Source organism: Amycolatopsis sp. NPDC114504 (assembly GCF_055633595.1).
This window is the reverse complement of sequence record NZ_JBVKDU010000005.1, coordinates 224159-281183: the sequence shown is the minus strand read 5'-3', so window position 1 is coordinate 281183 and position 57025 is coordinate 224159. Positions and strand designations below refer to the sequence as shown.

Annotated in this window: 49 protein-coding genes and 3 pseudogenes (2 of these 52 cut by a window edge); 30 read left to right on the top strand and 22 right to left on the bottom strand. The window is 72.9% G+C overall.

Annotated elements, in window-relative coordinates:
* The 6 genes from pfkB to ACZ7PG_RS37395 all read left to right on the top strand — a co-directional run.
* Nucleotides 1–860 carry the 3' portion of a 1-phosphofructokinase gene (pfkB, locus tag ACZ7PG_RS37420; protein ID WP_470243910.1) on the top strand. It extends 85 nt beyond the left edge of the window, so 860 of the gene's 945 nt are visible here — the last part of the coding sequence; its start codon lies beyond the left edge, outside the window; the stop codon is at nt 858–860.
* Nucleotides 857–1309: a PTS sugar transporter subunit IIA gene (locus ACZ7PG_RS37415; RefSeq protein WP_470243909.1), complete on the top strand. Its 453-nt coding sequence runs from the start codon at nt 857–859 to the stop codon at nt 1307–1309. The genes pfkB and ACZ7PG_RS37415 overlap by 4 nt, the downstream gene beginning before the upstream one ends.
* A gap of 2 nt (nt 1310–1311) precedes the next feature.
* Nucleotides 1312–2760, top strand: coding sequence for a PTS fructose transporter subunit IIC (locus ACZ7PG_RS37410; protein ID WP_470243908.1), 1449 nt, complete (start codon nt 1312–1314; stop codon nt 2758–2760).
* A gap of 11 nt (nt 2761–2771) precedes the next feature.
* Nucleotides 2772–3050, top strand: coding sequence for an HPr family phosphocarrier protein (locus ACZ7PG_RS37405; RefSeq protein ID WP_155544522.1), 279 nt, complete (start codon nt 2772–2774; stop codon nt 3048–3050).
* 102 nt (nt 3051–3152) lie between these two features.
* Entirely contained in the window at nt 3153–3524 is a 372-nt protein-coding gene (locus ACZ7PG_RS37400) for a hypothetical protein (RefSeq protein WP_470243907.1), read from the top strand.
* Nucleotides 3521–4384, top strand: coding sequence for a hypothetical protein (locus tag ACZ7PG_RS37395; protein ID WP_470243906.1), 864 nt, complete (start codon nt 3521–3523; stop codon nt 4382–4384). Before ACZ7PG_RS37400 ends, ACZ7PG_RS37395 begins: the two co-directional genes overlap by 4 nt.
* Here the strand turns inward: ACZ7PG_RS37395 and ACZ7PG_RS37390 are convergent.
* A pseudogene (locus ACZ7PG_RS37390) lies at nt 4381–5293 on the bottom strand (integrase core domain-containing protein). The gene ACZ7PG_RS37395 and the pseudogene ACZ7PG_RS37390 overlap by 4 nt on opposite strands.
* A 122-nt stretch (nt 5294–5415) precedes the next feature.
* Complete coding sequence (locus ACZ7PG_RS37385) at nt 5416–6003, bottom strand: TetR/AcrR family transcriptional regulator (protein WP_470243905.1); 588 nt, start codon at nt 6001–6003, stop codon at nt 5416–5418.
* Nucleotides 6004–6088: 85 nt separating this feature from the next.
* Between ACZ7PG_RS37385 and ACZ7PG_RS37380 the strand changes: the two genes are divergently transcribed.
* The 6 genes from ACZ7PG_RS37380 to ACZ7PG_RS37355 all read left to right on the top strand — a co-directional run bounded on the left by ACZ7PG_RS37380 (nt 6089) and on the right by ACZ7PG_RS37355 (nt 12274).
* Complete coding sequence (locus ACZ7PG_RS37380; RefSeq protein ID WP_470243904.1) at nt 6089–7384, top strand: cytochrome P450; 1296 nt, start codon at nt 6089–6091, stop codon at nt 7382–7384.
* Nucleotides 7381–8271 carry an alpha/beta fold hydrolase gene (locus ACZ7PG_RS37375; protein WP_470243903.1) on the top strand — a complete coding sequence of 297 codons (891 nt, stop codon included), beginning with the start codon at nt 7381–7383 and terminating at the stop codon, nt 8269–8271. The genes ACZ7PG_RS37380 and ACZ7PG_RS37375 overlap by 4 nt, the downstream gene beginning before the upstream one ends.
* Nucleotides 8255–9100 carry an SDR family NAD(P)-dependent oxidoreductase gene (locus tag ACZ7PG_RS37370; protein WP_470243902.1) on the top strand — a complete coding sequence of 282 codons (846 nt, stop codon included), beginning with the start codon at nt 8255–8257 and terminating at the stop codon, nt 9098–9100. The genes ACZ7PG_RS37375 and ACZ7PG_RS37370 overlap by 17 nt, the downstream gene beginning before the upstream one ends.
* Nucleotides 9097–10572 carry a flavin-containing monooxygenase gene (locus tag ACZ7PG_RS37365; protein ID WP_470243901.1) on the top strand — a complete coding sequence of 492 codons (1476 nt, stop codon included), beginning with the start codon at nt 9097–9099 and terminating at the stop codon, nt 10570–10572. Before ACZ7PG_RS37370 ends, ACZ7PG_RS37365 begins: the two co-directional genes overlap by 4 nt.
* Nucleotides 10573–10602: 30 nt before the next feature.
* Entirely contained in the window at nt 10603–11469 is an 867-nt protein-coding gene (locus tag ACZ7PG_RS37360; protein ID WP_470243900.1) for an NAD(+)/NADH kinase, read from the top strand.
* Between the two features lie 79 nt (nt 11470–11548).
* Complete coding sequence (locus ACZ7PG_RS37355) at nt 11549–12274, top strand: DUF998 domain-containing protein (RefSeq protein ID WP_470243899.1); 726 nt, start codon at nt 11549–11551, stop codon at nt 12272–12274.
* On the opposite strand, the gene ACZ7PG_RS37350 is transcribed toward ACZ7PG_RS37355, so the two are convergent.
* Nucleotides 12256–12624 carry a DNA polymerase ligase N-terminal domain-containing protein gene (locus tag ACZ7PG_RS37350; RefSeq protein ID WP_470243898.1) on the bottom strand — a complete coding sequence of 123 codons (369 nt, stop codon included), beginning with the start codon at nt 12622–12624 and terminating at the stop codon, nt 12256–12258. The two genes, ACZ7PG_RS37355 and ACZ7PG_RS37350, sit on opposite strands and share 19 nt — an antisense overlap.
* A gap of 105 nt (nt 12625–12729) precedes the next feature.
* Between ACZ7PG_RS37350 and ACZ7PG_RS37345 the strand changes: the two genes are divergently transcribed.
* From ACZ7PG_RS37345 to ACZ7PG_RS37335, 3 genes are all read left to right on the top strand, one after another.
* Nucleotides 12730–13167: a Fur family transcriptional regulator gene (locus tag ACZ7PG_RS37345; RefSeq protein ID WP_470243897.1), complete on the top strand. Its 438-nt coding sequence runs from the start codon at nt 12730–12732 to the stop codon at nt 13165–13167.
* The gene (locus tag ACZ7PG_RS37340; RefSeq protein WP_470243896.1) at nt 13164–14675 is read left to right on the top strand and encodes a catalase; all 1512 of its coding nucleotides are present in this window, start codon (nt 13164–13166) and stop codon (nt 14673–14675) included. Before ACZ7PG_RS37345 ends, ACZ7PG_RS37340 begins: the two co-directional genes overlap by 4 nt.
* Nucleotides 14676–14761: 86 nt before the next feature.
* Nucleotides 14762–15745 (top strand): YdcF family protein, encoded by a 984-nt coding sequence (locus ACZ7PG_RS37335; protein WP_470243895.1) that lies wholly within the window; start codon nt 14762–14764, stop codon nt 15743–15745.
* Here the strand turns inward: ACZ7PG_RS37335 and ACZ7PG_RS37330 are convergent.
* From ACZ7PG_RS37330 to ACZ7PG_RS37315, 4 genes are all read right to left on the bottom strand, one after another.
* Complete coding sequence (locus tag ACZ7PG_RS37330) at nt 15742–16149, bottom strand: RidA family protein (protein WP_470243894.1); 408 nt, start codon at nt 16147–16149, stop codon at nt 15742–15744. The two genes, ACZ7PG_RS37335 and ACZ7PG_RS37330, sit on opposite strands and share 4 nt — an antisense overlap.
* A gap of 257 nt (nt 16150–16406) precedes the next feature.
* Nucleotides 16407–17546: a DICT sensory domain-containing protein gene (locus tag ACZ7PG_RS37325; RefSeq protein ID WP_470243893.1), complete on the bottom strand. Its 1140-nt coding sequence runs from the start codon at nt 17544–17546 to the stop codon at nt 16407–16409.
* Between the two features lie 96 nt (nt 17547–17642).
* Nucleotides 17643–19139: a cryptochrome/photolyase family protein gene (locus ACZ7PG_RS37320; RefSeq protein ID WP_470243892.1), complete on the bottom strand. Its 1497-nt coding sequence runs from the start codon at nt 19137–19139 to the stop codon at nt 17643–17645.
* Nucleotides 19140–19257: 118 nt separating this feature from the next.
* On the bottom strand, nt 19258–19704 hold the full coding sequence (locus ACZ7PG_RS37315; RefSeq protein WP_470243891.1) for a MarR family winged helix-turn-helix transcriptional regulator: 447 nt from the start codon (nt 19702–19704) through the stop codon (nt 19258–19260).
* A 54-nt stretch (nt 19705–19758) separates the two neighbouring features.
* Here ACZ7PG_RS37315 and ACZ7PG_RS37310 point away from each other — a divergent pair, with 54 nt between their 5' ends.
* The gene (locus ACZ7PG_RS37310) at nt 19759–20220 is read left to right on the top strand and encodes a nitroreductase/quinone reductase family protein (protein ID WP_470243890.1); all 462 of its coding nucleotides are present in this window, start codon (nt 19759–19761) and stop codon (nt 20218–20220) included.
* Nucleotides 20217–21413 (top strand): FAD-dependent oxidoreductase, encoded by a 1197-nt coding sequence (locus tag ACZ7PG_RS37305; RefSeq protein ID WP_470243889.1) that lies wholly within the window; start codon nt 20217–20219, stop codon nt 21411–21413. Before ACZ7PG_RS37310 ends, ACZ7PG_RS37305 begins: the two co-directional genes overlap by 4 nt.
* Here the strand turns inward: ACZ7PG_RS37305 and ACZ7PG_RS37300 are convergent.
* On the bottom strand, nt 21383–21844 hold the full coding sequence (locus ACZ7PG_RS37300) for an SRPBCC family protein (RefSeq protein WP_470243888.1): 462 nt from the start codon (nt 21842–21844) through the stop codon (nt 21383–21385). The genes ACZ7PG_RS37305 and ACZ7PG_RS37300 overlap by 31 nt on opposite strands.
* 82 nt (nt 21845–21926) lie before the next feature.
* Between ACZ7PG_RS37300 and ACZ7PG_RS37295 the strand changes: the two genes are divergently transcribed.
* A complete protein-coding gene (locus tag ACZ7PG_RS37295) occupies nt 21927–22364 on the top strand; it encodes a DUF4383 domain-containing protein (protein WP_470243887.1) in 438 nt (145 codons plus the stop codon).
* Here ACZ7PG_RS37295 and ACZ7PG_RS37290 read toward each other — a convergent pair.
* A complete protein-coding gene (locus ACZ7PG_RS37290; RefSeq protein WP_470243886.1) occupies nt 22315–23565 on the bottom strand; it encodes a glycosyltransferase 87 family protein in 1251 nt (416 codons plus the stop codon). The two genes, ACZ7PG_RS37295 and ACZ7PG_RS37290, sit on opposite strands and share 50 nt — an antisense overlap.
* Nucleotides 23566–23661: 96 nt before the next feature.
* Between ACZ7PG_RS37290 and ACZ7PG_RS37285 the strand changes: the two genes are divergently transcribed.
* The 3 genes from ACZ7PG_RS37285 to ACZ7PG_RS37275 all read left to right on the top strand — a co-directional run bounded on the left by ACZ7PG_RS37285 (nt 23662) and on the right by ACZ7PG_RS37275 (nt 26306).
* Entirely contained in the window at nt 23662–23889 is a 228-nt protein-coding gene (locus ACZ7PG_RS37285; RefSeq protein WP_470243885.1) for a hypothetical protein, read from the top strand.
* A 69-nt stretch (nt 23890–23958) separates the two neighbouring features.
* A complete protein-coding gene (locus ACZ7PG_RS37280) occupies nt 23959–25086 on the top strand; it encodes an acyltransferase family protein (RefSeq protein ID WP_470243884.1) in 1128 nt (375 codons plus the stop codon).
* 20 nt (nt 25087–25106) lie between these two features.
* A complete protein-coding gene (locus ACZ7PG_RS37275) occupies nt 25107–26306 on the top strand; it encodes a cysteine desulfurase-like protein (protein WP_470243883.1) in 1200 nt (399 codons plus the stop codon).
* 63 nt (nt 26307–26369) lie between these two features.
* On the opposite strand, the gene fusA is transcribed toward ACZ7PG_RS37275, so the two are convergent.
* From fusA to ACZ7PG_RS37250, 5 genes are all read right to left on the bottom strand, one after another.
* Nucleotides 26370–28310 carry an elongation factor G gene (gene fusA, locus ACZ7PG_RS37270; RefSeq protein WP_470243882.1) on the bottom strand — a complete coding sequence of 647 codons (1941 nt, stop codon included), beginning with the start codon at nt 28308–28310 and terminating at the stop codon, nt 26370–26372.
* A 278-nt stretch (nt 28311–28588) separates the two neighbouring features.
* Nucleotides 28589–30028: a M4 family metallopeptidase gene (locus ACZ7PG_RS37265; protein WP_470243881.1), complete on the bottom strand. Its 1440-nt coding sequence runs from the start codon at nt 30026–30028 to the stop codon at nt 28589–28591.
* 304 nt (nt 30029–30332) lie between these two features.
* The gene (locus ACZ7PG_RS37260; protein ID WP_470243880.1) at nt 30333–31973 is read right to left on the bottom strand and encodes a PucR family transcriptional regulator; all 1641 of its coding nucleotides are present in this window, start codon (nt 31971–31973) and stop codon (nt 30333–30335) included.
* Nucleotides 31974–32025: 52 nt separating this feature from the next.
* Complete coding sequence (locus ACZ7PG_RS37255; RefSeq protein WP_470243879.1) at nt 32026–33585, bottom strand: hypothetical protein; 1560 nt, start codon at nt 33583–33585, stop codon at nt 32026–32028.
* Nucleotides 33586–33878: 293 nt separating this feature from the next.
* Nucleotides 33879–37487 carry a discoidin domain-containing protein gene (locus tag ACZ7PG_RS37250; RefSeq protein WP_470243878.1) on the bottom strand — a complete coding sequence of 1203 codons (3609 nt, stop codon included), beginning with the start codon at nt 37485–37487 and terminating at the stop codon, nt 33879–33881.
* A 230-nt stretch (nt 37488–37717) separates the two neighbouring features.
* Between ACZ7PG_RS37250 and ACZ7PG_RS37245 the strand changes: the two genes are divergently transcribed.
* Nucleotides 37718–38152, top strand: coding sequence for an SRPBCC family protein (locus ACZ7PG_RS37245; protein ID WP_470243877.1), 435 nt, complete (start codon nt 37718–37720; stop codon nt 38150–38152).
* Nucleotides 38153–38171: 19 nt separating this feature from the next.
* Here ACZ7PG_RS37245 and ACZ7PG_RS37240 read toward each other — a convergent pair whose 3' ends face one another.
* The gene (locus ACZ7PG_RS37240; protein ID WP_470243876.1) at nt 38172–39041 is read right to left on the bottom strand and encodes a MerR family transcriptional regulator; all 870 of its coding nucleotides are present in this window, start codon (nt 39039–39041) and stop codon (nt 38172–38174) included.
* A gap of 739 nt (nt 39042–39780) precedes the next feature.
* Here ACZ7PG_RS37240 and ACZ7PG_RS37235 point away from each other — a divergent pair.
* Nucleotides 39781–40161, top strand: coding sequence for an STAS domain-containing protein (locus ACZ7PG_RS37235; protein WP_470243875.1), 381 nt, complete (start codon nt 39781–39783; stop codon nt 40159–40161).
* A 57-nt stretch (nt 40162–40218) separates the two neighbouring features.
* Here ACZ7PG_RS37235 and ACZ7PG_RS37230 read toward each other — a convergent pair.
* The 3 genes and pseudogenes from ACZ7PG_RS37230 to ACZ7PG_RS37220 all read right to left on the bottom strand — a co-directional run.
* Nucleotides 40219–40905: pseudogene (locus ACZ7PG_RS37230) on the bottom strand (AfsR/SARP family transcriptional regulator); the annotation flags it as partial.
* Between the two features lie 147 nt (nt 40906–41052).
* Nucleotides 41053–41700, bottom strand: a pseudogene (locus tag ACZ7PG_RS37225) (response regulator); the annotation flags it as partial.
* A complete protein-coding gene (locus ACZ7PG_RS37220; protein ID WP_470243874.1) occupies nt 41697–42863 on the bottom strand; it encodes a sensor histidine kinase in 1167 nt (388 codons plus the stop codon). The gene ACZ7PG_RS37220 and the pseudogene ACZ7PG_RS37225, both read right to left, overlap by 4 nt.
* 744 nt (nt 42864–43607) lie before the next feature.
* On the opposite strand from ACZ7PG_RS37220, the gene ACZ7PG_RS37215 reads away from it, so the two are divergent.
* From ACZ7PG_RS37215 to glgC, 4 genes are all read left to right on the top strand, one after another.
* A complete protein-coding gene (locus tag ACZ7PG_RS37215; protein WP_470243873.1) occupies nt 43608–45098 on the top strand; it encodes a choice-of-anchor A family protein in 1491 nt (496 codons plus the stop codon).
* 122 nt (nt 45099–45220) lie between these two features.
* The gene (locus ACZ7PG_RS37210; protein ID WP_470243872.1) at nt 45221–46816 is read left to right on the top strand and encodes a glycosyltransferase family protein; all 1596 of its coding nucleotides are present in this window, start codon (nt 45221–45223) and stop codon (nt 46814–46816) included.
* Between the two features lie 94 nt (nt 46817–46910).
* A complete protein-coding gene (gene glgA, locus ACZ7PG_RS37205; RefSeq protein WP_470243871.1) occupies nt 46911–48065 on the top strand; it encodes a glycogen synthase in 1155 nt (384 codons plus the stop codon).
* The gene (gene glgC, locus ACZ7PG_RS37200; protein ID WP_470243870.1) at nt 48062–49279 is read left to right on the top strand and encodes a glucose-1-phosphate adenylyltransferase; all 1218 of its coding nucleotides are present in this window, start codon (nt 48062–48064) and stop codon (nt 49277–49279) included. The genes glgA and glgC overlap by 4 nt, the downstream gene beginning before the upstream one ends.
* 15 nt (nt 49280–49294) lie before the next feature.
* Here glgC and ACZ7PG_RS37195 read toward each other — a convergent pair whose 3' ends face one another.
* Nucleotides 49295–49426: a hypothetical protein gene (locus ACZ7PG_RS37195; RefSeq protein WP_470243869.1), complete on the bottom strand. Its 132-nt coding sequence runs from the start codon at nt 49424–49426 to the stop codon at nt 49295–49297.
* 429 nt (nt 49427–49855) lie between these two features.
* Here ACZ7PG_RS37195 and ACZ7PG_RS37190 point away from each other — a divergent pair, with 429 nt between their 5' ends.
* Nucleotides 49856–50893: an NADPH:quinone reductase gene (locus tag ACZ7PG_RS37190; protein ID WP_470243868.1), complete on the top strand. Its 1038-nt coding sequence runs from the start codon at nt 49856–49858 to the stop codon at nt 50891–50893.
* Here ACZ7PG_RS37190 and ACZ7PG_RS37185 read toward each other — a convergent pair.
* On the bottom strand, nt 50877–51701 hold the full coding sequence (locus tag ACZ7PG_RS37185; protein ID WP_470243867.1) for an NAD(P)-dependent oxidoreductase: 825 nt from the start codon (nt 51699–51701) through the stop codon (nt 50877–50879). The two genes, ACZ7PG_RS37190 and ACZ7PG_RS37185, sit on opposite strands and share 17 nt — an antisense overlap.
* A gap of 37 nt (nt 51702–51738) precedes the next feature.
* Complete coding sequence (locus tag ACZ7PG_RS37180) at nt 51739–54486, bottom strand: AfsR/SARP family transcriptional regulator (RefSeq protein ID WP_470243866.1); 2748 nt, start codon at nt 54484–54486, stop codon at nt 51739–51741.
* Nucleotides 54487–54602: 116 nt separating this feature from the next.
* Here ACZ7PG_RS37180 and ACZ7PG_RS37175 point away from each other — a divergent pair, with 116 nt between their 5' ends.
* Nucleotides 54603–55091, top strand: a complete 489-nt coding sequence (locus tag ACZ7PG_RS37175; protein ID WP_470243865.1) for a hypothetical protein — start codon at nt 54603–54605, stop codon at nt 55089–55091.
* 52 nt (nt 55092–55143) lie between these two features.
* Here ACZ7PG_RS37175 and ACZ7PG_RS37170 read toward each other — a convergent pair whose 3' ends face one another.
* On the bottom strand, nt 55144–56097 hold the full coding sequence (locus tag ACZ7PG_RS37170; RefSeq protein WP_470243864.1) for an alpha/beta hydrolase: 954 nt from the start codon (nt 56095–56097) through the stop codon (nt 55144–55146).
* Between the two features lie 104 nt (nt 56098–56201).
* Here ACZ7PG_RS37170 and ACZ7PG_RS37165 point away from each other — a divergent pair, with 104 nt between their 5' ends.
* Nucleotides 56202–57025: the 5' portion of a helix-turn-helix domain-containing protein gene (locus ACZ7PG_RS37165; protein WP_470243863.1), read on the top strand. The gene runs 199 nt beyond the window's last position; the window shows 824 of its 1023 coding nt (coding positions 1–824); the start codon lies at nt 56202–56204; its stop codon lies off the right edge, out of view.

Genomic DNA, 57025 nt, shown 5'->3' with positions numbered 1-57025 from the left:
AGGCCGTGCGGCTCGACCCCGGCGGCAAGGGCGTCAACGTCGCCCGCGCGCTGGCCGCCGCCGGGACCCCGACCGTCGCACTCCTGCCCGCCGGCGGCCTGGTCGGTGAACGGCTGGCCGACCTGCTCGCCCCCGAAGGCGTCCCGGTCGTCGCGGTGCCGATCGCCGGGACGACCCGCAGCAACATCACGCTCGTCGAAGCCGACGGGACCACGACGAAGATCAACGAGCCCGGCCCGGAAATCTCTCCCGCCGAGCTGGCAACCCTCGAACGCCGGGCCGTCGAGCTGGCCGGACGCGCGGAATGGCTGGTGTGCTGCGGAAGCCTCCCCGCCGGCGTGCCCGACGACTTCTACGCGCGGCTCACGAAACTGGCCCACGACGCCGGGGCGAAGGTCGCGGTCGACTCCTCCGGCGCGCCGCTCGACGCCGCCCGCGCGGGCGGCCCCGACCTGCTCAAGCCGAACCTCGACGAGCTGATCGAGCTCGCCGGGCACCCGCTGCCGCTGCTCGGCGACGTCGTCGCCTTCTGCCGCGAGCTGATCTCCGGCGGCGTCGGCCGCGTGCTGGTCAGCCTCGGCGCCCGTGGCGCGGTGCTCGTCGAGGAGACAGAGACCTGCCACGCGCTCGGCCCGCTGGTCGCCGTGCGCAGCACCGTCGGCGCCGGAGACGCCGCGCTCGCCGGGTTCCTCCACGCGGGAGGAGCCGGCCCCACAGCCCTGCGGACCGCGGTCGCCTACGGCACCGCCGCGGTCACGCAGGAGGGCAGCCGCATGCCCACCCCGCACGACGTGCACCCCGACCAGGTGCGCGTGCTCGACACCGACCCCACCCTCACCCTCAGCGGAGCCGCCGCATGACCACCCCAGACCTGATCACCGCCGACCTGGTCGACCTCGGGCTCGACGCCACCGAAAAGCGAGGCGTCGTCCGCTCGCTGGCCGAGCGGCTCGTCTCCGCCGGGCGGGTGACCGACCTCGACCTCTTCCTCAAGGACGTCGCCGCGCGCGAAGAGCAGATGGCCACCGGGCTCGAAGGCGGCATCGGCATCCCGCACTGCCGCTCGACCGCGGTGACCGCGCCGACGCTGGCGTTCGGCCGCAGCGCCGCCGGCGTCGACTTCGGCGCGCCGGACGGCCCGGCGACGCTGATCTTCCTCATCGCCGCACCCGAAGGCGGCGGCAGCGACCACCTCAAGGTCCTGGCCGCCCTCGCCCGCCGGCTCGTCCGGGCGGAGTTCAAGCAGAACCTGCTCGACGCCACCGACGCCGACGCCGTCGCTTCGTACATCCGCCAGGAGGTGTCCTGACCATGAAGTTCGTCGCCATCACCGCGTGTCCCACCGGGATCGCGCACACCTACATGGCCGCCGAGTCGCTGGAGCAGACCGCGAAGGCCAACGGCGACACGATCGTCGTCGAGACCCAGGGTTCGGCCGGGTCCGAGCCGCTGTCCGCCGAGGACATCGCGAGCGCGGACGCCGTCATCTTCGCCGCGGACCTCGCGGTGCGGGGCCGGGACCGTTTCGCCGGCAAGCCGATCGTCGAGGCGCCGGTCAAGGCCGCGATCAACGACGCCGCGGGCCTGTTCGAACGCGCGAAGGCCGCGGCCCGGGAGCCCGTCGCCCCCGCTGCCGCCCCGGAGCTGACCTCGAAGGTCGGCGCGAACGACAGGCCCGGTACCAAGGTCCGCCAGTGGCTGATGACCGGCGTCAGCTACCTGATCCCGTTCGTCGCGGCGGGCGGGCTGCTGATCGCGCTGAGCTTCGCCTTGGGCGGCTACAAGATCGTCGACGCGCCGAAGGTCACCGAGCACTTCGACGCGGGGTCGGTCGCGGGCTGGGCCGCGCTGATGTTCCAGATCGGCAGTGCGGCGTTCGACTTCCTGGTGCCGGTGCTGGCCGGGTTCATCGCCTTCGCGATGGCCGACCGCCCCGCCATCGCGCCCGGCTTCGTGGGCGGCGCGATCGCCGTCACCGTCGGCGCCGGGTTCCTCGGCGGCCTCGTCGCGGGCCTGCTGGCCGGTGGCGTCGTGCTGGCGCTGAAGAAGATCCAGGTGCCGAAGGCGATGCGCGGCATCATGCCGGTGGTCGTCTACCCGCTGCTCGGGTCCATTGTGGTCGGTGTACTGATGTACGTCGTGGTCGGCAAGCCGATGGCGGCGGCCACCACGGGCCTGACGAACTGGCTCAACAGCCTCAGCGGCGCCAGCGCGCTGCTGCTGGGCGCGCTGCTCGGCCTGATGATGGCGTTCGACATGGGCGGCCCGGTCAACAAGGCGGCGTACGCGTTCGCGGTCGGCGGCCTGACCACCGGCGCGACGGCGTCGCTGCAGATCATGGCCGCGGTGATGGCGGCCGGCATGGTGCCGCCGCTGGCACTGGCGCTCGCGTCCACCGTCCGGAAGAAGCTGTTCACCGAAGCCGAACGTGAGAACGGCCGCGCGGCCTGGCTGCTCGGCGCGTCGTTCATCACCGAGGGCGCGATCCCGTTCGCGGCGGCGGACCCGTTCCGCGTGATCCCGTCGATCATGCTCGGGTCGGCGGTCACGGGATCGCTGTCGATGGCATTCGGCGCGACGCTGCGCGCCCCGCACGGCGGGATCTTCGTGCTCCCGCTGATCGGCAGCCCACTGCTGTTCCTGGTGGCGCTGGTGGCCGGGACTTTGGTGGCCGCCGGGTCGGTGATCGCGCTGAAGCAGGTGCGTTTCCGCGCGACCGAACGTTCCGCCGCCGTGTCCGGTCAGACCGTCAACGCGTGAAGGAGTCCACTGTGTACCAACGCCGCACACTCGTCGCCAGCACGGTCGGGCTCCACGCCCGCCCGGCGGGCCTGGTCGCTCGCGCGGCCGCCGGTCAGGCCGCGAAGGTTCGCATCGCGAAGATCACCGGCGGAGTGGCCGGAGATCCGGTCGACGCGGCCAGCGTCCTGGGGTTGATGACCCTGGGCGCCGGTCATGGCGACGAGGTCGAATTGACCGCCGACGGTGACTCGGCTCGGGAGTCCGTCGACGCACTGGCCGAACTGATCGCCCAGGACCTGGACGCTTGAGTTTCGCCTGAAGCCCCCTCCGGACGCCTTCGGCAGGCGTAGCATTCAGACCGATTTGCCGGATTACGTCCGGGCGACGACCCATGGTCGTGAAGGGGGAAGATGGTGCAGGGTTTCGAGGTCGATCCCAAACTGGTGCAGCATGCCGCCGAGCGGGCGACCGAGGCGGTGACGCATTTCGAAGCGCACGGTTCGGCCGTCAAGAAAGCGCAGGCCACGATCGAGGGGAATACCGCCCTGCTGGGCGACTACGGCGACGCCGGAGTGTTCTTCCACGCCTGCGAGAGGTTCGATCACAAGTTCAAAGAAATCTTCGACACGCTCATTTCGCACAACGACAACTTCGTCGACACGGCCCGGCGGCTGGAAGGCGGCCTGCAGGGCGCGTCCAAGCTCTACGCCGAGACCGACGCGGCCGCGAGCGAGCACTTGCGGCGCATCGGCGAATCCTGGGCGGACGGGGGAAGCCGGTGAACCAGCCGCCGTACTTCCCCGACCGCCCGCCGGGGCACTACCCGCAGTTCGACCGGTACGAGAGCCAGTGCGGCGAAGTGGCGCTCTGGGCCCGCTGGGTGGCCGGGTGGGTGGACTGGCTGCTCCACGAACACGGTCCCACCGGTCCGCACCCGGACCGGTGGGCCGACTACCCGTTCGAACGGTTCTTCTACCCGTCCGACGTCATCGCGCAGCAGCAGATCAAGGTCATGCACCAGGCGTGGCCGGCCATCGACGGGCTGCGCTACAAGTCGGCCGGCGAAGAGCACCCGAGCATCGACGTCCTCAACAATCTCGACAGCGCGCTCGGTGCCGCACTCGGGAGGTGGGAAGGCGATGTCGCGGTGGGGGTGCAGACCTACCGCGAAGAACTCGAGAACTACAGCGAGCCCTACATCCTCGCGGTCGGCAAGCTCGGCCAGTGCCTCATCGCGTACTCCCAGATCTTCGAGCAGGCGCGGGCCGACATCGTCAAGGTCATGAAGCAGTTCGTCGGGGCGTTGCAGGCCGCGACGTTCACCGACCCCGGGTTCGAACGGGTCGGCCTGACCGTCTTCAAGGCCATCGGCGACTGGGTGCTGGGCAAGTTCCCGTTCGAGCTCGACAAGATCCTCGAGCTGGACACGGTGCTGGCCGAGGCGGTCGACGGCGCGCAGCAGCGCAAGCCCGCCGCGGCGATCGGCGGCGCGAACTACTGGGAGATCTGCGATGCGTACCTGGTGGCCGCCAACCGGATCTGCGACGACGCCCGCGCGGCGATCGAGGAGCTGACCACGCGCTTGGACAAGGTCGACAGCGAGCTGCGCGACCCGCCGAAACTGACTGTCGACGTGGGCTAGTTGTATTGACCCGTGAGGTTGGGGACGCGGCTGGCGGGTGGCTGACCTGCGAGTGACGTGTGTCCTCGGTGGTGGTTGTAGGTGTGCAGCCAGCTCGGTAGCGCTGCTCGGCGTTCGGTTTCGGTGCGGTAGGGCTGGCTGTAGGCCCATTCCTCGAGCAGGGTCCGGGTGAAGCGTTCACTTCGCCGTTGGTCTGCGGTCGGTAAGGCCGGGTGCGTTGTCGACGATGCCCGCTCGCGCAGCGTGTCGCGCCGGAGAAGTGAGCGGTAGCAGGATCCGTTGTCGGTCAGAACCCGCGCGACGGTGATCCCGCAGCTGGTGAAGAACGCCTGCGCCCGGGTCCGGAACGCGGCCGCGGTTTCCTTGGTCTCCTCGGCGAGGATCTCGGTGCAGACCAGCCGGGAGTGGTCGTCGACGGCGTTTGGCAGGTAGCTGTAGCCCAGATTCGCGCGGCCGCCGATCCGGCGGGGCCGGTCGGGGTCGCGGTGGGCGGCGCTGGTGCGTCCGCCGATGGGGTGCGGCCGTGGATCTGGTGGCCGCCGCCGTCCGGGGATGGTGCCGAGCTTTTGATGTCGACGTGGACAGGTCACCGGGTGCGGGGTGTTCGTGGCGGCGGACCGGGCTGCCGGTGGCTCGGTCGAGGTGGGCGAGGCGAGCCAGCCGGACTTTGATCACGCGTTGTTCGGTTCGGGTGGGTGTCCGGTTGGGGCTGGTCCAGAGCCGCGAGGAACGGTCGGTCATTCCTGCTTCGCCGTGGTTGCGGTAGCGGCCGGCCCATCGTGCGGCGGTGGAGACCCGACACTGGGAACCGTTCGGCGGCTCGCCGTAGCGGCCGGTCGTCGTCGACGACGCAGCGGGCCAGGCGCGCAGTCTGCCGGTGGGTGTCAGGGGTGCGTTAGCGTGGGTCACCAGGGCCTCCGTTGGCTGGTGTAGACGTCGCAATCCGCACCGAACCCGGAGGTCCTCCCTCACACCAGGATCATCCGATCACGTGTCGCCCCGTACCCAACCTCCGTGATCAATACAGCTAGTCAGGCCGGGCCGAGCAACGCGAGCGACGCTCGCACCGCGACCGCGGTGACGTCGCCGGCCCGGCCGCCGTCCTCCACCGTCGTGGCGATCAGCTCTCGCAACCCGCCCAGCAGCATGATCGCCAGCTGACGGGACGGCGGACTGATTCCCGCCGCGCGCAACGCCGGTGTGTCCGTCAGACGCTGGGTCATCGCGATGAACCCCTCCATCGCGTCGCGCTGCAGATCGCGCGCCGGGGCGCCCAAAGCAGGGACGTCGCGGATCCAGCTCAGCGTGATCGCCGGCTCGGACTCCGCGCACGCGATCCACGCCTCGATCGCCTGGCGCACCTGCAGCGACCAGGGTGCGGACGGGTCCACCGCGTCGGAGATCTGCTGGATCATCGCGCGGTTCGCGTCCGCCAGCAGCGCGATCAGGCACTCTTCGCGACTCGCGAAGTGCTGGTAGAACGTCCGGCGGGACGTGCGGGCGCGGCGGACGATGCCGGCGACCGTCGTGTCGCGGAAGCCGTCCTCGGTGATCGACGCGGCCAGCCCGTCCAGCAGCCGCTGCCGGTGCCGGCGGGTGTCGACGTCCACGGAAGTCACGGTACAAGCCTCCTCTTGAAACGAGATGGTACACCGGCGTACCGTACCGACGGTACGCTCGCGTACCACCAGTTCGGGAGGGTCGATGACGACCGTGACAACCGCGGTGACGCTGCCGCCGGGGCCGGCCGCGCCCCGCGCCGTCCAGGGCGCCTACGCACTGACGCAACCGCTCCGGGGCATGCGACGGCTCAAAGACCGTTATGGCGACGCCTTCACCGTCAACGTGCCGATCTTCGGCCACGCCGTCGTGATCAGCGACCCGGGCGAGATCAAGCAGCTCTTCACCTCCGGGCCCGACCTCGTCGACAACCTCGAGGTCAACCTGGGCCGGGTGCTCGGCCCGCACTCGATGTTCGCCCTCTCCGGCGACGAGCACAAAAAGCAGCGCAAGCTCCTGGTCCCGCCCTTCCACGGCCGCCGGCTCGCCGCCTACGAGAAGATCGTCGAAGAAGAAACCGTCCGGGAGCTGCAAAGCTGGCCGGACGACACAGCGTTCGCCACCTTGCCTTCGATGATGCGGATCACGCTCAACGCCATCCTCCGCGCGGTGTTCGGCGCCGAGGGGGCCGAGTTCGCCGAGCTGCGCGAGCTGCTCCCGCCGTTCGTCACCCTCGGCTCCCGGCTGGCCGTCGCGCCGATCTCGAAGAAGGGCCGCTTCAACCCCTGGCGCCGCTTCGAACGGATGCGCCGCGAGTACGACGCGATCGTCGACCGGCTCATCGCCAAGGCCCGCGTCGAAGAAAAAGACGACGTCCTCTCGATGATGCTGCAGACCCGCTACGACGACGGCTCCGGGCTCAGCCGCGAAGAGATCGCCGACCAGCTCCTCACCCTGCTCACCGCCGGGCACGAAACCACGGCGACGACACTGGCCTGGGCCGTCGAACGCCTCCGCCGCCACCCCGCGCTGCTCGAAGAACTGAAGAACGGCGACGGGAAGCTGCTCGACGCCACGATCCTCGAGGTCCAGCGCACCCGCCCGGTCATCGACCTCACCGCCCGGCAGGTCAAGCAGGACGGCTACCGGCTCGGCCGCTGGACGTTGCCGAAGGGGTACGCGGTGCTCGTCAGCATCGCCCTGATCCACGACGACGACGCGGTGTTCCCGCACGCGGCCACCTTCGACCCGCATCGCTTCGAAGGCGCGCGCCCGGACCTCTACCAGTGGATCCCGTTCGGCGGCGGCACCCGCCGCTGCCTCGGCGCCGCGTTCGCGACCATGGAGATGACCGTCGTGCTGCGGACGCTGCTGCGGGACTTCGACCTCGTGCCGACCGCCGAGCGCGACGAACGCTGGCACTCTCGGGGCGTGGCCTACGCCCCCGCCAAGGGCGGCCGCGCGATCGTGCGCCGCCGGAGCACCGGAGGAGATTCGTGACCGAAGAGATCGCCGACGCCGGCCGGGGGATTTCCCTGTCGTACGAACGGATCGGGGACCGCGGTGCCGAGCCGCTGCTCCTCGTCGCCGGGCTGGGCCAGCAGCTGCACAGCTGGCCGGACGCGTTCTGCGCGCGGCTCGCGGAGCGCGGCTTCGAGGTCGTCCGGTTCGACAACCGCGACGCCGGGCGCTCGACCCACCCGCGCTTCCGGCCGGCGAGCCTGCCCGCGATGTTCGCCGGGCGCTTCCCGCCGGAGCAGTACGACCTGAAGGACATGGCCGCCGACACCGTGGGCCTGCTCGACGCGCTCGACATCGAGACCGCCCACATCGCGGGCGTGTCGATGGGCGGCATGATCTCGCAGACGGTGGCGGCGCTGCACCCGGTGCGCGTGCGGACCCTGACGTCGATCATGTCGACGACCGGGTCCCGCCTGCTCGGCCGCCCGGCGTTCTCGACGTTGCGCCTGATGGGCGCGAAGCCGCCGAAGTCCCGTGAAGAGGCCGTCGAAAGCGCCGTGACGATGTTCCGGCACATCAGCTCGCACGGCTTCCCCTTCGACGAGGCCTGGGTGCGCGAGAAGGCCGGGGTGGGCTGGGACCGCGACCCGACGGCGGGCGGCGTGGGCCGCCAGCTGGGCGCGATCCTCAAGTCCGGCAACCGGACGGCGTGGCTGCGCAAGATCACCGCGCCCACGCTGGTGATCCACGGCGACCGCGACCGGATGGTCCACCCGACGGGCGGCGCCGCCACGGCCCGCGCGATTCCCGGCGCGCGCCTGGAAACCGTCCCCGGTATGGGTCACGACCTGCCCGAAGGCGCTTGGCCCACCCTGCTCGACCTCATCGACAAGCACGTGAGGAGCAGCGATGTCACGGCCCCGTAGCCTTACCGGCCGTCCGGTGGTGATCACCGGCGCGGCGTCCGGCATCGGCCGGGCACTGGCCACCCGGCTGTCCCGGCTCGGCTCGCCGGTCGCGATCGCCGACGTCGACGCGGACGGCCTGAAAGCCACCGCGTCGGCATTGCACGGCAAGGTCCTGACGCGCGTGCTCGACGTCCGCGACGCCGAAGACCAGCTCCGGTTCGCCGGCGAGGTGCGCGAATGGCTGCCTTCACCGCTCGCCGCCGTGTTCAACAACGCCGGTGTCGCGGTCACCTCCAGCGTGCTCGACGCGGTGCCCGAGGACGACGACTGGCTGCACGACATCAACTTCCGCGGCGTCGTCCACGGGACGCGGGCGTTCCTGCCCATTCTCGTCGAGCAGGGTGAGGGCGCGATCGTCAACACCTCCAGCGTGTACGGCCTGCTCGGGATGCCCTACCAAAGCGCCTACTGCGCGGCGAAGTTCGCCGTCCGCGGCTTCACCGAGGCGCTGCGGCAGGAGCTGGCCGGCAGCGCCGTCCGCGCGATCACCGTCCACCCGGGCGGCATCACGACGAACATCGCGCGCAACGCCCGGGTGCGCCAGGACCCCACCGGGCTCGGCCGGACCCGCGACGAGATGGCCGCGCAGTTCGAGGCCATGACGATGACGTCGCCGGACAAGGCCGCGGCGATCATCCACACCGGCGTCGATCGCGGGAAGGCCCGGATTCTCGTCGGCCCGGACGCCTACCTGTTCGACGCGCTCGCCCGCGTCACCCCCACCCACTACAACGCCGTGCTCACGCGCCTGCTGAGGCGCCCGCGGCGGACGGAGGCCGTGCGATGACCGAGCACGTCGAGGTCCTGATCGTCGGAGCCGGGCTATCCGGCGTCGGCGCGGCCCACCACCTGCGGACGGCGTTCCCGCGCAAGACGTACGCGATCCTCGAGGCCCGCGACGCCATCGGCGGCACCTGGGACCTCTTCCGCTACCCGGGCGTCCGTTCCGATTCGGACATGCAGACCCTCGGCTACCGGTTCCGGCCGTGGACCAGCGAGAAGGCCATCGCGGACGGCCCGTCGATCCTCCAGTACGTCCGCGACACCGCGGCCGACGCGGGCATCGACCAGCACATCCGGTTCGGGCACAAGGTCGTCCGCGCCGCGTGGTCCACAGAGGACGCACTGTGGACGGTCGACGCCACGCACGACGGCGAGCCCGTGCGGTTCACCGCGAAGTTCCTCTACCTGTGCAGCGGCTACTACGACTACGCGGGCGGCCACACGCCGGAGTTCCCGGGCATCGAGCACTTCGGCGGCACGGTCGTGCACCCGCAGCACTGGCCCGAGGACCTGGACTACACCGGCAAGAAGGTCGTCGTGATCGGCAGCGGCGCGACGGCCGTGACGCTGGTGCCGGCCATGACCGACCGCGCCGAGCACGTGACGATGCTGCAGCGCTCCCCCACCTACATCCTGTCGCTGCCGTCGGAGGACGCGCTCGCCAACCGGCTGCGCGGGCTGCTCGGCGCGAAGCTGGCGTACCCGATCGCGCGGTGGAAGAACGTCGCGGTGAGCACGCTGATCTACCAGCTCAGCCGGCGCCGCCCCAGCGTGGTCAAGGCGATGATCCGCAAGGCCGCGATGAAGCAGCTGCCGCCGGGGTACGCCGTGGACACCCACTTCAAGCCGCGCTACCAGCCCTGGGACCAGCGGCTGTGCCTGGTGCCCGACGGCGACCTGTTCCGCGCGATCAAGCACGGTGACGCCTCGGTCGTCACCGACCGGATCGCCTCCTTCACCGAGACCGGCATCCGGCTCGAATCGGGCGACGAGCTGCCCGCGGACGTCGTCGTCACCGCCACCGGGCTGCGGCTGCTGGCCTTCGGCGGCATCGACCTGGTCGTCGACGGCGAGCCCGTCAAGCTGCCGGAAACCATGGCGTACAAGGGGATGATGCTCAGCGGCGTGCCGAACTTCATCTTCACGATCGGCTACACGAACGCGTCCTGGACGCTGAAGGCCGACCTGGTCGGCGAGTACTTCGTCCGGCTGCTGCGCCACCTCGACCGCGGCGGGTACGACCAGGCCGTGCCGGTCAACGACGACCCGGCGGTCACCGAGCGGCCGCTGCTCGACTTCGACGCGGGGTACGTGCTGCGGGCGATCGACGAGTTCCCGAAGGCCGGTTCGCGGGCGCCGTGGACGCTCGGCATGAGCTACGCGCACGACGTCGTCAAGCTGCGGCACGGCCGGATCGACGACGGCGCGCTCCGGTTCTCGCGACGCGAGGCGGGAGCGGGCACACTGAGCGCATGACGCTCTCTTCACCCGTCCGGAGTCGCTGACATGCACTCCGCGGGCCTCGTGCTGCACCCCCGCCGCGACTCCGCGGCCGCCGTCGAAGCCGTGCTCGGCTGGGCCGGCAACCGCAACATCGAGATCCTCGGCATCGCCGACGAGATCGTCCGCCTGAACTGCGCGGCGATCGGGGTGACGCCCGAGGAGCTCGGCCGGCGGTCCGACCTGGTGGTCAGCCTCGGCGGGGACGGCACCATGCTGCGGGCGATGCGCCTCGCCGACGGGCAGCGCGCGCCGGTGCTCGGGGTGAACCTCGGCAAGCTGGGCTTCCTCGCCGAGGTCGACGTCCCGGACCTGCCCGGCGCGCTCTCGGCCATCGACGACCACCAGTTCACGGTGGAGCCGCGGCTGGCCGTGGACGCCGTGCTGCAGGGGCGCCGGATCACGGCGTTCAACGACATCGCCGTGGTGCGCGTGCCGGGCGACGGCAGCGCGGTGGTCGCGGTGCACGTCGGCGGCCAGCAGTTCGTCAGCTACTCGGCGGACGCCGTGGTCGTCGCCACCCCGACCGGCTCGACGGCATACAGCTTCTCGGCCGGCGGCCCGATCACCAGCCCGTCGGTCGAGGCGCTGCTGGTCACGCCCGCGGCGCCGCACTCCGCGTACAGCCGGGGCATCGTGCTGTCGGTGCACGACGAGGTGACGCTGGAGCTGCTGCCGACCAGCGGCCGGCTGGCGGTGGAGGTCGACGGCCAGGTCGAGGGGTACGTCTCCCCCGGCGACCGCCTCGACCTGCACGCCCGGCCCAGCGCGGCGCGGGTCGTCCGGCTCGGGATGACGACGTTCTACCAGCGGGCGCGGCGCAAGCTCCGGCTGACGGATTCGGCGGAGATCCCCCAGGACGGCGACCACTGACCGCCCTCCCGGTGGCGCGGGTCACATCTCGGGCGTGTCGCGCGATGATCACGGAACGGTCACAGGTAGCGTCCGCGGCTTGCGCCTGAACCAGCCGAGCCGTCCGGGAGTGTCCCTCTACATGCTGTTGCCGTCGCCCGTCCGTCCCTCACTCCGCGCCCGGCTGCTCGTCCCGGGCGCGCTGGCCACGCTCGCCACCGCGCTGGTGCTGCTGGTCGTGCTGCACGTCGACCGGCGGCTCGCGCCGCTCGACCCGGTCACCTCGATGCTCAGCGACTACGCGCTGAGCCCCGGGCGGTGGATGTGGGACGCCGCGCTGCTGCTCACCAGCACGGGCTCGGCGCTGCTGCTGGTCGCGCTCTACCGCCGGGGCCTGCTGGCCAACCCGGCGCTGGTGACGGCGAAGGCGCTGTGGTGCGTCAGCCTGCTCGCGGTCGCCGTCTTCGCCAAGGATCCCCAGGGCGGCGCCATCACCGCCACCGGCAAGATCCACCTCTACGCCTCGGCCGTGACGTGCCTCAGCCTGCCGATCGTCGGCTGGACGCTCGGGCGACGGCACCGCGACGACCCCCGCTGGCGCCGGTTCGCCACCTGGTCGCGCCGGCTGGCGCTGGCGGCGATCCCGTTCTACCTGCCGTTCATCGTGCCGTTCGCGGTGAACGTCGTCCTCGGCGGCCACCTCCCGACCGTGGCCACGGGCCTGGTGGAGCGGCTGATGATGGTCCTGGAGATCGCGCTGCTCGCGGTGCTCGGCCACTGGGCCCACCGGGCGATGCGCGCCGGCGGTCAGCTCCGGACGGCCTGACCGGCGTCTCCCGGCTGCTCCCGGGTGCGGTGCAGGAGCCAGTCGCGGTCGGTGCGGATCAGCGCGTACCGGACCGACTCCGTCCGCCCGTGCAGCGTGAACAGGATCCGCTTGTCCGTCCGGTCGTGTTCCTCCCACCAGCCGGTGTCGGCGACCTTCTTCGTCTCGTCCTCGTAGGCGAGGTGGTCCAGCGCGTGGTCGGGCACGGCGACCGCGAGCCGGTTGCCCTTCGCGTCCGGCGGGAGACCGCGCGGCACCGCCCACGACCGCAGCACGCCGTCCTCCTCGAGCCGGAGGTCGAAGTGGTGGCGCGGGCGCCAGTGTTCGTGCAGCACGAAGGCCGGTTTCACCCCTTCACCATGCCAGAAAGCCGCGCTTCTACCCGTTTTCCGGCCGCCGAAACCGTCCATCCGAGGACTTGACCCGATCCAGAAGAGCGCGCACGGTGGGGTGTCATGAGCGATGTGACCACCACGCTGCGGGCCGCCGGCCTGCGCGTCACCGCGCCCCGGCGGGCGGTGCTCGCGTGGCTGGCCGCGCATCCTCATTCCACAGTGGACGAAATCGGCACCGGGGTCCGCTCGGTGCTGGGATCGATGTCCACCCAGGCGGTCTACGACGTCCTGGGCGCGTGCGCCACGGCCGGCCTGATCCGGCGGATCGAGCTGCCGGGCCACCCGGCACGTTTCGAACGGCGCGCCGGGGATAACCACCACCACGTCGTGTGCCGCCGCTGCGGGCGGACGGAGGACGTCGACTGCGCCGTCGGCGCGGCCCCGTGCCTGACCCCGGCCGACGCACACGGCTTCCTGATCGACGAAGCGGAAGTGGTGTTCTGGGGCGTCTGCCCCGCCTGCCACGCCACCACTTCCCGGAGAGAGGCAACACCGTGACCGAACCGACCACCACCGACGCCGGCATCCCTGTCGAAAGCGACGAACACTCCCTCACCGTCGGGCCCGACGGCCCGATCCTGCTGCACGACAACTACCTCATCGAGCAGATGGCGCAGTTCAACCGCGAACGCGTCCCCGAACGCCAGCCGCACGCCAAGGGCAGCGGCGCGTTCGGCCGGTTCGAGGTGACCGGCGACGTCAGCGCGTACACCAAGGCCGCCGTGTTCCAGCCCGGCACGAAGACCGACCTGCTGATCCGGTTCTCCACCGTCGCCGGCGAGCGGGGCAGCCCCGACACCTGGCGCGACCCGCGCGGCTTCGCGGTGAAGTTCTACACCAGCGAAGGCAACTACGACATGGTCGGGAACAACACCCCGGTCTTCTTCATCCGGGATCCGCTGAAGTTCCAGCACTTCATCCGGTCGCAGAAGCGCCGCGCGGACAACAACCTGCGCGACCACGACATGCAGTGGGACTTCTGGACGCTGTCGCCGGAGTCGGCGCACCAGGTGACGTGGCTGATGGGCGACCGCGGGATCCCGCGCACGTGGCGCCACATGAACGGCTACAGCTCGCACACCTACATGTGGATCAACGCCGCGGGCGAACGCTTCTGGGTGAAGTACCACTTCAAGACCGACCAGGGCGTCGAGACCTTCACCCAGGACGAAGCCGACCAGATGGCCTCGGCCGACACCGACTACCACACGCGCGACCTCTACGAGGCGATCGAAGCCGGCGACCACCCGAGCTGGACGCTGAAGGTGCAGGTCATGCCCTTCGACGACGCGAAGACGTACCGCTTCAACCCCTTCGACCTGACGAAGGTGTGGCCGCACGGCGACTACCCGCTGATCGACGTCGGCCGGATGACGCTCGACCGCAACCCGACCGACCACCACACCGAGATCGAGCAGGCGGCGTTCGAGCCGAGCAACCTGGTGCCCGGGATCGGCGCGAGCCCGGACAAGATGCTGCTCGGCCGGCTGTTTTCCTACCCGGACGCGCACCGCTACCGGATCGGCGCGAACTACAAGCAGCTGCCGGTCAACGCACCCGTCTCCCCCGTCCACAGCTACAGCAAGGACGGCGCGATGCGGTACACGAAGGTGTCGGACCCGGTATACGCGCCGAACTCCAAGGGCGGCCCGCAGGCGGACGTCGCGAAGTACGGGCAGCCTTCGGGCTGGCACACCGACGGCGACATGGTCCGCACGGCGTACACGCTGCGCGAGGACGACGACGACTGGGGCCAGGCCGGGACGATGGTCCGCGAGGTCCTCGACGACGACCAGCGCGGCAGGCTCGTCGACAACGTCGTCGGGCACCTGCTCAACGGCGTCTCGGAACCGGTCCTGCTGCGGGCTTTCGACTACTGGCGCAACGTCGACAAGGACCTGGGCGACCGGATCGAGTCGGGCGTGCGCGCCAAGGCCGACGAGAAGGACCCGAAGGCCGCGGACCAGGGCAACCCGGCGCGGTCGAGCATGCAGCACAAGGCCTGACGGCTCCACAGTGGACGCGGACCCGGTGGACGTACACCGGGTCCGCGTGCTCTACCTTGGCCTCTCCGGGGGAGGGAGGAGGCAGGGTGAACGTCACCGAAGCCGTGCTGCTCGGCGGCGCCGCGGCCGCCCTGCTGGTGTTCGCGGTGCGGCTGGTGCGCGAACCGCGTCGCCTCGGCAACGCCGTCTGGCTGGGACTGGCGCTCCTGCTGGCCGGGCTGTGGCTGCTGCGCGCGGCGCTGCACCTGGAATGGCTCGTCCCGGTCGTCGGCGTGCTGGTGGCGGTCGTCGCGCTGGTGCTGCCGGTGGCCCTGATCGTCAACGGCGTCGGGATGGTCCGGCGCGAAGGCCGGAGTCTCGCGAACCTGCTCTCGTTCCTGCTCGGCGTCGGCATGCTGGCGCTCGAAGGGCTGTTCTTCGTGCCGCTCGGCCGGTGGGGCTCGGCCCTGGTGGCGACGGCCGCGGTGCTCGCCTGCTACTTCGGGTTCCTGTTCGCGTCGCTGCTCGGGTATTCGATCCTGTACGGCAGGCTGCGGCGGCGCACGGGCTTCGACGCGATCATCGTCCTCGGCTGCGGCCTGGCCGAGAACCGCGTGACGCCGTTGCTGGCCGCCCGGCTCGACCGCGCGATCCGACTGTACGAACGCGAAGCGGCTCCCCCGCTGCTGGTGGTGTCGGGCGGCCGGGGCCCCGGCGAGACGACGACCGAAGCCGCGGCGATGCACGAATACCTGCAGGGGCGGGGAATCCCGGCCGAGCGGATCCGCCGTGAGGACCGCGCGACGACGACCGAGGAGAACCTGGCGTTCTCGGCGGAGCTGCTGCCCGGCGGCGTGCGGCCGCCCCGCGTGCTGGCGGTGACCAGCAACTACCACGTGTTCCGCACGGCGGTGGAGTGCCGCCGCCTGGGCCTGCCGTTCGACGCGACGGGAGCCCCGACGGCGCGGTACTTCCTGCCGAGCGCGCTGCTGCGCGAGTTCGCGGCGCTGATCCTCCACTACCGGCGCACGACGGTCGCGGCGTGCGTGCTGATCATCGGGACGGGGCTGGCGCTGGCGATCTTCGCCTAGCCGGGCACGGCGGCGACCGCTTCGACCTCCACGGCGTAGTCCGGGCCGGCCAGCGCCGCCACGACCGCGAGGGTCTGCGCCGGGAAGTCGCCGTCCGGGAACCACTTCGCGAACACCTCGGCCTGCGCGGCACGGTAGCCGGCGAGGTGCTCGATGCCCGCGACGAACGTCAGCAGCTTGACGAGGTGCTCCGGCCCGGCCCCCTCCGCCGCGAGCAGCGCTTCGAGGTTGGCGAAGATCTGCCGCCCCTGCGCTTCGGGACCGTCGGCGAGCGTGCCGTCGGGCGCCACGCCGAGCTGCCCGGCCAGGAAGACGAGCCGGTGCCCGGCGGGCACCTCGGCGAGGTGGCTGTACCGCCCGAGCGGCGGCGCGACGGTGTCCGGGTTCCAGCGGCGGGGCTTCACGCGGCCATGATCGCAGACCCGGCTTTGATCGCTCGCCGTACGCCCAGGCGGCCGCGAGGGCGCTCGGTCTCGTCGCCCTCGCGATGCTCGACCACCGGTTCGCGCCGGTGCGGCCTCGTACGCGCCCACTCTGGACATGGATCAGCCTCGCCGGTCGGCGCGTCTTGGCGGTGGAGGTGGCCGCGTTGCCTGCGCTCGTGTCGGCGATCGAGCGTGGATCACCGCCGGCCGTATAGGTCATTATACGGAGTACTCGGTCACCGGAACCAGGTACCCGCTCCCGAGCGCATCGCCAGGCCCTGCGGCTCCGGTGGGATCGGCAACGACCCCTGGCTCGGCGGCCACAGCGTCATCGCCGGGACCTCCCTCAGCTGAGCCCGGAGCTTCGGCAGCGGCAACGGACGCCGGCGGGTCAGCAGCGTCGTCGTGCGCGGGTGCAGGTCCACGAACGGGTACGTCGCGTGCAGCGCGGCCAGCCGGCGCTCCAGGTTGCGGCTGCGGGACGTCAGCTCCGCTGCCGGGACCGCCGGCTGGATCACCAGGAACTCCCCCGGCCCGAGCCGCACCGCGCGGTCGAGCGGGCGCAGTCCCCCGCGCAGCAGGTCGGCGATGTTCTGCTCCGTGTGCATCCGGACGCGGGTGCCGTGGCGCCGCTCGACCGCGGCGAGGTCGTCGACCGCGACCAGCACCAGCCCGAGCGGCACCGTGTCGGTCGCGTCGCCGAGCCACCGGGTCAGGCCCGCCAGGGTTTCGAGCCCCGTGTTCGGGTCGACGGCCGGGCCGGGGACCGCCGGCGCCGACGCGCGGGCCTCGTCCAGCCGGGACGCCACGTGCCGCAGGGCCGCCTCCGCCCGGCTCTCGACGTCGACCGCCGCCGGTGCCTCCACCGACTCCAGGACCTCGCCGACCCGCCGCCGCACGGCCGGGGGCAGCCGGTCGCCCATCGCGTCGCGGAGCCGGACGACCTCCGCGTACGCCTCGTCGCGGCGCAGCCCCCAGCGGCCGCGGAACAGCCGCGCCCGCTCGACCGACGTCGCCTGCGGGTCGACCTCGTCCAGGTCCTGCGCGACGACCGAGGCCCCGAACGTCGGCGACAGCACGGCGACCGACCACTCCCGCGCCATCGGCTCGTCGGGCCGCAGCAGCACCGGCGTGACGCCGTGCGGGAGGTCCGGCCGGCCGGAGTCGACCATCCCGACGACCGTGACCGCCGCCTTCCGCGCGATCCGCGCGTACATGTCGCGTTCGCGTTCGAAGTACGGCAACCGCTGGAACAGCGCGAACACGACGGTGTCGGCGCCCGTCCCGTCGGCGAGCGCGGCGCGTTCGACCGCGTGCGACGCGGTCACCAAAGCGCGTTTGGACAGCACGCCAGCGCGCTGGTCTGCGTCGGGCACGGAGGATCGCCTTCGCTGGGGAAAGGGAGGCAATCACCGTAAAAGAGCGGAGCCCGCCCGGCTAGTTACACAATAGTGTGAACAACTGGCTTGAAATCAGAAGTGGCGACGGTCAGCCTCCCGGGCGACAACCTCGTCACGGTCCGCGAGCTTTTCCAGGCCCCGCAACGGCTGCCGCATCCGGTGGTTGTCCCGCAGCCGGCCCGCGTTGCGGTCGAGGAACGCCCAGTACCCGGCCGTGAACGGGCACGCGTCCGGCCCGGTCCGCTTTTTCGGGTCGAAAACACAACCGGGGCAATGATCACTCATCCGGTTGATGTAGGCCCCGCCGGCGGCGTACGGCTTCGTCCCGACGATGCCGCCGTCGGCGTACTGGCTCATGCCGATCACGTTCGCCGGCATCACCCACGGGAACCCGTCGACGAAGGCGGTGGCGAACCAGCGGTTCAGCTCGGCCGGGTCGTACCCGCGCTGCAGCGCGTGGTTGCCGAGCACCATCAGGCGCTCGATGTGGTGCGCGTAGCCGCGGTCGCGCACGCCGGTGAGCGCGGTGCGCAGGCAGGCGGCCTCGACGGCGTCCGCGTCCAGCGAACGCCACCACTCCGGCAGCTCGCGGTGCGCCTGCAAAGCGTTGCGCCGCAGGTAATCCGGCCCCTGGTGCCAGTAGAGGTGCCACACCCACTCGCGCCAGCCCAGCACCTGCCGGACGAACCCTTCGACGCTGCTCAACGGCGCGTCACCGGCCCGGTACCGCTCTTCGGCCCGCCGCACGACGTCGAGCGGGTCGAGCAGGCCGAGGTTGAGCGGCACCGAGAGCAGCGCGTGCGCCATCGCCCAGTCGTGGGTGAGCATTGCGTCCTGGTTCGGGCCGAAGACGGGCAGGCGGTGCTCGAGGAACCGGCGCAGGGCGCGGCCCGCCTCGTCGTGCCCGACGGCGAACCGGCGCGGGCCGTCGACGCCGACCGGCCGGATCTTCCCGGCGCGCTCGGCTTCGTCGAGCTCCGCCCGGACGCGGTCGTCGATCTCGTTCTCCCGCGGGTGCCAGGGCGCGGGCACGTCGAGCCGGGTGGTCTTCGGCGGCGGCTGGCGGTTGTCGTGGTCGTAGTTCCAGTGCCCGCCCTCGGGGCCGCCGTCCGGTTCGAGCAGCACGCCGAACCGGCGGCGCTGGTCGCGGTAGAAGTCCTCCATGACGAACCGCGTGCGCCCGTCGGCCCACGACCTGAAGTCCTCTTTGGACAGCACGAAGCCGGGCGTCGGCAGGATCTCCGTGACGACGCCTTCGTCGCGCAGCCGCCGGACGAACGCGTCGGCCGCGTGCGACGTCGGCTCGTGCACGACCACCGGCCGCCCGAAACGGCGCAGGCCGGTGCGGTAGTCCGGGGCGTCGAGCAGGGTGACGCGGTCACCGAGGTCGGCGGCGAGCCGGTACAGCGCGGCCTGGACCAGGTGCAGCTTCTGCCGGTGGAACGGCTTGGCGGCGAACGCCGCGGCCGACCGGATCAGCAGCACGTCGCGGCCGCGGTGTTCGGGGGTGCTGTGGAAGTGCGGCCCGAGCTGGTCGGCGAACAGCCAGAGCGCGGGCTCGTCTCGCATGGCCGGAACGCTAACCCGGCCCGGGCGGCTCCGCTCGCTCAATCTCGGCGCGGCCTCGCGAAAGGGCTGACGGACCTCCCCCGCCGCGCCGTCTACCACCGGCGCGCCGCCTGAGGGGCTACGGCGACTCGTCCGCGTACGCTCGCAACACTTCCGTGGTGTCGCCGAGGAACTTCGCCACCACCTCGGCCTCCCCGGGCGCCAGCTCCGCCGTCAGCCGGGTCACCGCGTCGACCAGCGGGGCCAGCGCCGCCCGGACTTCGGTGCGAGCCGCGTCCGCGATGACCAGCGTGATCCGCCGTCCGTCGCTGGGGTGGCGATCGCGGCGGACGTGGCCCGCGGCCTCCAGGCGGTCGACCAGGACCGTCGCCGACGCGGAGCGGATCTTCAGCGCGTGCGCCAGGTCGACCGTACCCATCGGGGTGCCCGCGGCCAGGTGCTGCAGGGCCTGCACGTCGGTCGCGCCGAGGCCCAGCCGGCGGGCCAGGGACAGCTGGACGTCGTGGGCGAGCGCCAGCAGGTCCCGCAGGGCGAGGTTCACCCGGAACGCGACGCTGTCTTCCACCTGGTCATTCTATGGTAGCTAGACAATCTAGCGAGTTTTGCTACCGTGAACCGGGTGGACGTCCGAGCGATGAACGCCGAAATGACCGCCAAGCTGATCGACGCGCCCGGCGAGGCGCCGCCCGAAGGCGGGTACGCGCTGCGCGTCGTCGAGACCCGCGGCCGCAGCACCGGCGAGCCGCGGCGCGTGCCGCTGGCCGTCGTCGCGCGGAACGGCGGGCGCTACCTCGTCTCACCCGTGCGCGACCGCGACTGGGTCGCGAACCTCCTGGACGCGCCGGAATGCGCGCTGCTCGCGGCCGGCGAACGGCAGGACTGCCGCGCCGACACCGTCGACGGCGAGGAAGCCGCCGGAGTCGTCGCGACGTACCTGGCCGCGATGTCGGTGCCGTGGGCGGTCAAGGCCTTCCCGGTCCCGCAGGACGCGAGTGTCGCCCAGATCCTCGAGCACGTGCCCGGGATGGCGGTGTTCCGCCTGTCCACAGTGCACACTGGGACCCCCTCGGACACGGCGTGAGCGTCGCGATCGCCGGCGGCGGCCCCGGCGGGCTGCTACTCGGCTACCTGCTCGCCCGCGCCGGGATCGAGGTCACAGTGCTCGAAGCGCGCTCCGACTTCGACCGCGACTTCCGCGGCGACTCGCTGCACCCCTACACCCTCGAGCTCCTCGACCGGCTCGGCCTGGCCGGCGACCTCCTGGAGCTCGACCACTTCAAGGCGCGGTCGTTCCGCTTCCACACGCCGTCGGGCGTCTACAGCTGCGCCGACTACGACCGGCTCGACACGCCGTTCGGCTACGTCGCGCTGATGCCGCAGGTGCGGTTCCTCGACTTCCTCGCCGAGCGCGCGGCCGAACTGCCGGCGTTCACGCTCCGGACGAACGCCAAGGTGACCGGCCTGCTCGAAGCGGACGGCGAGGTGACCGGGGTCCGGTATCGCGGCGGCGAACTCGCGACGTCCCTGGTCGTCGGCGCCGACGGGCGGTTCTCCACCGTGCGGCGGCTCGCGGGCCTCGACGCGCGGCCGCTCGGCGCCACCACCGACCTGCTCTGGTTCCGCCTGCCCCGCTCCCCCGGCGACCCGCCCGACGCCGACCTCGACCTCTACTTCGGGCACGACGCCTACGTCGGCGTCCTCGGCGGGGTCCGCGACTGGCAGGTGGGCTACAGCATCGAGAAGGGCTGGTACCCGGCGCTGCGCGAAGGCGGCGTCGAACCAATCCGCGCGTTCCTGCGCGAGCGCGTGCCGTGGCTGGCCGACCGCGCCCCCCTGCTCACCGACTTCTCGCAGACCACGCTGCTGTCGGTGGACATCTCCCGCGTCGAGCGCTGGTACCGCCCGGGCCTGCTCCTGCTCGGCGACGCGGCGCACGTCATCTCCCCGACCGGCGGCAACGGGATCCTCATGGCGGTCCAGGACGCCGTCGCGGCGGCGAACCGCCTGATCCCGGCGTCGCGCGCCGGCGAGGCCGGGCCGGACGTCCTCGCCCGCATCCAGGCCGACCGCATCCGCGCGATCGAACGCGTCCAAGCCGACCAGGTGCGGGTCGAGAAGCGGGCCGCCGCGGCGCGGGCGCGCGGCCGCGGCACCGCACCCCCGGCGCTGCTCAGGCTCCTGTTCGCCGTTCCCGCGCTCCGGACCCGTGGCGCGCGGAGCAACGCCTACGGGCCGTTCCCGCCTCAGCTCGACGAGTCCCTCTTGGCGTCGTAGGAGGTCCAGCCGCCTTGGCCCTCGGCGGCTTCGACGTCGGCGTCGGCCGATGCCGCGTGGGTCATCGCCGCCACCGTGCGTTCGAGGCCCTGCTGGACCTCGCCACCACCGGCCTCGCGGACGCTGTGCAGCGTCACGGTGATCTCCGACGACGCCGGGCCGTCCTCGGAGATCCGCAGCTCGCCGTGGTAGTCGTCGGGACCTTCCGCGCCCCACGACAGCGAGCGGTTCGCCGCGTCGGTGTGCAGCCACGCTTCGCCGGCGACCCGCTTGCCGTGGACCTCGGCCTCGACGTGCACGCTGTCCCCGCCCTTCGGCTCGGCGACCTTCATCTCCGGGAAGTACCGCGGCAGGTTCTCGGGGTGGCTCAGGAAGGCGAACAGCTCGTCGGCGTTGACGTCGGCGGTCGCGGTGTGGCGGTACTCGGTCATCGTTTCGCTCCTCGGTCCGATTTCTGCCCGGTTACCCCTCAACCGGTGCATTAAAAGAGCTCGCGCGGGGAATCCGGGAAGCATGACGACCACCGAGCCCGAGGCCCGGGCGCCGAAGCCGGGCCCCGCTCCCGTGCAGGGCATGGGCATGCTGATCGGCCTGTTGTTCCTGGTGCTGGGCGCGCTCGAGCTGATTCCGGGGGTCACGGTCGGCGAAGGGTCCGCGCGGACCCTGTTCGGGGTCTTCGCGGTGTCGGGGGCGTGGACGCTGGTGCACCTGCTGACCGGCGCCGCCGCGGTGTTCTGCACCCGCTCCTCGCGGGCGGCCGCCCGGTTCCTCGTCATCGCCGGGGCTTGTTACGCCGTGGTCGGCCTCGCCGGGCTGCTGCCCTTGCCCCAGGCGGTGATGGACGCGCTGCCGTTGAACACCGGCGGGATCTGCCTGGCACTGGCGTTCGGCACGGCGATGCTCATCCTCGGAGGGGGCTGGCTGTGGCGCCGGCCGGAACGGCACCGCTGAGGTCGTCCGCCGCCCGTGGGAACCGGACGAGCGCCGCGGTGACCAGCACCGCGAGTCCGAAGAGGACATAGCCGTTGCCGGTCAGCTGCTGGAGGAACCTCCAGTCGCGCTCCACCTCGCCGCCGCGCGGCCACCACCACTGCGGACCGGTGACGAACAGCACCGCGCCCACCCCGGCCACGGCGGCGAACCCGCGTCGCCGGGTGCGGCGCGCCAGCTCGGCCCAGCCGAGCAGCACGACCACGATCCAGACCCAGTGGTGCGTCCACGAGATCGGTGAGACGAGCAGCCCGCCGACGGCGTTCAGGCCGAGCGCTACGGTCTTCTCCCCCGCCGCCAGCGCGCGCCGCACCCCCAGCGCGGTCAGCACGAGCACGACGGCGACCAGCGGCAGCCACCACGCGGTGCGCGCGTCCGCCGGCACCCCGGCCCGGGCGAGCAGCCCCAGCAGCGACTGGTCACCGGCGTAGGTCGGCTCGCCGACGCGGCCGGTGTCCCAGAGCGCGCTCGTCCAGTACCGCACCGAGTCCGCCCCGGCGAGCAGGAACCCCAGCGCCGTCGCGGCCAGGAACGTGACGACGCCGGTCACGGCCGCGCGGGTGTCCCGGCGGAGCAGGAAGTACAGCAGGAAGATCGCCGGCGTCAGCTTGATCGCGGCGGCGAGGCCGATCAGCAGGCCACGCGGCCACCGCGGCGTGTCGACCAGGACGTCCAGCACGACGAGCGCGAGCAGCAGCAGGTCGAGCTGGCCCGCGTACACCGTGCGCAGGACCGGCTCGAGCACCTCGGCGGCCAGCAGCAGCGCCCCGACGCGACGCCAGTCGCTGCGCGCGCCCAGCGCCCGCAGCACCGTGACCAGCACGACCGCGAGCAGCCCGAGCGTGCCCACGGTGACCACGAGGCAGGCGGCCCAGTACGGCAGCACCGCCAGCGGGGCCAGCACGATCGCCGCGAACGGCGGGTAGGTGAACAGCAGGAGCTGGCCGTCGCCGGTGGGCGGCAGCGTGCCGTACAGCGCGCCGCCGCGCAGCAGCGCCGCCGAGCCGAGCCGGTAGACGTCCAGGTCGACGCGGTAGGCGGGGAACCGCAGCCGGCCGTCGTTGTACGACACGAGCAGCACCACCAGCACGAGCACCTGGGCGCCCAGCAGCACGTACGCGTTTCCCAGCTTGGCCCGCACCTGGCGTCCCCCTCGGATCATCTTCCGCATTCTGTCGTGTCCACCCGGGAGCGCCATCCGGGAATCCCCCGGACTCCCTTCCGGAAATCCGCTTGCCCGCCGTGCCAGCCTGGGCGGATGGGGACACCGACCGGCTTCACCTACCGCATCGACGAACACGGCACCGTGACGATCACGCACCACGGCCGTCCGGCCGGGACGCTGCGCGGGTCCGCCGCCGCGCGCTTCCTGGCCGCGGCCGACCGCGGTGACGACCAGCAGCTGCTGATGGCCCGCGCGACCGGCAACTACAAGCACGGCAACGAGCGGCAGGCCCGCGACCACGCCCGCAACCGCGGCCGCTGACCTGAGGCGCAGCCGCATTTCCGCCGTTCGGGTCAGGTGCGGGAGCCGGATGGGCTAACATCGCGATCCGTGCCGATCCCGTCAAAAATTCACGCCAATCCCAACATCGGCTTCGCGTGGCTGAGGATGATCGGCGCGATCACCGTCATCGTCGACCACAGCATGCCGCTGCTGCACCCGCAGCGGCTGACGGTCTTCCCCGCGTCCTGGCACATGTCGCCGGGCTACATCGCGCTGATGGCGTTCTTCGCGATGAGCGGCTACCAGATCCAGGACAGCTGGGCGCGCGACCCGTCGTGGTGGCGGTTCTCCGCGCGGCGCCTGCTGCGGATCATGCCGCCGCTGCTCGTCGTGGTGCTGGTGACCGTGTTCGTCATCGGCCCGCTGGTGACGACGGCGTCCGACTACTGGACGAACCTGCAGACGTGGCGCTACCTGGTCGGCACGACCGTGCTGTTCTACCTGCAGCACCTGCTGCCCGGCGTGTTCACCGACAACCCGTACCCGTGGTCGGTGAACGGCGCGATCTGGACGCTGCCGATGGAGCTGCTGGGCTACGGCCTGGTCCTCGTCGCCGGCCTGGTCGTGCTGGCCGGCGCGGGGCGCTGGGTCGTCGTCCTCGCCCTCGGCGGCATGGTCTACGCCGACAGCGTGCTGCAGGCGACGTTCGAGCAGCACAGCACGGGCGGCTCGCTGCTGCTCGTCCCGCTCGGGTCGACGGTGTCGTTCCTGGTGCCGTTCGTGCTCGGGATGGTGCTGCACGCCTACCGGGACAAGATCCCGCTCCGGCCGTGGGTGGCGGTGGTGCTGTTCGCCGCCTACCTGGCGCTGAGCCAGACCCCGGCCAGCCGGTACCTGCTGGCGGTCAGCGCGTCCTACGGCGCGATCACGCTCGCGATGCACTGGCCCAAGCGGCTGGAGGCGGGCGGGCCGCACGTCTACGGGAGCTACGGCACCTACATCTGGGGCTTCCCGATCCAGCAGCTGCTCATCCTCGCCGGCGTGCGGCAGGTGTGGCTGCTGATGCTGCTGGCCGTGCCGGCCTCCTACGTCGTCGGCCGGCTGTCCTGGGAGTACGTCGAGAAGCCGACGCAACGGCTGCGGCGTCACCTGAAGACCCCGGCTCCGGTCCGGCGGCCGGTGGCCGCACCGCCGCAGTTACCCGTCACGGCGGCCACCCCCGTCCGGAGAGCCTGAACTCCTGGCACGCTGGCGTCATGAGCTACGACGTGCAGACGATCCGCAAGCACTTCCCCGCCCTCGCGGCCGCGCACTTCGACGGGCCGGGCGGCTCGCAGGTGCCCGACGTCGTCGGGGAGGCGGTGGCCGGGACGCTGTGCTCCGGGATCTCCAACCGCGGTGTCGTCACGGCCGCGGAACGCCGGGCGAGCACGGTGGTCGCCGAGGCGCGCCGGGCCGTCGCCGACCTGCTCGCGGCGGACCCGGCCGGGGTCGTGTTCGGGCGCAGCATGACACAGCTGACCTACGACTTCTCCCGCACGCTCGCGAAGACCTGGGGCCCGGGCGACGAGGTCGTCGTCACCCGCCTCGACCACGACGCGAACATCCGGCCGTGGGTCCAGGCCGCCGCGGCCGCGGGCGCGACCGTGCGCTGGGCGGACTTCGACCCCGAGACCGGGTTGCTGCCGCCGTCCGCCGTCACCGAGCTGCTGTCCTCGCGGACGCGGCTGGTGGCGGTCACGGCGGCGTCGAACCTCCTCGGCACCCGGCCGGACATCCCGGCGATCGCGGCGGCGGTGCACGCCGCGGGCGCGCTGCTGTACGTGGACGGCGTCCACCTGACCCCGCACGCACCGGTCGACGTCACGGCGCTGGGAGCCGACTTCTACGCCTGCTCGCCGTACAAGTTCCTCGGCCCGCACCTCGGCCTGGTCGTGGCGGCGCCCGCGCTGCTGGAGACGCTGCACCCGGACAAGCTGCTGCCGTCGACGGACGCGGTTCCGGAGCGGTTCGAGCTGGGCACGTTGCCGTACGAGCTCCTGGCCGGCACGACCGCGGCGATCGACTTCCTGGCGACGCTCGTCCCGGGCGACGGTTTCCGCCGCGCACGTCTCGTCGCTTCGCTGACGGCTCTGTCCGAGCACGAAGACGCGCTGCTCGCCCGGCTCGACGCGGGGCTGGCGGAGATCCCGGGGGTGACCCGGTACGGCGACCCCGCGCGGCACCGGACGCCGACGGTGCTGTTCTCGGTCGACGGGGTCGCGTCGCAGGCGGTGTACGAGCACCTCGGGACGCAGGGGGTCAACGCACCGGCGGGGAGCTTCTACGCGATCGAGTGCTCGCGCCACCTCGGCCTCGGCGACACGGGAGCGGTGCGGGCGGGCATCGCGCCGTACACCACGGAATCCGACGTCGACGCGCTCCTCGCCGCCGTGAAGTCCCTCCCCCGGAGCTAGGTCTGCCGCGGCGGGTCGTGAGTGAGAAACAGTGTTCTAACCCTGTTTCTCACTCACGACCGCTTACGGCACCGGGGCGTACCCGGCGGGCCGGGCGGTGAACGTGCCGCGGCCCTGGGTGCGGCTGCGCAGGCGGGTCGCGTAGCCGAACAGCTCCGCCACCGGGACCGTCGCCGTCACCGACGCCGTGCCGCCGCGGACCTCCGAGCCGGCCACCCGGCCGCGTCGCGCCGCCAGGTCACCGAGCACGCCGCCGACCGCGTCGGCCGGGACCGACACCGTCACCTCGGCGACCGGCTCGAGCAGCCGCAGCACCGACGAGCGCAACGCCTCCCGCAGGCCGAGCCGTCCGGCCGTCCGGAACGCCAGGTCCGACGAGTCCTTCGGGTGCGTCGCCCCGTCGGTCAGCACCACCCGCAGGCCCGTCACCGGGTGCCCGCCGAGCGGTCCGTCGGCCAGCGCGTCCCGGCAGCCGGCCTCGACCGCGCGGACGTACTCGCGCGGCACCCGGCCGCCCACGATCGCCGAGGCGAACTCGAACCCCTCGGCCGCCGGCGCGACGTCGAGGACCACGTGGGCGAACTGGCCCGCCCCGCCGTCCTGCTTGACGTGCCGGTAGAGCAGCCCGGACACCCCGCGGACCACGGTCTCGCGGTGGGCCACCGAAGGCCGCCCGACCGCGACGTCGAGCCCGCGGTCGCGCCGCAGCTTCTCCACCGCTACCTCCAGGTGCAGCTCGCCGAGGCCGGACAGCACCGTCTGCCCGGTCTCCGGATCGACCCGCACGACCAGCGACGGGTCCTCCTCGGCCAGCCGCGCCAACGCCGACGTCAGCCGCTCGCCGTCGCCCGCCCGCCGGGCCTCGACGGCGACCGAGACCACCGGGTCCGCCGTCTGCGGCGGCTCCAGCAGCACCGGGGCGTCCGGCGCGCAGAGCGTGGCGCCGACGCGCGTCGCCTTCGGCCCGGCCACCGCCACGATGTCCCCGGCCACCGCGTTGTCCATTTCAGACTGACGGTCGGCCTGCACGCGCAGGACGCGCGCGATCCGCTCGGTGCGTCCCGAGTCCCGTACCTGGTCTCCTTTCCGCAGCGTTCCCGAGTACACCCGCAGGTAGGTCAGCCGTCCCGTGGCCGTCGCGACGACCTTGAACACCAGCGCGGCCAGCGGCGCCGCCGGGTCGGCGGGCCGGTCGGCGCGCACCGGCGGGACGTCCGCCGGCGATGGCAGGTAGGCCACGACGGCGTCGAGCAGCGGCTCGATCCCGCGGTCGCGGTAGGCCGCGCCGCACAGCACGACGAGCCCGTCGCCGCTGAGCGTCAGCTCCCGCAGGGCCTTCTCCAGCGTCTCCGCCGAGACGGTCCCGGCGGCGCAGAACTCGTCCAGTGCCAGCGGGTGCAGCTCGGCGACGGCCTCCTCCAGCACGCGACGACGTCGCCGCGCCTCGGCCGAGGCGTCCACCGGCAGGCGCAGCAGGTCGACGACACCGGTGAAGCCGTCCTCGCGCCCGATCGGCAGCTGCACGACCAGCGGCGCCGGGTGCAGCCGCGCCCGGATCGACTCGACGGCCGCGTCGAGATCGGCGCCCGCGCGGTCCATCTTGTTGACGAAGGCGATGCGCGGCACGCCGTGGCGATCGGCCTGGCGCCAGACGGTTTCGCTCTGCGGCTCGACGCCCGCGACGGCGTCGAACACGGCGATCGCGCCGTCGAGCACCCGCAGCGACCGCTCGACCTCGGCGGTGAAGTCGACGTGGCCAGGCGTGTCGATGAGGGTGAGCCGGTGGCCCCGCCACGCACAGCTGACGGCCGCGGCGAAGATCGTGATGCCGCGGTCGCGTTCCTGCGGGTCGAAGTCGGTGACGGTGGTGCCGTCGTGGACCTCGCCGGTTTTGTGGGTGGCTCCGGTGAAGTGGAGGATCCGTTCGGTGACGGTGGTCTTGCCCGCGTCGACGTGGGCGAGGATGCCCAGGTTGCGGACGGTGGTCAGGTCGTGGGTGCGCATGGCGCGGTCCTTTGTGGACGATCCGGTCAAGGCAGCGCTATTCGCCGCGACGAAGGCGTCACGGGAGCGGTGTCAGCCGCGCGGCGGACACCGGAAGCGCGAAGACACGAGGATCACCTCGGACCGAGGACGGAGAGCGACGGCGATGCGCACGGCCGGCTCCCCTCGATCTTGGACTGGCGCACAGCGTAACGACGGTTTCCCGGGCCGCCAATCGGTTTACGCAACGCCGAAGGCCGCCCCGGTTTCCCGGAGCGGCCTTCGACGTCGAGGTCGGATCAGCTCGGGTCCTGGTCCAGCTGCGTGGCCTTCACCGCGTTGGCGACCTGGGTGCAGTCGTCGGTGGTGATGCCCGCGGTGCCCGCCTTGGCGAGCGCCGCGCACGAGGAGTTGAGGGCCTCGCCGACGTCCTTGAACGTCGCGCTCTGGGTGAGCGTGTTCTCGACGCCCCACCAGACCTGGACGGACTTCTCGAGGCCGATCCCGCGCACAGTCTGGTTGTTGAACGTGTCGCCGTCGGTGATCAGGTAGTCGGCCTTGTTGACGACGCCGTCGTTGATGTGCTCGTCCGGGTTGTTCGTCTGCCAGCCCGGGCCGTTGACCATGTCCGGCTGCGGGGACAGCGACGAACGCGGGTCCTTCATGTTGCGGATCGCGCCGAGCGACGACCCCGCGCCGAGCAGCCAGCGGTTGTCGCCGGTGTCGTTGGGGTCGTTCGAGGTGATGCCGATGAACTTGCCGAAGACGTCCGACAGGCCTTCGTTGATCGAGTCGGCCTGGCCGCCGCTGAGCCCGGAGGTGTGCTGGGTGACGCCGTGGGTGAGCTCGTGGCCGGTGATGTCGTCGGTGGTGACGCCCTCGCCGAAGGCCATCTGCTCGCCGTCCCAGAAGGCGTTCGCGAACGGGCACTCGCCGTCGACGCAGATCCGGACGGTGCCGCGCAGCGCCTTGCCGGTGCCGTCGGAGTAGTCGGCGCCGATGAGGCTCGTGAGGTCGACGTTGACGTACTTCTGGTAGAAGTCCGAGGCCTGGCCGAAGAACGTGTAGACGTTGTTGACGTCGGCGACGCTCGACTCCGCGCCGCCTTCCTTGCGGGTGACGTCGAAGGCGGTGCCGCAGCGGACGGATGCGGTGCTGCCGCTGACGACCTTGTGGTCGGCGTCGCAGACGTCGCGGTTGGCCTCGCGGACCTCCGACCAGGACGTCAGGACGTCCGCCGTGCCGGCCTTGACGACCTCGGTCCACTTGTCGTTCAGCTTCTTGCCGTGCACGGTGACCTGGTAGGTCGGCACCGCGACGCCGTCGCCCTTCGCGCCGCCGAGGGTGGCGTCGTACCAGTACGCGCGGGGCGCGTCGGCCGTCAGCGTGTTCGCGGCGAGGCCGGTGCGCTTCGCGACGTCCGCGATGGCGGCGTCGGCGGCACCCGTCGCGGCGGCCGGGAACGCGCCCGCCGTCTTCTTCGTGGTGCGGCCGTGGGTCGCGAGGACCGCGCCGGCCTTGTCGCGGACCTGGATCAGCTGGCCGCCGAACACGGGCACGCCGCCGATCTCCTGCTGCGACCGCACGACGCTGCCGAACGGCATCGCGAGGGAGTTCAGCGCGTGCATCGACGGCTGCGCGATGGTCGCGTAAGCCGGCGAGCCGGTCGTGAGCAGCGACACCGCGACGACGGCCGCGCTCACCGCCGCCGTCCCTGCGATGACCCGTTTGCGTGACACCCGGTACACCTCCGTGGAAGTTTGATCACCTGACGTGAAGTCCGTGCAGGTTCACATGCCCCGAAGGGGTCGCACACCGGTCGAAAGTAGGTAACTGACCATGTGTGGGCCGGAAGTCGGTAGTTAATCACCGACATTTCGGACGCCGGTTCTTCCGCGTGATCGAAGGGGCATCACGCGTGTCCGGACGGGCATCACACGTGATTGAGCGGGCATCGCGCTGATGCCCCTGGGATCACGCGTGATGCCCGTGCAATCACGCGTGTGTCCTCTCGGATCACGGGTGATGCCCGTTGGCGCACGGTCAGGAGGCGGGCGGGGCCACCACGCGGAGCTGGAGCATCGCCGCGAATCGGGCTTCCGGGTCCGTCATGTCGAAGCCGCCGACATCGGCGAGGCGGCGCAGGCGGTAGCGGAACGTGTTGGGGTGCACGTGGACCGCGGCCGAGGCGGCGATGACGTCGCCGAAGGCGTCGAGCCACGCCCGCAGCGTCTCGACCAGGTGCGCGTGGTGCTGCTCGTCGTAGTCCAGCAGGCGCGCGACCGGGCCGGTCGGGCGGTCGCCGCGGGCGGCGACCAGGTCCTGGAGCTCCAGGAGCAACGCCTCGACGTGGACGTCGGCCAGCGACGCGACCCGTCGCCCCGGGCCGCTGCCCGAGCGCAGCACCCGCAACGCCCGGTCGGCGCTGTCGCGGGCTTCCGGCAGCTCGGCCGCGCTGCGCGCCACCGGCCCGATCCCGACCACCGCGCGGACGCGGTCGCCAACCCGGTCCAGGAAGTCCTTCGCGATGCGCACGGCGCGGCGCTCGCCGTCGGCGTCGCGGGTCACCGGCACCAGCCCGTACGCGGTGTCCCCCACCAGCGCCGCCGCGCAGCGCGGGTGGACCGCGCTCAGGTGCATCGCCAGTCCGTCGGCCAGGCGCTGCCGCTCGGTGGCGATTTCGGCGTCTTCGGCACCGTGCTCGAGCACCGCCAGCGCCAGCACGACGACCGGCTGGTCCGCCAGCCCCAGCCGGCTCAGCGCCTCCCGCGCCGCGGCCCCGCCTTCGAGCGCCGTGCTCACCAGGTCCGCGCGCAGCCGTCGTTCGACGTCGGCCCCCGCCCGCACGCGCAGCAGGTGCAGCGCCACCAGGCGGGCCGCGTCGCAGAGGGCCTGCGTGCGGTCGGGCGTCAACGGCTCGCGCACCGCGGCCCAGATCGAGCCGAGGATCTCGTCGCCGGCCCGTACCGCGACGGCCACGCGCGGGATCTTGAAGCCGTCGGGGCTTTCCGGCGGCCGGTCGACGTACACCGGCTGGTCGCTGCGGTAGAGCTCGCGGAACACGCCGCGGTCGGCCAGCATCCGGGAGAACCGCTCGGGCACCTGCCGGCCGAGGATGGTCTCGACGCGCGACGGGTCGGCTTCGTCCTGGTGTCCCGAGAACGCGAGCACGCGCGAACGGCGGTCCTCGATGGTGACCGGGGCGTCGATGAGGGCCCCGATGGCGTTGGCCACGGCGAACAGGTCACCCGACGGCAGTCCGGCCAGGGTTTCGGGTTCGGCGTCGCCGACGTCGCCCTCGGCCAGCAACGACCGCAGCATCGCGGCGAGCTGGGCCCAGGACGCGCCCCGCGCCAGGCTCAGCAGCGCGACGCCGGTCTCCTCGACGGCGGCGGTGATCGCCGCGGTGACCGTGACGGGCGCGCGCAGCACGAGGCCGGCCGCGTCGTGGCGGGCCAGGGTCCGCAGCTGGCGCACCACCTCGTCGGGTTCGGCGAGTCCGACGCCCAGCATCAGGGCGTGCTGGGGCAGGGCGGGCTCATCGAGGGGGTCGTGGATGGCGACGCCGCCGATGCCACCGGGGCGGTCGGCGTCCCCCAGGACGAGGTCCAGGAGGGTGCCGCCCAGGTCGTCGAGGACGCGGCCGAGGCTGGCGTGCGGGCGCAGGTTCACCGAAACGAGCACCTCCCGAAGCTAGGCGCGACACCGTCAGCCTAGTTCGTCTTCGGGTACGAATTCAGCTTTGGATTCTGTCGTCGGCGACGAACTCCTCCCACCAGGGGATGATCCGGAAGGAAGCGTCGCCGAGCCCGCGGAAGAACCCGCGCCGCGAGCCGACGGCGAACTCCGGCTCGTGTTCGTGCCCGCTGTGCCGCCGGGTCTCCCAGACGTAGAGCGGGACCCCGGCGGGGACGTCCGGCTCCTCGATGAACTGCTCGGTGACGAGGACGACGCGATCGTGCCCGCCGCAGGCGGTGGGCGTGCCGCGGAGGTCGGTGGAGTGCCAGCGGATCAGGGCGTGCAGCGGTGATTCGTCGGGATCGAGCGGGAAGCGCCCGCCGCCGAGGACAGCGAGGTCGGCGGCCTCGCACCGCTGGGCGAGGGCGAGCCCGAAGACGATCCGGGTGTCGCTGCGCGGTTCGACGAGGACGAGGGTGCGCCCGGGCAGGCGCGGGACGGCACCGAGGCTGTGCCGGGCTCCGGCGGCCAGCGCGGGTTCCCACCGCCGGCTGTCGACGGCGCCCCAGGCCGCGGCGAACCGCAGCGGCCCCAGCCCGGAAGCGCGGACCTCGGCAGGGTCGGAGATCCGTGCGGCGACGGCCATGGCGATTTCGAACCCGATCCCGGCGGCGTCCAACCGGCGCAGGTGGGCGAGCAGAGTGGCGAGGGGCAGGTGCGGGATGAGCGGTTCGAGGCGGGCGAGGCTGTTCGGCGCGGCCACCAGGTCGGGGATGGGGAGGGTGGCGAGGAGGGTTTGGGCGTGGTTTTCGGTCCCGGCTCGGCGGAGTCGGGCGAGTGATCGGCCGGGAGGTGGGTGGCCGGTGTCGTGCCTGAGTGCGGCGATGAGGTGCATCGGCGCGGCGAGCGACGCAGGATGGGCGAGTAGTGCAGAGTCCGCGACCAACGCGGCGTCGGCAGCCGCTTCGCCGCCTGCCCTCTGCCCCAGCGAGGCCACATCGGCAGCCGGGCGTTCACGCTCAGCGGATGGCACCGCGAACCCCGCGCCCCGCAAGTCCCCCGGCGCACCCACACCAAGCGACTGCGGCTCCAAACCGGCCCAACTCCGCACCAGCGGCAACGTCGCCGGGACCGTACAGACCTCCCCGTGCCGCCGCGCCAGCGCATACCGGAACAAATCACCCTGCACACCATCGCGGGCACGCGGGTGGACCACCCTGATCACCTCACCGAACCGGACGGGCCGGGGTGTGCCGATCCCGCCATGCCGAGGCAGGTCGCGGCGGACGAAGCCCAGCTCGAAGTGGTGACCTCCGTCGTCGTACGCCAGCAATGCCGGCTCGTCGTACAGGCGCGTCACCGCGTCCGCCACCCCTCGCTTCACCGGCTTCGGCAACGATGGCCCGTACGCTTCCGCCCAATACGCCAGCAGGTGCCCCGGGTCGTCGGCGCGGCGCAGCACCGACGTGATCACCTGCCGTGACACCCCGTGCTCGCCCCGCTCCAGCCTTCCCGCCGCGAACGCCGCCGCCCCGACCAGTGCCGGGTAGCGCATCGGGGTCGCGACGCGCAGCCACAGCAGGAACCCGGGCGCCCACAACGGATCCGCCACCCGCATCAGCGAGACGTACCGCTCCCGCTCGCGCTGTGGCCAGGCGAAGAACGCGTCCTGGTACGCCGCCCTCGCCAGTACCGTCCGGTACAGCTCTTCGATGACCGCCCCTCCCCCGCGTCAGGCCCGCGAGCGAGGAGAACCGAGACCCGGATCGGCTCCGGGCTGGTCGTCGGCGGAGGGTGAGGGGAACGCGCGGCACCCCTCCACTCGCTCCGGATCGCGACCCACAGCCACGCACCGGAACTCCTCGCTCGCGGACCCCGCGAGCCTAGCGACGGGGTCCGACAAAAACGCGGCTAGATCAGCTTCGCCGCCACGTTGTACGCCTCCACCTGCAGCCGGGCGCCCGGCACGCGCCGCCGGGGCTCGACGCGGACCGTGCGGCTCTCCCCCGGCAGCAGCCAGAAGTAGTTGTCGCCGTAGCGGGTCGGCAGGACACGGTCGGTGCCGTTGCGCTCGCGCAGCGACAGCCGGATCATCGCCGCGACCGTCTTCCCGTCGTTGCGGATCGTCGCCGTGTACGCGTCGCCGTCCGCCTTCAGCGACGACGTCAGCCGCGCGCCCGGGAGCTGGTTGAGCGCGCGCATGGCCGTGTCGCCGCGGTAGCGCCAGTACGTGTTCTCCGACAGCACCGCCCCACGCGCGTCGGTCAGGGCCAGGCGCAGCAGGTGCAGGTCCGGGTGGGCCGCGTCGAACGGCACCGTGAACGCCGTCGCGCCGACGTTCGCCGCGACGTCCAGTTTCTGCTGCGCCGGGGCTCCGAGCGAGGCACCGTCCAAAGAGAACAGCCGCGCGGTGACCGTCACCCCGCTCAACGCGGCAGGCGTGTGGTTGACCACCCGGACCTGCCACGTCGTCAGGTCGGCCTGCACGTGCCGGGCCTCGCAGCCCTTGCGCGCGCCGTAGTAACTGCCGTTGACGTCGAGGTCGTAGTCGTAGGTCTGCCACACCGTGCTGTGCCACGCCGGGTGCGACATCCACAGCAGCACGCCGGTCGCGTCGGCCCACAGCCTCGTGTTCCACGCCTCGAAGATCGCGCGCATGCTCTCGTAGTTGACGAACTGCGCCTTGCGGCAGAACTCCGCCAGGCTCGTCGACGGCGCGAGCCGCGCGTCGATCGCCGCCAGGTAGCTCTGCGGCGACTGGTTGCCGCCCGTCGACCAGTCGTGCAGGAACCACGGCGCGCCGATCGGCCAGCCCGGGTCGTCCTTCCCGACGAGGTTGCGCATGCTCTCGACGACCGACACGGTCGGCAGCCCGATCTCGCTCCAGAACCCGTACTTGCCGCCGGTCGCCTCGCCCGTGAAGTACCGCTTCGGGTCCTGCCAGTAGTACGGCCCGTCGCCGGTGATCACGCCGCCCGCCGAGTTGCCCTGGTAGAGCAGGTCGGTGTTCTCGTGGACGATGTCGCGCAACGCATTGTCGATCACCGGCGGCGGCGTGCCCTCGTTGCAGCCGAACCAGACCGTCGCGCACGCGTGGTGGCGGTAGCGCAGCACGGTGTCCTTCGCCTGCGCGAGGAAGATGTCGTGGTTGGCCGGGTCGGTCGACCAGCCGTCCCAGAACTCGTTCCACAGCAGGATGCCGTACTTGTCGCAGGCGTCGAACAGCTCCTGCCGGTACGACGAGCCGACCCAGTTGCGGATCAGCGTGAAGTTCATGTCGCGGTGCATCGCGACGACGGCGTCGGTCCGCTCGGGCGTCATCCGGCGCAGCAGCTCGTCCCAGCCCCAGCTGCCGCCGCGGGCGAAGATCTTGACGCCGTTGACGAGGAAGGTCAGCGGCTTCGGGCTGTTGTCCACCGACGCGGCGTCGGTCCAGGTGTCACCGTCCGGCGAGACCTGGATCTTGAACGTCGCCGCGTAGGCGGTCTCCCAGGTCAGGACGACCCGGTCGAACGCGGTAGCGCCGCCGAGGTCGACCTGCAGCCACTGGTTGTCTTCGTAGGCGGACGTCCAGCGGGTGTTCGGGTCGCCGTCGAAGGCTCGTTCCGGCGGGTTGCCGTCGGCGACCGACTGCGACGTCGCGGTCTTGCCCCGCGCCAGGTCCGTGTCCGGCGCCTTGCTGTCGACCACGGACATCGTCCAGAGCGAGAAGCCCCAGCCCGTGGCGCGCTTCAGACCCTGCATCCGGACGAACCGGGCGTTCTGCGGCGCGAGGTCGACGGACTGGGTGGCCCGGCCGTCGGCGATGACGATCGGCAGGTCGTACTGGTAGCCGATCTCGCGCAGGCCGATCTTCGTCGTCCGGCGGTCGCTGGTGGACGCGCCGATCGCCGCGGTGAGCGTCAGGTCGTAGAGGTTCGGGTCGCCGTAGCCGTTGGGCCACCACAGCTTCGGGTTCTTGACCTGCTGCGCCGGGAACGCGACGTCGGTGGTCTGGCCGGCCGGGACGGTGACCGTGGCCGAGACGTTCACCGGGCCGAAGGCGGCGGTGACCTTGACGCGCTGGGCCGTCGACGCGGCGTTGCGCACCGGCACGGTCAGCGTCACCACGGCGGTGCCGGCGTCGGGCACCTTCGTGTCGACGCGGATGTCGCCGAGGACGGCGGCGCCGGTGGAGCGCAGGCGCACGTGGTCCCAGATGCCGGACGCGCGGTCGCGGACCGCGGGCATCCAGTCCCAGCCGGACACCGCGAGGTAGGTCGGCGAGTTGTCGAACATCGTGCTGCCGGCGTCGACCCACGAGCTGCCGTTCGAGCCCTTGTCGCTGGGGCTGCCGGGCCGCGGCATCGGCGAGATCTTCACGGCGAGCGCCTGGTCGCCGGTGCGGCGCAGGGCCGCCGTGACGTCGTAGGCGCCGCGGCCGAACGGGTGGCTCTGGGTGCCGATTTCGGCGCCGTTGAGCCAGATCTGCGCTTCGTGGTTGACGCCGTCGAACTCGAGCCAGACGTGCCGGCCCGCCGAGGTGTCCAGGCCGCGCGGGAGCGAGAAGCGACGGCGGTACCACCAGGCGTGGCGCGACAGCGCTTCCGGGACGTGGAGCTGGTTCATGCCGGAGACCGGGTCGGGCAGCTGGCCCTGTTCGACCAGCGACGCGAGGACCGTGCCGGGGACGGTCGCCGGGAGCCAGCCGCGGGTGTCGACCGTCGACCCGGAGAGTGCCTGGCCGTCGCCGGCCGGCGCCCAGTCGTCCATGGTGAGGACCCAGCCGGACTCGAGCGGCACGGTGCCGTCGGCCGCGACGGCGAGCGCGGGCGGGTCGTCGTGCGGGCGGACCGGGAAGCTGGTCCAGCCGTGCACCGCCGGGCGGTTCTGCGGGCCGGTGCCGAACACCTGGAAACCGTTGAGGCCCAGCGGGTTGGTCGTCGAGCGGCTCGACGCGGTGAACCGGACCCAGCGCGCGGTGACGGCGGTGAGCGGGATCGTCACGACGCCACCGGTGCCGGCGTCGGTGTGGTGGACGGTGCGCCAGGCCCTGCCGTCGCCCGAGACGTCGAGGTCGAACGCCGTCGCGTAGCTGGACTGGATTTCGAAACCGCTGGTGTGGCTGCGGGACGCGGCGCCGTCGAAGGCCGGGTCGCCGGGTCGCGCCTCGAAGGTCAGCACGACCGAGTCGATCCGGCACGATCCCTGCAGGTCGACGACGATCCACTGGCCGTCGCCCGCCGTGGCGCGCCAGCCGGAGCCCTTGACGCCGACCTGGGCGAGGCCGTCGACGGCGAACTCGGCCGGGGTGCCGGCGTAGTCGGTCGAGGACACCTGCACGGGCCGGAACAGGGCCAGGTCGGTCTTCTGCGCCTGGGCCTCGGCGGCGGCGGGCGCCGCGGACGCGACGCCGGGCAGGACGGCCGCGAGGCCGAACCCGGCCAGCAGGCCGGTCCCGGCGGCCAGGACGTGGCGCCGGGAAACGGCGGCCACCTCCGCGGGCTCGACATCCGCGGTGATGCCGTACTCCTCCGCCATGCGGACTCCGATCTGAAAGCGGCGGCCGGACCTGGCGGGGTGGCGCCGCGAGCGGGGATGACAACGTTGCCAGGAAGCTTCCGCCGGGCGCGCCGGAAGCGTCAAGAAGACAAGGCAGACAAGAACTCGGAAAACATGACATCGATGTCGGTGCGTGGTTCACCGTGCCCCGGTGAGCGGTGCCCGTTACGGTTGCAGCGACTGCGCAACGAACCACTCCGGGAGGTCCGATGGTCCAGGTCGAACGCACCGTCACGGTGCGGACGCCGGTCGCGCGCGTCGCGGAGTACCTCGCGGACTTCGCGCACACCGAGGACTGGGACCCGGGCACGGTGTCGTGCACCCGCACCGGCGACGGCCCCATCACGGTCGGCGCCGGGTGGCACAACGTCTCGGAGTTCCGCGGTCGCCGGACGGAGCTGGACTACCACCTGACCCGGCGCGAGGCCGGCCGCGTGACGTTCGTCGGCAAGAACAAGACGGCGACTTCGACCGACGACTTCGGCCTGTCGGCGGGCCCGGACGGGACGACGGTCCGTTACCGCGCCACGATCGTGTTCCACGGATGGGCGAAACTGGCGAGCCCGTTGCTGAAGCGGGAGTTCGAACGGCTCGGGGACGCCGTGGTGCCGGAGTTGAAGCGGGTGCTCGAAGGGCTGAGCTGAGTTCGGTTTCGGCTCCTCGCTACGCCTCGGCGTACCCCACTGCCAGCTCGACCGCCGACGCCAGGTCGTCGACCCGGGCGAAGCCGCGGTCGCCCAGGTGCCGCCAGCCGGGGCCGGCCGTGCCCACCACGCGGCCGAGGTCGCGCACGCGGGCGGCGAGCAGGTCGTCGGCCGTCGGGGCGGCCAGTGACCACAGCAGCACCAGCACCGGGTCGAGGCGCTCGGCGAGGTCGGCGACCGTCTCGGCCGGCACGAGCTGGCCGAGGTAGGCGACCGGGACCCCGGCCTCGGCCAGCGTCGCGCGCAGGGCCTCCATCGGCAGGGAGTGCCGCTCGGCCGGGCAGCAGGCCAGCAGCACCGGCCGGCCCGGGACGGCCGCCGGGAAGCCGCGGCTGAACCGCTCGTACGCCAGCGAGATCTCCGTCGTCAGCGCCCATTCCGACGCGAAGCAGACATCGCCGCGCTGCCAACGGTCGCCCAGGCCGCGCAGGACCGGGGCGAGGACGTCGGTCCAGGCGGCGGCCGGGCCGAGGGTGCCGAGGGTTTCGTCGAGCAGTCCCGCGATCGACGCGGACCGCAGTTCGTCGGCGGCGTCCTCGAGCTCGCGCATCCGGCGGGCGGCGGGTACCTCGGGCGGTTCGGCGGCCGAGTCCCCGAAGGCCGCGGCGGCGGCTTCCCGCACCGGCATCCCGCGCGCGACGAGCCGCTGCATGTGCTGCAGCCTGCGGACGTCGGCGTCGGAGTAGCGGCGGTGCCGTCCGGTGGTCGAGGCCGACGGGCCGATCCCGTAGCGCGCGCTCCAGCTGCGCAGGGTCACCGGCGAGACGCCGAGCAGCTCGGCCACCTTGCCCGGCGCCCAAGCACCCGTCTGGACGTTCTTCGGTTCCACCGTTCCCCTTCACCTCGCTCGCGGCAGCTTAGCGACGGCCAGGCCACCTGACCGGCTGGGACAGGTGGCCCCGCCCCGCCGCGGCGATCACCGGACCGCCCGGCGAAGATCCACGGGCGACGGCCGGCCCCCGAACTCCGGCGCACCGCAACCGAAGCCGCGTTCGGTGACCCTCCGTTCGCCGACCCGGACGCGGCGCTCGGGGCGGGTCGTCGGTCGCGCCTCGCCCAGTCGAGAACGACCCGCACGCGGCGCTCGCGGCGAAGTCGCCGATCGTGTCGATGCCGTGCGGCTGGCCGTCCGGCCGGGCGAGACCGAACAACACGCGGCGCTCGCGGCAAGGTCGCCGATCGCGCCGATGCCCGTCCGGCTGGTCGCGCCGATGCCGTCCGGCTGACGGTCCCGCTGGTCGTGCCGCTGTCCGCCGGCCGGCAGTCCCAATTGAGGCGGGAACGGCGGCCACGGGGAACGCGGCGGCGGGGCGTCGGCCTGCCGCGTCCCCCTCGGCGCCGCCCGGCGCCGGGGATCCGGCCCGCGTCAGCCGGATCCGGACGGCCGCGGGGTGTGGCAACCCGCCACGGCCTGCCCAGTCGTGGGGCGGAAGGGGTGCTGCCAGGCCAAGCTATACCCGTGCGCAACGCTTGCGCATCGCTATCCCTCGGATGCCGGAGCGATTCGCCCCACTCGGGCGAGTGAACCCCGGCCGTGCTGGGTACCTGCCCGGGCAGGAGGAACGCCGATGACCGAAAACCGCATCCTGCCCCGCTTCGCGACGACGACCGCCGAGGGGGTCGTGACCGTCCGCTGCACCGGCGACCTCGACCTGGCCGCTGAGCCCCGGCTCCGCGACGCACTGCTGGGCCCGTTCCGCGGCGGAGCGACGGCGGTCATCGCCGACCTGACCGGGACGACTTTCTGCGACTCGACAGTGTTCAGCGTCTTGGTCGAGTCGTACCGCGAGGCCCTCGCACACGAGATTCCGTACGCCATCGCGGCGGCCCGGATCGCGGTCGCGCGGCCCCTGGCCATCCTCGGACTGGACCGGGTGCTGCCGCTGCACGCCGAAGTCGCCGAGGCGCACGCGGCGGTCACCGCGACGTCGGCCAGTCGCGTCTCCTAGCCCGCGAAGTCCGGGTGCACCGCGGCTCCTCCCCTGGTTCGACGCGGTCGGCGTCGCCTAACCGGGGAAGTCCGGGCGCAGCCCATCACCGAGCACCGCCCGATGGGTGCGCCGCAGTTCCTCCCCCGGCTCGACACCCAGGTCCGCGGCCAGCCGGTCGCGGATTCGGCCGTACGCCGCGATCGCCTCGCCACGGCGGCCCGTCGCCTGCAACGCCCGCATCAGCAGCGCCGCCAACGGCTCGCGCAAGGGCTCCAAAGCCAGTACCGCGGACAGCTCGTCGACCGTCTCCGCGTACCGGCCCAGCCGCAGCTGCAACCTTGCCTTATGCGCCCAGAGCGTGCTCCTGCGCTCAGTCAGCCGTAGCCGCTGGCCGTCCGCGAAGGGGCCCGGCAACCCGGACAGCGGCTCTCCGTGGAACAGCCCGAGCGCCGCCGAACACGATGATGCCGCCGCCGTCAGGTCGCCTGCCTCCTCGGCCGCGCCCGCGTCCGCCGTCAGCTCGGCCAGGCGGGCCGTGTCGATGCGGACGCCGTCGCCGTCGAAGCGGTAGCCGCCGCGGGTGCGGCCGATCACCGAGTCCGGGGTCCGCTCGCCCGGCGCGCGCAGGCACTTGCGCAGCCGGTGGACGTACACCGGCAGCACCCGGCCTCCGGTGCCCGGCGGCTCCAGCCCCCAGACGCCGTCGAGCAGCTCGCTCTGGCTGACCGTGACGCCGGGACGCAGCACCAGCGCTGCCAGCAGGGCCTGCTGGCGCACCGGCCCCAGGTCCAGCGGGCTGCCGCCGCGCCACGCGCGCAACGGCCCCAGCACCGAGAACCTCAGCCCCGGCAACGGAATCGGCTCGGCGACCGCCGGCGGCACCGGCGCGTCGTCCACTATGGACACTCGCGGGCTGACGATGCCGTGGTCGAACGCGTAAACGACCGCGGCGGCGCGGTCGCGCAGGCCCAGTTTGGCGAAGATCCGGCTCAGGTGGCTCTTCACCGTCAGCTCGGAGACGACCAGTGCGCCGGCGATCTCGGCGTTGCTCAGCCCGCGCCCGGCCGCCCGCAGCACGTCCAGCTCGCGCGGCGTCAGCAGTCCCGGCGGCGGGCCCGCGGGTTCGCCGGCGGGCGCGCGCCGGTAGGTCGTGAGGACGCGCGCCGTCACCGCTGCGTCGAGCCAGGCGTCGCCCGCGGCGACCGCCCGGACGGCGCGGATGAGGTCCTCCGCCGGCGAATCCTTGAGGATGTAGCCGACCGCTCCCGCGCGCAGTGCGCCCGCCAGCAGCTCGTCGTCGTCGAAGGTGGTCAGGGCCAGCACGGGCGGCCGGCCGCCGAGCCGCCGCGTCGCCTCGATCCCGTCGACGTGCTTCATCCGCAGGTCCATCACGACGACGTCGGCTTCGGCGGCGGCCAGTGCCGCGGGCACGTCCGCGCCGTCGCCGCACTCCCCCGTGATGACGAACCCGTCGCGGCGGCGCAGGATCCGCCGCAGCCCGGAGCGCACGAGCTCCTGGTCGTCGACGAGCAGGACGCGGACCTCGCCCGCCGTCACGACGGGCCGCCCGCGGGCACGCCGACCGTGACGACCCAGTCCGCGCCGTCCGGTCCGGCGGTCAGCTCGGCACCCAGCTGGCCCGCCCGCGCGGCCATGCCCTTGAGGCCCGAGCCGCCGGTGCCGGGCGGACCGCCGGCGGGCAGCCGGTTGCGGACGACCAGCCGCGCTTCGGCCGGGCCGACGTCGAGCCGCAGCCGGGCCGGCGCGCCGCCGCCGTGCTTGGCGATGTTGGCCAGCGACTCCTGCGCGATGCGGTAGAGCCCGAGCCCGGCCAGGTCCGGCACGGTGGCCAGGTCGCCCTCCTGCTCGTACTCCACCGCGAGCCCGGCGGCGCGGGTGCGCCCGACCAGCGCGGCGATGTCGCGGGCGCCGGGCAACGGGCGCGTCCCGGCCGGCGCCTCGGCGAGCAGCCCGACGGTCCGGCGGATGTCGGCCATCGCGGTCCGCCCGACGCGCTCGGCCTCCGCGAGCCCTTCGAGCGCCTCTTCGACGTCGCGGTCCTGCTGCAGGGCGTGCCGGGTGCCGGTCAGGTGCAGCAGCGTGATGCTCAGCGAGTGGGCGACGACATCGTGCACCTCGCGGGCGATCCGCTGCCGTTCGGCGAGGACGGCCTGGTCGCGCCCGGCGTCCCGGGCGGCCCGCTCGGCGGCCAGCGCGCGCACGTACCAGCGGAGCATGAACCCGGCGGCCAGGCCGAGCAGCACGGCGGCGACGTAGACCGGGAACCCGACCAGCCCGACCCGGGCCGCGGCGACGCTCAGCGTCGCGACGCTCGCGGCGGCGACGCCGAACGCGACCACCGGCCGGGCGATCGCGGCAGTCTCGGCGGCCAGCACCACCAGCACGACCGGCGCGAAGTCCGGCACGACCGGCTGCGCCAGCAGGATCCCGACGGCGGCGAGCACGGTCAGCGCCTTGAGCCAGGGCGGAGCGAGGAGTCCGGTGACGGCCCAGCCGAGCGCGGTCACGACGGCCAGCAGCCCGGCGAGGGCGATCGGTGCCGGCGGCGTCAGCGCCCCTCGTTGCGCCACCGCCGCCACCGCCAGCACCACCCCGAAGGCGGTCACGGCGACCGGAACCCACCACGGCAACGCAACCCCGGCGCGGCCGAGGCTCGTCTCCAGGCGGGCCCGGAGCCCGTTCACCACCCTCGCCCCCACTCCGACAGCCTAGGAAGGGGGCGGTGCGGGCGCATCCCGCCCCGGGAGGAAGTCGCGGTCATCCGGATTTCATCGGCCCAGGTCCGTCCACTGTGGCCGGGCGCTCCGCGGAGGCGGGTGGGTGGCGACGGGAGGTGCGGGCCGGGCGGCTGGCGTGGCCGGTGGCCGGGGCCGGACGGCTGGCGTGGTCAGGGGCGGGCGGCTGCTGTCTCCGGCGGCCAGGGGCCGGGCACCGGCCATGGCCGACGGCCAGGGACGGGGCGGCTGCCGCGGCCGACGGCCCACGGGCGAGCGGCTGCCGTCGCCGGGGCCAGAGGCCGGCAGCTGCCATGGCCGATGGCCAGGGGCCGGGCGGCTGCCATGGCCGATAGCCAGGGGCCGGGCGGCTGCCGTGGCTGGTGGTCAGGCGCGGCGGCTGTGGCCACTGGCCGGTGGTCAGGGCGGGCAGCTGCCTTGGCCGGTAGCCAGGGGGCAGGCGACTGCTGCGGCCGGTGGTTAGGACCGGGCGACTGCCGCGGCCGGCGGCCAAAGACCGGGCGGCAGCCACAGCCGGCGGCCAAGGGCCGGGCGGCTGCTGTGGCCGGTGGTCAAGAACGGGCCGTGACCGGGGCCGCGGGCTGCGGTGCCGGGCGGTTGCACCTCCGGAACGCCGGCGGGCCCTCGATCGGGTGGCTAGGCGGGCGGTCGGCGTGACCGGCCGCTAGCGTCCGGACTGACGAGTCCACAGTGGACAGGGGAGGTCCCGTGCGTGCGACCCATGCCGCCTTCGCGGCGCTGGCGGCCTGTGGGCTCGTGATGCTCTCGGTGCCGGTCCTGCGGTCCGCGCACGCCGATCCGCTGCCCGGTGGTCTCGGGCCGTGCGTGCCCGGTTCGTGCCCCGATCCCTTCCCGCCGGTCGGGAATGGGCCGTTCGCTGGGCGTGACAACGCTGTCAACCTGTTCGTCGGGGGCAGCATGCGGGTCACCGGGAGCGCCGCCGAGGCCGAAGGCCGGGTGGTCGTCGGTGGTGGCTTCACGCTGCGGAAGACGTCCGGTTCGGCGATCTACAACGTCGGGGTCGCCGGGGTCGGCTCCCGCGTTCCGCCGCCGGACGGTGCCGACTACCTTACCGTCGGCGGGGATCTGACGGTCGCCGAGCGGCAGCGGCTCGATGCCGTCGGCGACTCGGCCGGTGGGGTGGTCCGCCACGCCGGGACGGTCAGCGGCACCGTCATCGGGAAGCTCGTCCACGACGCCGCCGCGATGAAGCCGTACGCCGGGCTGCGGGAGCGGCTCACCACCGCGAGCGAGTGCTACGCGCGGGCCGCCGCCACCGGGACCGTGCAGAACCAGAACCACCAGACGCTCTTCACCGGCGACGGGAAGTCGGCGCTGCAGGTCTTCATCGTCACCCAGGACATCGCCGGGCCGGGCGGCGGCACGCAGGGCATCGCGTTCACCGGCATCCCCGCCGGCGCGACCGTGCTGGTCAACCTCACCGGCGCGGCTCGGACGATCAACACCTACAGCGGCGGCCTCGACGACAACGACCCGCTCAACCGCCTGCGCCCCCGCCTGCTCTGGAACTTCCCGGACGCGACGGCGGTCCACCTCATCGGCAGCGGCAGCTTCCAGGGCAGCGTGCTGGCCGGCAACCCCGCCGGGACGACGACCGTGACGCTGCCCGGCACCAACGGCCGCTTCTTCACGGCGGGCAGCCTCGTGCACGGCGCGAGCACCGGGCCGGGCAGCGGCCAGGAGTTCCACGCGTACCCGTTCGTCGGCGACCTGCCCTCGTGCGACGACAAGCCCGAACCGACCACGACGAAACCGACGACGACCACCACCGCCGGCACGAGCACGACGCGCACCTCCACCACGCCGACCACGACCGGGCCGGCGACAACGACATCGCCGACCAGCACGAACACCACCACCGGGCCGACGACCTCGACCACCACGACCGAGCCGTCCACGACCACCTCATCCGACACGAGCACCCCGGCCACCACGACGCCGGCCACGTCGACCACCACGAGCCCGTCCAGCACGAGCACCACGACAACGCCATCGACAACCCCATCGACCTCGACCACCACGACGTCACCCACCCCGGCCCCCGCGCCGACCACCCCGGGCAACGGCACCCTCCCGGACACCGGTGTCGATCTCGGCCCGATCCTCGGCCTCGGCGCCCTGCTCCTGACCGGCGGAACCGCGCTGGTCCTGGTCACCGTCCGGCGACGGACACCTTGATCACCCGTCCACAGTGGAGTCACACTGCGGGCCCGCCCGGGCCGTGTCACCATCGGGTGAACCCGGCGGACGTGACGCGGGCGTAGCACCCCGGTAACGCGTCGTCGTTACGGTGCCGGGCCATGGCAGTCGGACAGCGGGCGACGGTTCCGCGAGGGGAACAAGTGCTGGCGGAAACGCAAACGGAAACCGAAACCGACGCGGAACGGACCACCGCGGACCACCGGAACGCATCAGGCCGGTGGCTGCCGGTCTTCGGGGCGGTGCTGGGCGCCGCCCTCTTCCTCGTCGTCCGCGGCAGCCTGACCGATGACGGCTACATCACCCTCGCCTACGCGAAGAACCTCGCCCTGCACGGTGAGTGGGGCCTGATCCCCGGCTCGCCGGCGAACTCCGCGACCTCCCCGCTGAACGTCCTGCTCCTCGGCGCACTGACCCTCGTGACGCGGATCTCCGGCGACGCACACCCGGTCATCGCTCTCGGGATCCTCACCACCCTGTGCGGCGGCGTACTCGGCTGGGCGTGGCAGCGCCTGAGCCGCACCCTGGCCCTGCCGCTCGCCGCCGGCGTCCTCGGCGTCACCCTCGTGCTGCTCAACCCCTTCGTGCTCTCGGCGATCGGCCTGGAGGTCCTGCTGATCCCGGCGGTGCTGCTGGTGCTCACCGTCTTCGCGACCGAAGGCCGGCCGCTGCTGTTCGGCGTGACCGCCGGGCTCACCGTCCTCACCCGGCTCGACCTCGTGGTCTTCGTCCTGGTGATCGCGGTGAGCACGCCCGCCATCCGCCGCCGGCTGCTGCCCGCCGCCGGGTGGGCGGTGCTGACGGCCGCGCCGTGGTTCGCCGTCAGCTGGTTCGTCTTCGGGTCGTTCGTGCCGGACACGCTGGTGATCAAGCAGGCGCAGGGCGGGCTGTTCGCGCCGTGGACCTTCAGCACCGGGCCGGTCATGTACTACACCGGCCAGCCGTTCACCGTGCTCGTCACGTTCCTCCCGGCGGCACTCGGCGTGGTCGCGCTGGCCGGGTGGGCCGCCGCGCGGTTCGGGGTCCGGTGGCCGGAGTTCCCCGCGGTCGGCCCGGTCGCGGCGCTGGCCGCGGGCGGGATCCTCTACTACGTCGCTTATGCGTTCCTCGGGGTCGGGCCGTTCCACTGGTACTACGTGGCCCCGGTGACCGCGACGAGCGGGTTCGCCGTCGCCGCGTTCGGCGTCTGGTCCGCGCAGGCGCGCGAACGCCCGGCGCTGCGACGCGGGCCCCCGGCGGTCGCGCTCGGCCTGACCGGTGTCCTGGTGCTGGCCGGCGCCGGGGTCGACGCCGCGCAGGGCGTGCCGTGGAAGTCGCCGGTGATCTTCGGGAACTGGGCCAGCTCGACCGACTACGCCCGCGTCGGGAAGGAACTCGGCGCCCGGCTCGCCGGGGCGAGCGTCGCCAGTCCCGGCGAGATCGGCACCCTCGCCTACTACTGCGAGTGCGCGATCCTCGACGAGTTCTCCGACCGCGGCCAGGCGGTCTCGATCGTCGACCAGCGGATCGCCAAGGCGGGCCCGCTGATGAGCCTGGCGCTGCGGGTCAACTACCACTGGCTGGACCGCTCGGTCGCGCCGCGCAAGCCGGACTACCGGCTGCTTTACGCGACGGGCCCGGCGACCGGACCGGACAGCTGGCAGGTCTGGTCGGCGGCGAAGGGCGTCGGTCACTTCACCCTCGTCCGCGAGCCGTGATCACCGCGCTCATCTGAGCAGTGACCGAAAACTCCGAAGATTCCCCTGGACGCCAGACTGCGCCACAGGCCGGTGAGGCCATAGGGTTCCGGTCATGAAGGTCGGCCTGCTCACCCGGGAATACCCGCCGGAGGTCTACGGCGGCGCCGGGGTTCACGTGGAGTTCCTCGCCCGGGAGTTGCGGCCGCTGGTCGATCTCGACGTCCACTGCTGGGGCGCGGACCGCCCCGATGCCACCGGGCACACGGACCCGCACGGGTACCGCCAGCCGGCGTTCACGACCATGGACATCGCGGTGTCGATGGCGAACGCCCTCGAAGGCCACGACCTCGCGCACAGCCACACCTGGTACGCGAACCTGGCCGGGCACCTGGCGAAGATGACGCACGGCATCCCGCACGTCGTCACCGCGCACTCGCTGGAACCGCTGCGGCCGTGGAAGGCCGAGCAGCTCGGCGGCGGCTACCGCGTCTCGTCGTGGATCGAGCGCGAGGCCTACGAGGCCGCGGACGCGATCGTCGCGGTCAGCGGCGGCATGCGCCGTGACGTCCTCGCCGCGTACCCGGCGGTACCGCCCGAGCGGGTCCACGTCATCCACAACGGCATCGACACCACCCTGTACCGCCCGGATCCCGGCACCGACGCGCTGGTGAAGCACGGCGTCGACCCCGATCGGCCCTACGTCCTGTTCGTCGGCCGGATCACCCGGCAGAAGGGCGTCCCGCACCTGGTCCGCGCGGCCGCGTCGCTCGACCCGGGCACCCAGCTGGTGCTGTGCGCAGGCGGCGCGGACACCCCCGAGCTCGACGCCGAGTTCCGCGGGCTGGTCGCCGAGCTGGAGAAGACGCGCACCGGCGTCCGCTGGATCCCGGAGATGCTGCCGCGCCCCGAGGTCGTGCAGCTGCTCACCCACGCCACGGTGTTCGCCTGCCCGTCGGTCTACGAGCCGTTGGGCATCGTGAACCTCGAGGCGATGGCGTGCGGCACGCCGGTGGTGGCCAGCGACGTCGGCGGCATCCCGGAGGTCGTCGACGACGGCCGGACCGGGCTGCTCGTGCACTACGACGAGCAGGACGCGCGTGGGTTCGAGGCGAGCCTGGCCGCCGCGCTGAACGAGGTGGTGGGTTCCCCGGACCGGGCCGCCGCGATGGGTACCGCCGGCCGCGAGCGCGCGGTCGGCGAGTTCGGCTGGAAGGCGATCGCCGAGCGGACGGTCGCCCTCTACGAAGCGTGCGGGAGGTCGTCGTGAACACTGGAGCGGACGTGCTGGGCATCGTGCTCGCGGGCGGCGAGGGCAAACGGCTGATGCCGCTCACCGCCGACCGCGCCAAACCCGCCGTTCCCTTCGGGGGTGTGCACCGGCTGGTCGACTTCGTGCTGTCGAACCTCGTGCACGGCGGGTTCCGGCGGCTGTGCGTGCTGACGCAGTACAAGTCGCACTCGCTCGACCGGCACATCTCGACGACGTGGCGCCTCTCGGCGCTGACCGGCGAGTACGTCACGCCGGTGCCGGCGCAGCAGCGGCTGGGCCCGCGCTGGTACCAGGGCAGCGCCGACGCCATCCACCAGAGCCTCAACCTGGTCTACGACGAGGACCCCGAGTACATCGCGGTGTTCGGCGCGGACAACATCTACCGGATGGACCCCCGGCAGATGCTGGAGGCCCACATCTCCTCGGGTGCCGGCGTGACGGTGGCCGGGATCCGCGTCCCGCGGGCGGAGGCGAGCTCGTTCGGCGTCATCCGGACCACCGACGGGCTGATGATCGACGCGTTCATGGAGAAGCCCGCCGACCCGCCGGGGCTGCCGGACTCCCCCGAGGAGTCGTACGTGTCGATGGGCAACTACATCTTCACGACGAAGGTGATGCTGGAAGCGCTGCACGCCGACGCCGAGAACGCGGCCTCGCACCACGACATGGGCCGCGACATCATCCCGGCGCTGGTCAAGTCGGGCGAAGCGGCGGTCTACAACTTCAACGGCAACGCCGTGCCCGGCGAGACCGAGCGCGACCACGGCTACTGGCGCGACGTCGGGACCATCGACAGCTACTACGACGCGCACACCGACCTGATCTCGACGCACCCGATCTTCAACCTCTACAACCGGAAGTGGCCGATCCTGGCCCACCCCGGCCAGCGGGCGGCGGCGAAGTTCGTCGAGGGCGGCTCGGCCAACCAGTCGATCGTCAGCAACGGCTGCATCATCTCGGGCGCGCAGGTCGTGGACTCGGTGCTCTCGCCGGACGTGCTCGTCGAGCAGGGCGCGGTGGTCCAGGGCTCGGTGCTGCTGGACGGCGCCCGCGTCGGCCGCGGCGCGGTGGTGCGGCGAGCGATCCTCGACAAGAACGTCGTGGTGCCGCCGGGTGCGCACATCGGGGTCGACCTGGCCCGGGACCGGGGGCACTACCACGTCAGCGAGGGCGGGATCGTCGTGCTCGGCAAGGGGGAACGCGCGATCTGAGGGCGCCGGCGGCGGTCAGGACCCGGCGATCGCCGCCAAGCGCTCGACCACCTGGCGCGGGTCGATGCCCCAGCGCTCGGCCAGCTCCGAGATCGTCGCGCCGGCCGCGTGTTCGGCGGCGATCATGCTGTTCACGACCCCGGCCACGCCTCACTCCTCAACCGCAGATGCACGTGCAGCCGACATGCTACATGTTCACTGCGGACGTCGAACAAACTGCCTCAGGACGGTCTCCGGCCCGGGCCGCCCCCACGATTCAGCGTTCCGATTTCTCCGACTCCCCCGGTGGATTCTTCGTAGTGGCCCGTGCGCGCGTGGCACTGAACACCGCGTCGAAGATCGGTGTCGGTTCTCCGTCGTCGCGCTTCGGCCGTTCGTCCCCCGGGCCGCGCTTTTCCTCTCCCACGCGCCCAGTTTCTGCGACGGCGGTCGTTTTCGCTCGGGCAGCACCGAAAATCGCCCGGCCGGGGGATCACCCGCGTGGCGCGCCTTTTCCGGCCGCCGACGCGGAAAAGCACCGCGGATTCATTTCCGGACGCGGGGAATAACCCCGGGTGGCGTGCGATTGCACCCGGCATGAAAGCAGTCGTCTACCGCCGCCACGGCGGACCCGAGGTGCTGTCGGTGTCGGAGCGGGCCGTCGCGGACCCCGGTCCCGGCGAGGTGCGCGTCCGGATCGTCGTGTCCGCGGTCAACCCCACCGACTGGAAGGCCCGGCTCGGCCGCGGCGCGGAAGCCGGGACCGAAACGCCCGACACGGTGCCCAACCAGGACGGCGCCGGCGTCGTCGACGCGGTCGGCCCGGACGTCACCGGGCTCGCTCCCGGCGACCGCGTGTGGCTGATCCTCGCGGGCACCCACGGCCCGGCGGCCGGCACCGCGCAGGAGTACACCGTGCTCCCGGCGGAGCAGGTCGTCCCCCTGCCCGACGGCACCGGCTTCGACGAGGGCGCCGGGTTCGGCGTCCCGGGGCTGACCGCGCACCGGGCGCTGACCGTCGCCGAGGACGGGCCCGCCCGGCTCGCTCCCGGCGCGCTCGCCGGCCGGACGGTGCTGGTCAGCGGCGGCGCCGGCGCGGTCGGCAACGCCACGATCCAGCTCGGCCGCTGGGCCGGGGCGACCGTGGTCGCGACCGTCAGCAGCGACGAGAAGGCCGCGCTCGCCCGCGCGGCCGGCGCCCAGCACGTGCTGCGCTACCCCGACCCGGAGCTCGCCGCGCGGATCCGCGAGGTCGCCCCGGACGGCGTCGACCTGGTCGTCGAGGTCGCGGCCGGGGTCAACGCCGGGCTGCACACCGAGGTCCTGCGCCCGCGCGGCACGGTCGCGATCTACGGCGACGACCGCGGCACCGGGACGGTCAGCCTCGACTTCGGGGCGAACCTGTGGCTCAACACCCGGTACCAGTTCCTGGTGCTCTACACGGTGGGAGCGGACAAGCTCCGCGCCGGCGCCGAGGACGTCACGGCGGCCTTCGCCGACGGCGCGCTGCGGCTCGGCGAGGACCGCGGTGTGCCGGTCCACCGTTTCCCGCTCGAAGACACCGCGAAGGCCCACATCGCGTCCGAGGAGGGCGCGACCGGGAAGGTGCTGATCGACGTCACCCCGGCGGGGTGACCAGCGCCTGAAGGAGGTCGTCGAGGGCGACGCCGTCGTCGTCGCGGTGGTCGCGCCAGCGGGCGAACAGCGCTCCGGCGGCCGCGACGAGGGCCGGTGAGAGCCCGGCGTCGGCGCTCGCTTCGGCGATCTCGGCCATTTCGCCTTCCCACCGCCAAGCGCGCTGCCCGGCGGAGGTGATGCCGGCGGGCGCGCCCAGCGGGGTGTGCGGCAGGACCTCGGCGGCGAGCTCACGCAGCTCGCCGCCGACGCCGTGGCGCTCCGCGAGGGCGTGGGACTGCGCGGCCAGCGCGAAGGTGAGCTTGTTGTAGGAGGCGAAGGCCAGCTTGAGGGCCGAGGCCTTGCCGACGGGACCGTCCAGCGCGACGGGCTCGAGACGGGTGCCGGCGAACAGGCCTTCCAGCCGCGTGACGGCGGCCGCGGGCCCGGACAGGTAGAGCCGCGTGGTCCCGGCCGTCCGCGGAGGCGGGCCGACGATGCCGCCGTCGACGACGGTCGCCTTGTCCAGGATCCGCGTGATTTCGGTGGCGTGCCGGGGACTGATGGCGTTGGCGTCGAGGTAGACGCCTTCGAAGCCGGCCACCGACCTGGCGACGTCGAGCGCGGCCGCGGGCGGGCAGACGCTGACGATCACGTCGCAGCCGGCGAGGTCGCCGGCTTCGGTGAGCCCGGCGTCTTCGGCACGGCGGCACGTCGCCGGTCCGCGACCGGCGGGGAGCCAGTGAACCGGGGTCCCCCGGGCGGTGAGCACCGCGCCGACGGCGGCGCCCATGGCTCCGGGGTGCAGCAACCCGACGGAAGTGGTCATGCTCCCTTCCTACCCGTCGTGAGTGAGAAACAGTGTTCTAACCCTGTTTCCCACTCACGACCAGCCGCGGCAGACCCATTTCGTCGTGCAGTGCCTGGCCCGCCCGCAGCAGCCGCTTGGCCTGGGCGGGCTCCCCCAGCGCCGCGTGCGCCGCGCCGAGGCCGAACAGTGCCCGCGCCTCCTGCGCTCGGTAGCCGATTCGGCGCGACGTCGTCAGGGCCGTGGTGTGCGCCGCCAGGGCCGCGGCTGGGTTGCCGAGGGCGTGGGCCGCCGCGCCGAGACTGTTGGCCGCCATGGCCAGCAGCAGCGGGTGGTTGAGCCGCGCCAGGATCGTGCACGCCCGCTCGGCGTGCTCGTGTGCCCGCTGCGGGCACGCGGCCGCCAGCAGCACCTCCGCGCAGTCGATGCGGCTCCACGCCTCGCCGAACGCGTAGCCCCGCTCGACCGCGTCGCGCACCGCCTGCTCCGCGACGTCGAGGGCTTCCGCGGGGCGGTCGAGCCGGGCGAGCACCAGCGCCTGCTGGGCCGCGGCCAGGATCACGCCGTCCCCGTCACCGAGCTCGTCGCGGATCGCCCGGGCGCGCGACGCCGACACCCACGCCTCCTCGAACGACCCGAGCACCTCCTGAGCGTTGCTGAGGTTGGCCCAGACCAGGCCGGCGACGGCGTGGCCGCCCGTCTCGCGGGCCAGCACCAGCGCCCGCCGGTACAGCCGGACCGCGTCGGGGTAGCGGCCGAGCATGCCGTGCACCGCGCCCAGCCGGGCGAGGGCCGCGGCTTCGGCCGCGCGGTCGCCGGACCCGCGGACCAGGCGCAACCGCTCCTCGGTGGTGGCCGCCGCCTCGGCGAGCCGTCCGGTTTCCCAGTGCGCGATCGTGAGGTTCGCCAGGCTCAGCTGCCGCGCGTGCGGGTCGCCCAGCCGGTCGGCGGCCCGGACCCCGGCGCGGGCCAGCGCCGTCAGCTCGTCGCGGTGCCCCTGTTCGCGCAGGGCGGCCACCGCGCGGTCGGCGATGCGCCAGGCGTGGTCGTCACGTCCGCCGAGCGCGGTGACGGCGACGAGGTTGGCGCGTTCGGCGGCGAACGAGAACTCGCCGTCGCGGTAGTGGTCCAGCAGCCGGCCCAGTGCCGCCGCGGCCTCACCGGGTTCTGCTAATTCCCGCGCGTGTTCGGCGAGCAGATCGTGGAACCCGTAGCGGTCCGGGGCCGGCTGGCGGAGCAGGTGGACGTCGAGCAGGTCCTCCAGCAGCCGCTCGGCCTCGGCGACCTCGGTGCCGTACAGCGCGGCCGCCGCGGGGACCGCGAAGTCGCCGCCCGGGTGACACCCCAGCACCCGGAACATCCGGCGCTGCGCCGACGTGAGGTCCCGGTAGGACAGGGCGAACGCCGCGGCGACGTCCCGGCCGCCCGCGCGCAGCTCCCCCAGCCGGCGTCGTTCGGAGCCGAGGCGCGCCGCCAGGTCGTCCACCGTCCACAGTGGACGTGCTTGGAGCCGGGCGGCGGCGATCCGCAGCGCCAGCGGCAGATACCCGCACAGCCGGGCGATCCCGGCGCCGGACCGGCCGCCCGCCGCGGCGGTGAACAGCGCCTCGGCCTCGGGCGGCGGCAGCACGTCCAGGCACAGCGCGACCGCGCCGTCGACCTCGGCGACCCGCCGCCGTCCGGTCACCAGGACCCCGACGCCGCGGTCGCCGGGCAGCAACGGCACGACCTGCGCGGCGTCCGCGGCGTTGTCGAGGACGACCAGCAGGCGGCGCCCGGCGACACGGGACCGCCAGAGCGCGGCGCGCTCGTCGAGCCCGTCCGGCTGGCGGCTCGCCGGGACGCCGGTCTGCAGCAGCAGGGCCACGAGCGCGGCTTCAGGCGGGAGCGGGTCCCGCGCCGGGGTGTGGCCGTGCAGGTCCACGAACAGCTGCCCGTCCGGGAACTCCCCCGCGGCCCGGTGCGCGACGCGGACCGCGAACGCCGTCTTCCCGACCCCGGCCATCCCGTCGACCACCACCGGCTGCCCGGCCCGCAACGCCTCGAGCGCGCGGGCGACCTCCGTCGCGCGGCCGGTGAAGTCCGGGACGTCGTAAGGCAGGAAGCAGCGGCCGGGCTCCTCGTGCAGGAGCTGCTCGTAGAGGGTGCGCAGCGACGCGCCCGGCGAGACCCCGAGGTCTTCGGCCAGCCGCCGCTTCGCGCGCTGGTAGGCGGTGAGCGCGTCGGCCCGCCGCCCCGCCCGGTGCAGCGCCCGCATGAGCAGCCCGACCAGGCCTTCGCGCAGCGGGTGCTCGGCGACCAGCGCGGTCAGCTCCGCGACGGCGTCACCGTCCCGGCCTTCTTCGATCTCGGCGGCCAGGCACCGCTCCAGCACGGCCAGCCGGCGCTCCGCCAGGCGCTCGGCGTCCGGGCGCAGCGCGGCGCTGTCCACCCCGGCCAGCGCCGGACCCCGCCAGCACGCCAGGGCCTCCCGGTACTCGCCGCGCGCCGCGTGCTCCTCGAACACGTCGAGGTCGGACGCGCCCGGCCGCAGCGTGAACCCGGGTCCGTCGGCGGTGAGGACGCCGGGGGCGGCACCGGCCGCGACGAGGGTGCGGCGCAGGGCGGTGGTGAGGTTGCGGACCTGCCGCACCGCCGTCGCCGGCGGCTCGCCGTCCCAGACGACGTCGACCAGGCGCGCCACCGGTACCACCCGGCCGGCGCCGAGCAGCAGCGCCGCCAGGATGCGTTCCTGCCGCGGCCCGGACGGGCCGATCGGCCGGCCGTCGACGAGCACTCGCACCGGACCCAGGACGCGGAACTCCATGGCTCACCCCGCGAGCGAGGCTAACGGGCCCCCGGGCGGCGCCGGTGCGGAAGTGATGCAGCTGTGATGCGCCGTCCCGGCAGCCTTCCGGCCGGACCACGAAGAAGGGAAACCAGATGCGCAGGTGGGCTTACGCGGCGTTGGGGACGGCACTGGCCGCGGCGGCGGTCACTGCCCCGGTCACGGCTTCGGCCGGGGAAACGGGCGGACAGAGTGGGCAAGGTGGGCAGGACTGTCGAAGGGCGTTCGACCACGCCGTGTGGGAGGACATGGACAGCTACAACAAGCGCGACGCCGCCCGCTACCGCGCGATCATCCACCGCGACATGGTCACGGTCGGCCGCCGGGGCAACCTCTTCCTCGGCTACGACGCGAACGTGAACCCGGTGCTGGAGCAGTTCAAGGTGCCGTACGAGTACTCGATGCCGTGGACGGTGGTGCACACCGTCGTCGAGAACTGCCAGATGGGTTTCGCGATCCTCGACGCGCACTACCTCGAGCCGTCCCACGGCATCGACCGGCACTACACGATCAGCCTGACCCTGGTGCGCGACCACGGCCGGTGGCAGGTCGTCAAGGACACGGTCACCGACGTGGTGCCCTGACCGGGGTGGGACGGCGCGCCGCACTCGCGGCGCGCCGTCTCGGGGCCCTTGGTCAGCTCAGTCGCAGCCCGCGGCGGAGCGCTTCGACCTCGTCGGCGAACATCCGGCGGGAGATCGCCGCCGTCTCGACCATCGACGAGCCGTGGAACGTGCCCGGGTAGTGGCGCAGCTCGGTCGCCACGCCCGCGTGCGCGAGACGTTGCGCGTACTGGATTCCTTCGTCCCGCAACGGGTCGAACTGGCACGTCGTGACGAACGCCGGCGGCAGGCCGGCCAGGTCCGTCGCCCGGGAAGGTGCGGCATACGGCGAAACGTCGTCGCCGCCGGGTTCCGTGCCCAGGTAGCTGGTCCAGCTGTACACCGCGTTCGGCTGGTTCCACAGCGGCGTGTCGGTGTAGGCGCGCATCGACGGCGTGTCCAGGCGGTCGTCCAGCTCCGGGATGCCGAGGTACTGGAAGCACAGCGCCGGGCCGCCGCGGTCGCGGGCCAGCAGCGCCACCGCCGCCGAGAGGCCGCCGCCCGCGCTTTCGCCGCCCACCGCGAGCCGGGCCGGGTCGATGCCCAGCTCGGCCGCCTTGGCCTCGACCCACTGCAGGGCCGCGTAGCAGTCCTCGACCGGCGCCGGGAACGGGTGCTCGGGCGCCAGCCGGTAGTCCACCGACACGATCACGATGCCGAGCTCGTCGACCAGCCGCAGCAGCGACGCGTGGAACATGTCGAGGTCGCCCAGGACGAACCCGCCGCCGTGGATGTAGAGCAGGCCGGGCACCGCGCCGGTGCGGTTCGCCGGGGAGTAGACGCGCACCGGCACGTCCGGCGCGTCCGACGGCCCCGGCACGGCCGTGTCGCGGACGTCGACCGGGTTCACCGGCTCGTAGGCCGGCAGGACCTCGCCCAGCTGCCCCATCGAGGAGCGCGCGGCGACCAGTGCCTCGTAGTCGGTCAGGGTCACGGCCGGGAGCATGTCCAGCCAGGGCAGCAGCTCGGGATCGATCGCGTAGGTCATGACCTGATCTTCGGCCGCCCGGGGCTCTTCCGGCCACCGCCACGCGGCGGGCGTTGCCGGGCCGGAGCTCGCCATCCGGCGGCGGGCGCGCCTATCGTGGCGACATGAAGGGGCTGCTGCTGCGGCTGTCCGGGCTCGACGCCGACGCCGAGAACGCCGTGCGGGTGATCGGGTTCTTCGACCGCCTGATCACCGGGCGCGCCGGCCTGGACGCGCTGGTGCGCAGCACGGCCGAGCTCGCCGGCTGCCGGGTCGGCGTGCACGCGCCCGGCCAAGGGCTGTCGCTGCGCGCGGACCCGGGCGAGGACGTCGTCACTCCCGGGACGGCTCTCGCGGGCGCGGCCGTCCGCCGGCTCGAGGGCGGCGTCGAGGTGTGGGTGGCCCGCGCCGGCCCGCCGCTCCCGCTCGACGACATGCTCCTCGAACGGTTCGCGATCGCCACCGCGATCCTGCTGGAGCAGAGCGGCGTGCCCCGGCCCGAGCTGGGCGACCCCGCGCTCGTCGAGCTGGTGCTGTCGGAGGACGCCGGGACGGCCGAGCGGTCGCGGGCCCTGCACCTGCTGGGGATCTCGCCGGCGGCCCGGCTGCGTGTGCTGGCCGGCACCGGCGTCGACGGGCTCGCCGGGCGTTCGGCGCAGCTGGGCGGGGTGCGCGCGATCCTCGCGGACGCCGTGCCCGGCCCGGTTCCGGACGGCGGCCGGGCGGGGATCGGCCCGGAGCTGCCGGCCATCGACGCGGCCCGCTCCTGGGCCGCGGCCCGGACGGCGCTGCGCTTCACCTCGGGCACCGAGCCGGTGGTGTGGTGGGACCGGCTCGGCAGCCTCGCCCCGCTCGCGGGCAAGCTCGCCGGACCGGATGTGGCCGAGCTGCCCGACGTGCGCGCGCTCGACCGGCTGGCGGCCGAAGCCCACGGCGACGACACGCTGGC

Bases quoted from the DNA above. Each gene is read 5' to 3' on its own strand.
- ACZ7PG_RS37415 (WP_470243909.1), top strand. From the start codon at position 857: ATGACCACCCCAGACCTGATCACCGCCGACCTGGTCGACCTCGGGCTC.
- ACZ7PG_RS37410 (WP_470243908.1), top strand. From the start codon at position 1,312: ATGAAGTTCGTCGCCATCACCGCGTGTCCCACCGGGATCGCGCACACC.
- ACZ7PG_RS37400 (WP_470243907.1), top strand. From the start codon at position 3,153: ATGGTGCAGGGTTTCGAGGTCGATCCCAAACTGGTGCAGCATGCCGCC.
- ACZ7PG_RS37380 (WP_470243904.1), top strand. From the start codon at position 6,089: ATGACGACCGTGACAACCGCGGTGACGCTGCCGCCGGGGCCGGCCGCG.
- ACZ7PG_RS37370 (WP_470243902.1), top strand. From the start codon at position 8,255: ATGTCACGGCCCCGTAGCCTTACCGGCCGTCCGGTGGTGATCACCGGC.
- ACZ7PG_RS37365 (WP_470243901.1), top strand. From the start codon at position 9,097: ATGACCGAGCACGTCGAGGTCCTGATCGTCGGAGCCGGGCTATCCGGC.
- ACZ7PG_RS37360 (WP_470243900.1), top strand. From the start codon at position 10,603: ATGCACTCCGCGGGCCTCGTGCTGCACCCCCGCCGCGACTCCGCGGCC.
- ACZ7PG_RS37345 (WP_470243897.1), top strand. From the start codon at position 12,730: ATGAGCGATGTGACCACCACGCTGCGGGCCGCCGGCCTGCGCGTCACC.
- ACZ7PG_RS37320 (WP_470243892.1), bottom strand. From the start codon at position 19,139: ATGCGAGACGAGCCCGCGCTCTGGCTGTTCGCCGACCAGCTCGGGCCG.
- ACZ7PG_RS37300 (WP_470243888.1), bottom strand. From the start codon at position 21,844: ATGACCGAGTACCGCCACACCGCGACCGCCGACGTCAACGCCGACGAG.
- ACZ7PG_RS37295 (WP_470243887.1), top strand. From the start codon at position 21,927: ATGACGACCACCGAGCCCGAGGCCCGGGCGCCGAAGCCGGGCCCCGCT.
- ACZ7PG_RS37290 (WP_470243886.1), bottom strand. From the start codon at position 23,565: ATGATCCGAGGGGGACGCCAGGTGCGGGCCAAGCTGGGAAACGCGTAC.
- ACZ7PG_RS37285 (WP_470243885.1), top strand. From the start codon at position 23,662: ATGGGGACACCGACCGGCTTCACCTACCGCATCGACGAACACGGCACC.
- ACZ7PG_RS37275 (WP_470243883.1), top strand. From the start codon at position 25,107: ATGAGCTACGACGTGCAGACGATCCGCAAGCACTTCCCCGCCCTCGCG.
- fusA (WP_470243882.1), bottom strand. From the start codon at position 28,310: ATGCGCACCCACGACCTGACCACCGTCCGCAACCTGGGCATCCTCGCC.
- ACZ7PG_RS37255 (WP_470243879.1), bottom strand. From the start codon at position 33,585: ATGCGGGTGGCGGATCCGTTGTGGGCGCCCGGGTTCCTGCTGTGGCTG.
- ACZ7PG_RS37250 (WP_470243878.1), bottom strand. From the start codon at position 37,487: ATGGCGGAGGAGTACGGCATCACCGCGGATGTCGAGCCCGCGGAGGTG.
- ACZ7PG_RS37245 (WP_470243877.1), top strand. From the start codon at position 37,718: ATGGTCCAGGTCGAACGCACCGTCACGGTGCGGACGCCGGTCGCGCGC.
- ACZ7PG_RS37235 (WP_470243875.1), top strand. From the start codon at position 39,781: ATGACCGAAAACCGCATCCTGCCCCGCTTCGCGACGACGACCGCCGAG.
- ACZ7PG_RS37210 (WP_470243872.1), top strand. From the start codon at position 45,221: ATGGCAGTCGGACAGCGGGCGACGGTTCCGCGAGGGGAACAAGTGCTG.
- glgA (WP_470243871.1), top strand. From the start codon at position 46,911: ATGAAGGTCGGCCTGCTCACCCGGGAATACCCGCCGGAGGTCTACGGC.
- ACZ7PG_RS37190 (WP_470243868.1), top strand. From the start codon at position 49,856: ATGAAAGCAGTCGTCTACCGCCGCCACGGCGGACCCGAGGTGCTGTCG.
- ACZ7PG_RS37185 (WP_470243867.1), bottom strand. From the start codon at position 51,701: ATGACCACTTCCGTCGGGTTGCTGCACCCCGGAGCCATGGGCGCCGCC.
- ACZ7PG_RS37180 (WP_470243866.1), bottom strand. From the start codon at position 54,486: ATGGAGTTCCGCGTCCTGGGTCCGGTGCGAGTGCTCGTCGACGGCCGG.
- ACZ7PG_RS37175 (WP_470243865.1), top strand. From the start codon at position 54,603: ATGCGCAGGTGGGCTTACGCGGCGTTGGGGACGGCACTGGCCGCGGCG.
- ACZ7PG_RS37170 (WP_470243864.1), bottom strand. From the start codon at position 56,097: ATGACCTACGCGATCGATCCCGAGCTGCTGCCCTGGCTGGACATGCTC.